49 protein-coding genes (1 of these 49 cut by a window edge) are annotated in these 46,649 nt (G+C 33.1%); 23 read left to right on the forward strand and 26 right to left on the reverse strand.

Annotated features, from left to right (window positions below; translation table 11 throughout):
- The 7 genes from hisD to hisIE all read left to right on the forward strand — a co-directional run.
- Positions 1-494: the final stretch of a histidinol dehydrogenase gene (gene hisD, locus V7P59_RS09060; RefSeq protein ID WP_333809845.1), read on the forward strand. Its footprint begins 781 nt before the window's first position; 494 of the gene's 1,275 nt are visible here — the last part of the coding sequence; its start codon lies beyond the left edge, outside the window; it ends in the stop codon at positions 492-494.
- 5 nt (positions 495-499) lie between these two features.
- Positions 500-1,561 carry a histidinol-phosphate transaminase gene (gene hisC, locus V7P59_RS09065; protein WP_442902417.1) on the forward strand — a complete coding sequence of 354 codons (1,062 nt, stop codon included), beginning with the start codon at positions 500-502 and terminating at the stop codon, positions 1,559-1,561.
- Positions 1,533-2,672: a bifunctional histidinol-phosphatase/imidazoleglycerol-phosphate dehydratase HisB gene (hisB, locus tag V7P59_RS09070; protein ID WP_333809846.1), complete on the forward strand. Its 1,140-nt coding sequence runs from the start codon at positions 1,533-1,535 to the stop codon at positions 2,670-2,672. Before hisC ends, hisB begins: the two co-directional genes overlap by 29 nt.
- Before the next feature lie 172 nt (positions 2,673-2,844).
- Positions 2,845-3,426 carry an imidazole glycerol phosphate synthase subunit HisH gene (gene hisH, locus V7P59_RS09075; protein ID WP_333809847.1) on the forward strand — a complete coding sequence of 194 codons (582 nt, stop codon included), beginning with the start codon at positions 2,845-2,847 and terminating at the stop codon, positions 3,424-3,426.
- Positions 3,427-3,550: 124 nt separating this feature from the next.
- On the forward strand, positions 3,551-4,285 hold the full coding sequence (gene hisA, locus V7P59_RS09080) for a 1-(5-phosphoribosyl)-5-[(5-phosphoribosylamino)methylideneamino]imidazole-4-carboxamide isomerase (protein ID WP_333809848.1): 735 nt from the start codon (positions 3,551-3,553) through the stop codon (positions 4,283-4,285).
- Between the two features lie 28 nt (positions 4,286-4,313).
- Entirely contained in the window at positions 4,314-5,069 is a 756-nt protein-coding gene (gene hisF / locus V7P59_RS09085) for an imidazole glycerol phosphate synthase subunit HisF (protein ID WP_333809849.1), read from the forward strand.
- Between the two features lie 301 nt (positions 5,070-5,370).
- Entirely contained in the window at positions 5,371-5,970 is a 600-nt protein-coding gene (gene hisIE, locus V7P59_RS09090; RefSeq protein ID WP_333809850.1) for a bifunctional phosphoribosyl-AMP cyclohydrolase/phosphoribosyl-ATP diphosphatase HisIE, read from the forward strand.
- Between the two features lies 1 nt (position 5,971).
- Here hisIE and V7P59_RS09095 read toward each other — a convergent pair whose 3' ends face one another.
- The gene (locus V7P59_RS09095) at positions 5,972-6,550 is read right to left on the reverse strand and encodes a hypothetical protein (protein ID WP_333809851.1); all 579 of its coding nucleotides are present in this window, start codon (positions 6,548-6,550) and stop codon (positions 5,972-5,974) included.
- A 5-nt stretch (positions 6,551-6,555) separates the two neighbouring features.
- Positions 6,556-7,251 carry a hypothetical protein gene (locus V7P59_RS09100; RefSeq protein WP_333809852.1) on the reverse strand — a complete coding sequence of 232 codons (696 nt, stop codon included), beginning with the start codon at positions 7,249-7,251 and terminating at the stop codon, positions 6,556-6,558.
- A gap of 77 nt (positions 7,252-7,328) precedes the next feature.
- Here V7P59_RS09100 and V7P59_RS09105 point away from each other — a divergent pair, with 77 nt between their 5' ends.
- Both V7P59_RS09105 and V7P59_RS09110 read left to right on the forward strand, forming a co-directional pair.
- Positions 7,329-7,718: an acyl-CoA thioesterase gene (locus V7P59_RS09105; RefSeq protein ID WP_333809853.1), complete on the forward strand. Its 390-nt coding sequence runs from the start codon at positions 7,329-7,331 to the stop codon at positions 7,716-7,718.
- 105 nt (positions 7,719-7,823) lie between these two features.
- Entirely contained in the window at positions 7,824-8,492 is a 669-nt protein-coding gene (locus tag V7P59_RS09110) for a DUF2461 domain-containing protein (RefSeq protein WP_333809854.1), read from the forward strand.
- A gap of 74 nt (positions 8,493-8,566) precedes the next feature.
- Here the strand turns inward: V7P59_RS09110 and V7P59_RS09115 are convergent, their stop codons facing one another.
- The 5 genes from V7P59_RS09115 to V7P59_RS09135 all read right to left on the reverse strand — a co-directional run bounded on the left by V7P59_RS09115 (position 8,567) and on the right by V7P59_RS09135 (position 11,651).
- Complete coding sequence (locus V7P59_RS09115; protein ID WP_333809855.1) at positions 8,567-8,953, reverse strand: glyoxalase; 387 nt, start codon at positions 8,951-8,953, stop codon at positions 8,567-8,569.
- Positions 8,954-9,038: 85 nt separating this feature from the next.
- A complete protein-coding gene (locus V7P59_RS09120) occupies positions 9,039-10,283 on the reverse strand; it encodes a mechanosensitive ion channel family protein (protein WP_333809856.1) in 1,245 nt (414 codons plus the stop codon).
- 2 nt (positions 10,284-10,285) lie between these two features.
- A complete protein-coding gene (locus V7P59_RS09125) occupies positions 10,286-10,561 on the reverse strand; it encodes a DUF3817 domain-containing protein (protein ID WP_333809857.1) in 276 nt (91 codons plus the stop codon).
- Complete coding sequence (locus V7P59_RS09130) at positions 10,558-11,166, reverse strand: YqaA family protein (RefSeq protein WP_333809858.1); 609 nt, start codon at positions 11,164-11,166, stop codon at positions 10,558-10,560. Before V7P59_RS09130 ends, V7P59_RS09125 begins: the two co-directional genes overlap by 4 nt.
- Before the next feature lie 116 nt (positions 11,167-11,282).
- Positions 11,283-11,651 (reverse strand): hypothetical protein, encoded by a 369-nt coding sequence (locus V7P59_RS09135; protein ID WP_333809859.1) that lies wholly within the window; start codon positions 11,649-11,651, stop codon positions 11,283-11,285.
- Positions 11,652-11,844: 193 nt separating this feature from the next.
- Here V7P59_RS09135 and V7P59_RS09140 point away from each other — a divergent pair, with 193 nt between their 5' ends.
- Genes V7P59_RS09140 through V7P59_RS09150 form a run of 3 tightly spaced genes read left to right on the forward strand, consistent with a single transcriptional unit; the run spans position 11,845 to position 14,747 of the window.
- The gene (locus tag V7P59_RS09140; RefSeq protein WP_333809860.1) at positions 11,845-13,764 is read left to right on the forward strand and encodes a DUF294 nucleotidyltransferase-like domain-containing protein; all 1,920 of its coding nucleotides are present in this window, start codon (positions 11,845-11,847) and stop codon (positions 13,762-13,764) included.
- 1 nt (position 13,765) lies between these two features.
- Complete coding sequence (locus V7P59_RS09145) at positions 13,766-14,374, forward strand: 3'-5' exonuclease (RefSeq protein WP_333809861.1); 609 nt, start codon at positions 13,766-13,768, stop codon at positions 14,372-14,374.
- A gap of 4 nt (positions 14,375-14,378) precedes the next feature.
- Entirely contained in the window at positions 14,379-14,747 is a 369-nt protein-coding gene (locus V7P59_RS09150; RefSeq protein ID WP_333809862.1) for a hypothetical protein, read from the forward strand.
- A 21-nt stretch (positions 14,748-14,768) separates the two neighbouring features.
- Here V7P59_RS09150 and V7P59_RS09155 read toward each other — a convergent pair whose 3' ends face one another.
- From V7P59_RS09155 to V7P59_RS09200, 10 genes are all read right to left on the reverse strand, one after another.
- Complete coding sequence (locus V7P59_RS09155) at positions 14,769-15,440, reverse strand: hypothetical protein (RefSeq protein WP_333809863.1); 672 nt, start codon at positions 15,438-15,440, stop codon at positions 14,769-14,771.
- 91 nt (positions 15,441-15,531) lie between these two features.
- Positions 15,532-17,439 carry an acetate--CoA ligase gene (gene acs, locus V7P59_RS09160; protein ID WP_333809864.1) on the reverse strand — a complete coding sequence of 636 codons (1,908 nt, stop codon included), beginning with the start codon at positions 17,437-17,439 and terminating at the stop codon, positions 15,532-15,534.
- A 124-nt stretch (positions 17,440-17,563) separates the two neighbouring features.
- Positions 17,564-19,459, reverse strand: a complete 1,896-nt coding sequence (locus tag V7P59_RS09165) for an acetate--CoA ligase (protein WP_333809865.1) — start codon at positions 19,457-19,459, stop codon at positions 17,564-17,566.
- A 261-nt stretch (positions 19,460-19,720) separates the two neighbouring features.
- A complete protein-coding gene (locus V7P59_RS09170; RefSeq protein WP_333809866.1) occupies positions 19,721-20,083 on the reverse strand; it encodes a response regulator transcription factor in 363 nt (120 codons plus the stop codon).
- A gap of 6 nt (positions 20,084-20,089) precedes the next feature.
- Positions 20,090-22,783: an ATP-binding protein gene (locus V7P59_RS09175; protein ID WP_333809867.1), complete on the reverse strand. Its 2,694-nt coding sequence runs from the start codon at positions 22,781-22,783 to the stop codon at positions 20,090-20,092.
- Positions 22,776-22,970: a hypothetical protein gene (locus V7P59_RS09180; RefSeq protein ID WP_333809868.1), complete on the reverse strand. Its 195-nt coding sequence runs from the start codon at positions 22,968-22,970 to the stop codon at positions 22,776-22,778. The genes V7P59_RS09175 and V7P59_RS09180 overlap by 8 nt, the downstream gene beginning before the upstream one ends.
- Before the next feature lie 95 nt (positions 22,971-23,065).
- On the reverse strand, positions 23,066-24,814 hold the full coding sequence (locus tag V7P59_RS09185; RefSeq protein WP_333809869.1) for a sodium:solute symporter family protein: 1,749 nt from the start codon (positions 24,812-24,814) through the stop codon (positions 23,066-23,068).
- A 23-nt stretch (positions 24,815-24,837) separates the two neighbouring features.
- Positions 24,838-25,098 carry a DUF4212 domain-containing protein gene (locus V7P59_RS09190; RefSeq protein ID WP_333809870.1) on the reverse strand — a complete coding sequence of 87 codons (261 nt, stop codon included), beginning with the start codon at positions 25,096-25,098 and terminating at the stop codon, positions 24,838-24,840.
- A gap of 21 nt (positions 25,099-25,119) precedes the next feature.
- Complete coding sequence (locus V7P59_RS09195) at positions 25,120-26,496, reverse strand: porin (RefSeq protein ID WP_333809871.1); 1,377 nt, start codon at positions 26,494-26,496, stop codon at positions 25,120-25,122.
- 96 nt (positions 26,497-26,592) lie between these two features.
- Positions 26,593-27,012 (reverse strand): IS1/IS1595 family N-terminal zinc-binding domain-containing protein, encoded by a 420-nt coding sequence (locus V7P59_RS09200; protein ID WP_026725866.1) that lies wholly within the window; start codon positions 27,010-27,012, stop codon positions 26,593-26,595.
- Positions 27,013-27,244: 232 nt separating this feature from the next.
- On the opposite strand from V7P59_RS09200, the gene V7P59_RS09205 reads away from it, so the two are divergent.
- The 10 genes from V7P59_RS09205 (at position 27,245) to V7P59_RS09250 (ending at position 37,221) form a co-directional block, all read left to right on the forward strand.
- Positions 27,245-27,850: a flavin reductase family protein gene (locus V7P59_RS09205; RefSeq protein WP_333809872.1), complete on the forward strand. Its 606-nt coding sequence runs from the start codon at positions 27,245-27,247 to the stop codon at positions 27,848-27,850.
- Position 27,851: 1 nt separating this feature from the next.
- The gene (locus V7P59_RS09210) at positions 27,852-28,307 is read left to right on the forward strand and encodes an SRPBCC domain-containing protein (protein ID WP_333809874.1); all 456 of its coding nucleotides are present in this window, start codon (positions 27,852-27,854) and stop codon (positions 28,305-28,307) included.
- A gap of 61 nt (positions 28,308-28,368) precedes the next feature.
- A complete protein-coding gene (locus V7P59_RS09215; RefSeq protein WP_333809876.1) occupies positions 28,369-30,669 on the forward strand; it encodes an oxidoreductase in 2,301 nt (766 codons plus the stop codon).
- A 9-nt stretch (positions 30,670-30,678) separates the two neighbouring features.
- Positions 30,679-32,268: an AMP-binding protein gene (locus tag V7P59_RS09220; RefSeq protein WP_333809877.1), complete on the forward strand. Its 1,590-nt coding sequence runs from the start codon at positions 30,679-30,681 to the stop codon at positions 32,266-32,268.
- A gap of 38 nt (positions 32,269-32,306) precedes the next feature.
- A complete protein-coding gene (locus V7P59_RS09225) occupies positions 32,307-32,726 on the forward strand; it encodes an acyl-CoA thioesterase (RefSeq protein ID WP_333809878.1) in 420 nt (139 codons plus the stop codon).
- Positions 32,727-32,804: 78 nt separating this feature from the next.
- Positions 32,805-33,785 carry a carbon-nitrogen hydrolase family protein gene (locus V7P59_RS09230; protein ID WP_333809879.1) on the forward strand — a complete coding sequence of 327 codons (981 nt, stop codon included), beginning with the start codon at positions 32,805-32,807 and terminating at the stop codon, positions 33,783-33,785.
- A gap of 49 nt (positions 33,786-33,834) precedes the next feature.
- Positions 33,835-34,944, forward strand: coding sequence for a cupin domain-containing protein (locus V7P59_RS09235; RefSeq protein ID WP_333809880.1), 1,110 nt, complete (start codon positions 33,835-33,837; stop codon positions 34,942-34,944).
- Positions 34,945-34,998: 54 nt separating this feature from the next.
- Positions 34,999-35,907, forward strand: a complete 909-nt coding sequence (locus V7P59_RS09240; RefSeq protein WP_333809881.1) for a fumarylacetoacetate hydrolase family protein — start codon at positions 34,999-35,001, stop codon at positions 35,905-35,907.
- 69 nt (positions 35,908-35,976) lie between these two features.
- Positions 35,977-36,723, forward strand: coding sequence for a maleate cis-trans isomerase family protein (locus V7P59_RS09245; protein WP_333809882.1), 747 nt, complete (start codon positions 35,977-35,979; stop codon positions 36,721-36,723).
- Positions 36,724-36,738: 15 nt separating this feature from the next.
- The gene (locus tag V7P59_RS09250; RefSeq protein ID WP_333809883.1) at positions 36,739-37,221 is read left to right on the forward strand and encodes a HEPN domain-containing protein; all 483 of its coding nucleotides are present in this window, start codon (positions 36,739-36,741) and stop codon (positions 37,219-37,221) included.
- Between the two features lie 3 nt (positions 37,222-37,224).
- Here V7P59_RS09250 and V7P59_RS09255 read toward each other — a convergent pair whose 3' ends face one another.
- The 8 genes from V7P59_RS09255 to V7P59_RS09290 form a co-directional block, all read right to left on the reverse strand.
- Positions 37,225-37,842 (reverse strand): matrixin family metalloprotease, encoded by a 618-nt coding sequence (locus tag V7P59_RS09255; protein WP_333809884.1) that lies wholly within the window; start codon positions 37,840-37,842, stop codon positions 37,225-37,227.
- Positions 37,843-37,917: 75 nt separating this feature from the next.
- Positions 37,918-38,607 (reverse strand): Bax inhibitor-1/YccA family protein, encoded by a 690-nt coding sequence (locus tag V7P59_RS09260; RefSeq protein WP_333809885.1) that lies wholly within the window; start codon positions 38,605-38,607, stop codon positions 37,918-37,920.
- A 114-nt stretch (positions 38,608-38,721) separates the two neighbouring features.
- Complete coding sequence (locus V7P59_RS09265) at positions 38,722-39,684, reverse strand: sodium-dependent bicarbonate transport family permease (protein WP_333809886.1); 963 nt, start codon at positions 39,682-39,684, stop codon at positions 38,722-38,724.
- 9 nt (positions 39,685-39,693) lie between these two features.
- Positions 39,694-40,665 carry an L-threonylcarbamoyladenylate synthase gene (locus V7P59_RS09270; protein WP_333809887.1) on the reverse strand — a complete coding sequence of 324 codons (972 nt, stop codon included), beginning with the start codon at positions 40,663-40,665 and terminating at the stop codon, positions 39,694-39,696.
- A gap of 3 nt (positions 40,666-40,668) precedes the next feature.
- Positions 40,669-41,523: a DUF6671 family protein gene (locus V7P59_RS09275; protein ID WP_333809888.1), complete on the reverse strand. Its 855-nt coding sequence runs from the start codon at positions 41,521-41,523 to the stop codon at positions 40,669-40,671.
- Positions 41,513-41,791: a hypothetical protein gene (locus V7P59_RS09280; protein WP_333809889.1), complete on the reverse strand. Its 279-nt coding sequence runs from the start codon at positions 41,789-41,791 to the stop codon at positions 41,513-41,515. Before V7P59_RS09280 ends, V7P59_RS09275 begins: the two co-directional genes overlap by 11 nt.
- On the reverse strand, positions 41,769-41,966 hold the full coding sequence (locus tag V7P59_RS09285) for a hypothetical protein (protein ID WP_333809890.1): 198 nt from the start codon (positions 41,964-41,966) through the stop codon (positions 41,769-41,771). The genes V7P59_RS09280 and V7P59_RS09285 overlap by 23 nt, the downstream gene beginning before the upstream one ends.
- Positions 41,967-41,977: 11 nt before the next feature.
- Positions 41,978-43,408, reverse strand: coding sequence for an NADP-dependent isocitrate dehydrogenase (locus tag V7P59_RS09290; RefSeq protein WP_333809891.1), 1,431 nt, complete (start codon positions 43,406-43,408; stop codon positions 41,978-41,980).
- An 84-nt stretch (positions 43,409-43,492) separates the two neighbouring features.
- Here V7P59_RS09290 and V7P59_RS09295 point away from each other — a divergent pair, with 84 nt between their 5' ends.
- Positions 43,493-44,416: a LysR family transcriptional regulator gene (locus V7P59_RS09295; RefSeq protein WP_333809892.1), complete on the forward strand. Its 924-nt coding sequence runs from the start codon at positions 43,493-43,495 to the stop codon at positions 44,414-44,416.
- Positions 44,417-44,463: 47 nt separating this feature from the next.
- Here the strand turns inward: V7P59_RS09295 and V7P59_RS09300 are convergent, their stop codons facing one another.
- Complete coding sequence (locus tag V7P59_RS09300) at positions 44,464-46,440, reverse strand: alpha-ketoacid dehydrogenase subunit alpha/beta (RefSeq protein WP_333809893.1); 1,977 nt, start codon at positions 46,438-46,440, stop codon at positions 44,464-44,466.
- Between the last annotated feature and the right edge of the window lie 209 nt (positions 46,441-46,649).

Consider the following 46,649-nt stretch of genomic DNA (forward strand, 5'->3'; position numbering starts at 1 on the left):
ACAGCCAAGTAATTTTGGTTACTACCAATAAAAACATCTTGAATGACGTAGAAGAAGAAGTATACAAGCAACTAAAAGAATTGCCAAGACAAGAAATTGCGCAAGTTGCCACCAATAATTCCAAATTAATCTTCGTGGAAACCGAAAAAACTGCTTTATCATTAATCAATGAATATGGTCCAGAACATTTTATTGTATGTTCTAAAAACGAAGACTATTTCGTTGATGGTATTCAAAATGCAGGTTCAATTTTCATTGGAAATTATACGCCTGAAAGCGCTGGTGATTATGCTTCTGGAACCAATCACACATTACCAACAAACGGTTATTCAAAAAGTTACAGTGGGGTGAATTTGGATAGTTTCATGAAAGCGATGACGTTCCAAAAAATATCCAATATTGGTATTCAAAACATTGGAAAAGCAATTGAAACTATGGCAGAAGCTGAAGGTTTACAAGCACACAAAAATGCAGTTACATTACGATTAAAATAAAAGCTATGAATTTAGAAAACTTAATCCGGGAAAACGTTAAAAAAATGAGTCCGTACTCTTCAGCTCGAGATGAATTTGAACAGTTTAAAAAACCAATGATCTATTTGGATGCTAATGAAAATCCATTTTCGAATGGAATTAACCGCTATCCAGATCCGCAGCAAAGAGAATTAAAAGCTATAATTGCTGAAAAAAATAATGTTCCAAAAGACACTATTTTATTAGGAAATGGCAGCGATGAAGTTTTAGATTTAGTTTTCAGAGCGTTTTGTGAACCCAATCGAGATAACATCATCACTTTGCCACCAACTTACGGAATGTACGGTGTTTTAGCGAATGTGAACGCCATTGAAAATCGTGAAGTATTACTAAATGAGGAGTTTCAACCTAATGTGGATGCTATTTTAAACGCCGTTGATAAAAACACCAAAATTATCTTTTTGTGTTCGCCTAACAACCCAACAGGGAATTCCTTCAACGATGCCTCAGTGATTAAAATTTTGGACCAATTCAAAGGTTTAGTAGTGCTAGATGAAGCGTATATCGATTTTTCGGAAGATGAAAGTTGGTTGAGTGTTTTGAAAGATTTTCCAAATCTCATTATCACACAAACGCTTTCAAAAGCTTATGCAATGGCTGGTTTACGCATTGGAATTTTGTATGCTTCCAAAGAAATCATTTCGGTATTAAACAAGATTAAACCGCCTTACAATATCAACGAAGTATCTCAAGAAACCGCCATTAAGAAACTAAATCAAAGCACTATGCCAGCGCAAGTGAAAAAGATTTTAGTCGAGAAAAAACGATTAGAAACTGCTCTTTCCAAATGTAGTTTTGTAGAGAAAGTTTATCCTTCTGATGCAAATTTTATTCTTTTTAAAGTAGACGATGCTAATTTTAGATACCAACAATTCATAGATAATGGAGTAGTGGTGCGTAACAGAAGTAACCAACCTTTATGCGAAAATTGTTTGCGAATTAGTATTGGAACTAAAGAAGAAACCGAACAAATTATTCAATTATTAAAAACTTTCAACAATGCCGAAAAAAGTGCTATTTATAGATAGAGATGGAACTCTGGTTTTAGAACCAGAAAATTACCAATTAGACAATTTAACCAAATTAGAATTTTACCCAAAAGTGTTTCAATTCTTGAGTAAAATAGCCAATGAACTGGACTTCGAATTGGCAATGGTGACCAATCAAGATGGTTTAGGAACTGAAAGTTTTCCAGAAAATACATTTTGGCCAACCCAAAATTTCATCTTAAGAGCATTTGAAAATGAAGGTGTAACATTTGATGAAATTTTTATCGACAGAAGTTTTCCAGAAGACAATGCGCCAACCAGAAAACCAAGAACTGGAATGTTAACCAAGTATTCGGATAATTCAGAATATGATTTGGAAAACTCTTTTGTAATTGGCGATAGAATTACCGATGTGGAATTGGCTAAAAACTTAGGTTCAAAAGCGATTTTTATTAAAAACGAAGCCAATTTGGGTGGAAATGAAATCGCCTCGTCATTGGAAGAATTACAAAATGTAATCGCTTTACAAACAACGGATTGGCAACAAATTTATGAGTTCTTAAAATTAGAACAAAGAGCCGCTACCATCAAAAGAACTACCAATGAAACCGATATTGACATCACATTAAACTTAGACGGAACAGGAAAAAGCAACATCAATACAGGAATTTCCTTTTTTGACCACATGTTAGACCAAATTGCTCGCCACGGTCAAATGGATTTAGAAATTCAAGTCAAAGGTGATTTAGAAGTTGATGAACACCACACAATTGAGGATACAGCGATTGCATTAGGAGAAGTTTTTGCAAAAGCTTTAGGCAGCAAATTAGGTATTGAACGTTACGGATTTTGTTTACCAATGGACGATTGTTTAGCACAAGTAGCCATTGATTTTGGCGGAAGAAATTGGCTAGTTTGGGAAACTGAATTTAAACGTGAAATGATTGGTCAAATGCCAACGGAAATGTTTTTCCACTTCTTCAAATCGTTCACTGATGGCGCAAAAGCGAATTTAAACATCAAAGCAGAAGGCACAAACGAACACCACAAAATTGAAGCAATTTTCAAAGCCTTCGCTAAAGCCATAAAAGTCGCTGTGAAAAGAGATACAGAGAAAATGATTTTACCCTCAACCAAAGGAATGTTGTAAATGAATTAACCACATAGAAACATAGTTACTTATTTTGAAAGTAATTCATAGCATTACATTTAAACAGAGCGCTATGTAAACTATAAAAAGTGTAACGCTTTTCAAAGTATTAAAGAAATCTATGTTTCTATGTGGTAAAAAAACTAAAAAGTTTATTTATTCAAACAAAAATATGAAAATAGCTATAATAGATTACGGAGCTGGAAATGTACAAAGCGTTTTATTCGCTTTGGAACGACTCGGATTTGAGGGAATTGTCACTAGCGATTGGAATACCATAAAATCTACTGATAAAGTCATTTTTCCAGGAGTAGGCGAGGCGAGTAGTGCTATGAAAATGTTGGTGGATAACGGATTAGATGTATTAATTCCAACGTTAAAGCAACCCGTTTTAGGTATTTGTTTGGGCATGCAATTGATGTGCAAACATTCCGAAGAAGGAAATACCAATGGATTAGGAATTTTTGATGTTAATGTAGTGAAGTTTTCAAACGAAGTAAAAGTACCGCAAATGGGTTGGAATACGATTTACAATCTGAAATCGTCATTATTTACTAGCATTAAAGAAAACGAATTTATGTATTTGGTTCACAGTTTTTATGCGTCATTATCTGAAAATACGATTGCTACAACCAATTACGAACAAGAATACAGCACTGCTTTACAACGTGATAATTTTTACGGTGTACAATTCCATCCAGAGAAAAGTGGCGTGTTTGGAGAACAAATTTTGAAAAACTTTTTGAACTTTTAATTTAAAAATAGGAACACTGATTTAAAAAATACAAGAAATTTCAAAAATTTAAACTTGACCAATTGGAAGATTTTAAAGATTTCTCAAATTATTACAATCTGTGTTCCAAAAAAAAAATATAAAAATGAGAATAATCCCAGCCATAGACATCATCGAAGGAAAATGCGTCCGACTTTCCAAAGGCGATTATGAAACTAAGAAAATATACAACGAAAATCCATTGGAAGTTGCCAAATCCTTTGAAGCACACGGAATTCAGTATTTGCATTTGGTTGACTTAGACGGTGCAAAATCAAGCCGAATTGTGAATTACAAAGTGTTGGAACAAATTGCTTCAAAAACGAGTCTAAAAATCGACTTTGGTGGCGGTTTAAAATCTGATGCCGATTTGAAAATTGCTTTCGAAAATGGCGCCAATCAAATCACAGGTGGAAGTATTGCCATCAAACAACCTGAAGTTTTCAAGAATTGGATTCAACAATACGGAGCCGATAAAATCATTTTAGGAGCCGATGCAATGAATGAAAAAATAGCGATTTCGGGTTGGTTAGAAGAATCAAAAGAAGAAGTCATTCCGTTCATCCAAAGCTACCAACAAGAAGGAATACAATACGTAATTTGCACCGATATTTCAAAAGACGGTATGCTAGAAGGTCCAAGTTTTGATTTGTACCAAAGAATTTTAGAACAAACTAAAGATTTGAAAATCATCGCTTCTGGAGGCATTTCCACATTTGATGAATTACCAAAACTAGCCAAATTAGGCTGTGAAGGAACCATCATCGGAAAAGCCATTTATGAAGGAAGAATTACCCTGAAACAATTAGAAAATTACATACTAAACCTGACAGGTTTTTGAAACCTGTCAGGTTTGAAACAAAAAAAATATGCTCACAAAAAGAATTATTCCCTGCTTAGACATCAAAAACGGTCGAACTGTTAAAGGTGTCAATTTTGTGGATTTAAAAGATGCTGGTGATCCAGTAGAATTGGCAAAAAAATATGCCGAAACTGGCGCAGATGAACTAGTTTTTCTTGATATTTCTGCAACAGAAGAACGTCGTGCTACTTTAATCGATTTGGTTCGAAAAGTAGCTACTGCGATAAATATTCCATTTACTGTTGGTGGTGGTATTTCTTCCGTTGCCGATGTAGATGTGTTGCTTCGCAATGGTGCCGATAAAATTTCAATTAATTCATCAGCAGTTAAAAATCCAAATTTGATAAACGAAATTGCTGCAAAATATGGAAGTCAGTGCGTAGTTGTGGCTATTGATGCCAAACAAATTGATGGTGATTGGATAGTTCATTTAGTTGGTGGAAAAGTACCAACGAAATTAAATTTATTCGATTGGGCTAAAGAAGTCGAGCAACGTGGTGCTGGAGAAATTTTGTTCACTTCCATGAATAATGACGGAACTAAAAATGGTTTTGCCAATGAAGCATTATCCAAATTATCTGAAATTGTAAATATTCCTATCATCGCTTCGGGTGGTGCAGGAACAATGGAGCATTTTGCAGAAACATTTATCAACGGAAAAGCTGATGCCGCTTTAGCAGCCAGTGTTTTTCACTATCAAGAAATCGAAATTCCAGAATTGAAACAGTTTTTAAAAAATCAAAATATAGCGATAAGATTGTAATAAGAATAAAGATTAAACCACATAGAAACATAAAAATCATTTCATGAGTCAATCATAGCATTATATTTAGACATAGCTATGAAAACTCTGAAAAGTACAACGACCAAAAACTATATAGTTAAAACCTATGTTTCTATGTGGTCAAAAAAAAAAATCAAACCACATAGAAACATAGAAAATCATTATATGAGTCAATCATAGCATTATATATAGACATAGCTATGAAAACTATGAAAAGTAAAACGACTAATAATTTTTAATATAAAACCTATGTTTCTATGTGGTCAAAAAATAACTAAATATGAAAGTAAATTTTAATAAAACTCCAGACGGTTTAATCCCAGCCATTATTCAAGACAATGAAACTAAAAATGTTTTAATGTTAGGCTACATGAACCAAGAAGCTCTTGACCAAACCTTGGCTACTAAAAAAGTAACATTCTTTAGTCGTACTAAAAACCGATTATGGACAAAAGGCGAGGAGAGCGGTAACTTTTTAGAACTGGTTTCTATTAAAGAAGATTGTGATAACGATACGCTTTTAGTAAAAGTAAAACCTGCTGGCCCAACATGCCACACAGGTTTAGATACATGTTGGCAAGAATCTAATAATCAAGAATTTGGGTTTTTATCAAAATTAGAAAATACCATTGCAAAACGTAAAGAAAATGCCGATGCTGAAAAGAGTTATGTAGCCTCACTATTTGCAAAAGGCATTAACAAAATTGCACAAAAAGTTGGAGAAGAAGCCGTTGAAGTTGTTATTGAAGCCAAAGACAATAACAACGATTTGTTCTTATCTGAAAGTGCCGATTTATTGTTTCACTATTTGATTTTATTGCAAGCGAAAGGTTTTGAATTGAAAGATGTAGTGGAGGTTTTGAAGGGAAGGGAGAAATAATCTATTGGTTGTTTCGATTTCCAGTTTCACGTTCGTATTGTTTTGCTTTGTATTCTTCGATTTCTTTTTGAATGGATTCGTCTTGAGGGTTTTCTTGTTGTCTTAAATATAACTCTTTTAATTCGGGTTGGGTAGAGTAATAGTGATTGATTAATACACTATTGGGTAAAATTAAACAAATCATTGCTAAAACAAATATGACAACAGTTCTTGTAAATAAGTTTTTGTGATAATTTTTTAAATCTTCATCTGATTTTTTTAATAATGAAAAACTAGCTAATAGTAAAACTGCTGCTGACATACAACCCACTAGCAACATTACTTGTGATCCTGGCCAAAACATCAGTTTAAATTCAATACCAATTATAGCTATAGACAACAACCATCCAAATAATATTGAAATACCAATTTTTTGATTTTTAAAATTTTTGTCACTAAAAAAATAAAATCCAAAAGGAAAATAACACAAAGCTAAAAATGTTAACGATAAAACCATTAAAACTCCAGCTCCAGGCCAATGCATTAGCTTGAAAATTAGCGAAATAATAAATACGATTGATAATACTTTTTCTGTTTTCATGGATATTATTTTTTTAGACTATTTTTAATTATTTGGACAATCTCTTGATGATTTGCATTATATTCATTTAGCCTTACAATAAACAGACCTCTTGTTAGGGTAAAAATCATTAAATCAAATTGAGTGGATTTACCGGGTATAATATAAATCCCAAATCTATAAATTTCATTCCAAAAGATTTTATTTTCTTTTATTGTTATTCCTTCATTATCGATTTCAATCTTTTTAATTACTTTTTTTGAAAAAAAAATAATATAAGGAACAATTACAATAAGGATTATCATTGAAATTTTTAAATTAAAATCATCGCTAAAGCTTTTAACTAGATTATAAATAAGAGCAATAAATAAAATACTAATTAAGAAATAATGATCATTAAAATTTGATTTATAAATTTTACTATCTTGATAATTTATCATGCAATTATCAAACTTTTCAGATTCTTTAAAATATGGATTTCCAATAAAATCATTAAATTCTTCACTTAACTTACTAGTATATTCATATTCAATACTAAAATCAATTTGTTTTTGAAGTTTTTCTTTTTGATTAATATCAATTATAAAATCACTACAAGTTTCTTTAAAATCTGCTATTTCATTTGATAAATCACAAATCAAGCCTTTGTTTATATCAAAACTTCTATTTTTGCAAACTAAACAATATGATAGATGAAAATTTCTATAATATCCTGATTTCATATTTAAATTGAGTGTAAATTATTTCAAATATATCCAAATTTCTCCAAAAATTCTTACCTTTAAAATAAAAATTCAAGATGCGATTTCATACGAGAAAATGGGTAAAACCAGAAGATTTGAATGCCAACGGAACGTTATTCGGTGGTAAATTATTGGCTTGGATAGACGAAGAAGCCGCTTTGTATTCCATCGTACAATTGGAAAATCCGAAAGTAGTGACCAAGTTTATGAGTGAAATTAATTTTATGAGTGCTGCTAAACAAGGCGATATCGTAGAAATTGGTTTGGATGTGGTACAATTTGGAAAATCATCGTTAGTTTTAAAATGTGAAGTTCGTAATATGATGACACGCGAAAAAATCATCACCATTGATAACATAACTATGGTGAATTTAGGCGAAGATGGAAAACCAAAACCACACGGCAAAACTCAAATCGAATTTATTGAAGATCGATTAAAAAAATAATATCATTTTGCCAAGGATTAAAAAGATTAAAAGGATTAAAACAATTTTAAAAGTAAATAATCCGTGCTAATCTGTGTAATCAGTGGCTAAATAAATTAAAAAAATATGCTACAAAAATCAACTTTAGAATTTCTAACAAAACTTAAAGAAAACAATGACCGCGACTGGTTTGCGGCAAATAAAATAGCCTTTGAAACCGAACAAAAATTAGCCAAAACGTTTTTTACATCCGTAGGCGAGCAGTTGGGAAAAATAGACAGCATCGAACGCATACAAATTTTTAGAATTTATCGTGATGTGCGTTTTTCTAAGGATAAAGCGCCTTACAAAAATCATTTCAGCGTTGGGTTCACTCGAACAAAACCGATGCTTCGTGGTGGTTATTATTTACACATTGAACCAGGAGGAAGTTTTATAGGTGGTGGTTTTTGGGAACCTAATGCAGCTGATTTGCATCGCATTCGAAAAGAATTTGAAATGGATGATGAAGAAATCAGAAACATTATTGCTGATGAAACGTTCAAAAAATTCTTTGGTGAACTAAAAGGCGAAGAATTAAAAACGGCTCCAAAAGGTTTCGACAAAACCCATCCAGCCATTGATTTGATTCGTAAAAAACAATATTTAGTAACTCGAAGTTTTTCTGACAAAGAAGTTTTGGCTCCTAATTTTCAAGAAGAAGTTTTAGCAACATTTCAAGCGATGCGCCCTTTCTTCGATTATATGAGTGAAGTATTGAGTACCGATTTGAATGGAGAATCTTTGTATAATTAGCCAATTTTTCAATGTGCCGATGTGTCAATTATTTTTCTACCATTGGCACATTGACTAATTGTCTCATTGCCAAATTAAATAATCTGAATTTGGCTTTTCAAACGTTCAATTAATAAATTCATCATGCGCTTGTTTAAGTTAGATGAATTTTGAATATAATCTTTGTATTCAGTAACGGTAAACATTCCGATTACTATTCCTTTCAACGAATTTCGGAACTTGATATCGCGTTGAATAGCGTTCTCAATGTAACTTTCTTTTTTTTCTGGAGAAAGTGTGAAATAAACTCCTTTTTGTTTGACAGCGTAATTTCTAAAAACTTCAATAAATAATTCATTTTGGAATTTCAAAATAGGTCGTAAAGTCTGATTTTGAAACCTTTCTTCAGAACTTGATTGTTCTGTAATAACACCAATACTTGCACCTCTAATTTCTAAAAGCGATTCGTCTTTCGTTTTCATAGTCGTGTGAATTAGTTTGTATTAAATTTAAAAAAAATAACCTCCAATATTTTGAAGGTTACCTTAAGTTATTAAGAATCAGTTGTTAATTACTTTGCTTACTTGGTGTACTGATAGATTCGAAAATTTCCAAATCAAAATAAGGCATAGAAGCAATGATATGATCAAAAATATCGGCCATAATGTGTTCGTAATTCAACCATGTTTTATCTTTAGAAAAACAGTAGATTTCTAATGGAATTCCTTTTTCTGTGGGTTGTAAATGACGTACCATCAAATGCATATCTTTGTTAATTCCAGGATGCGATAAAATGTATTGATTAATGTACTTTCGAAACAAACCCAAATTGGTTAAATTTCTTCCGTTAACAATCACACTTTTATCAATTCCATTATTGGCATTATACTTATCAATATCAGCTTGACGATGTTCAATATAGGCTGTTAAATGTTGGATTTTTTTGAATTTTTCTAATTCTGCAGTTTGAATAAATCGCACCGAATTCGCTTTAATCAAAATATGTCGTTTAATACGTCTTCCATCCGAGTCTAACATACCGCGCCAGTTTTTAAAGCTATCCGATATTAAACTATAGGTTGGAATAGTAGTAGTTGTATTATCAAAATTTCGAACTTTTACCGTTGCCAAATTAATTTCGATTACATCACCATCTGCACCAAATTTCTCCATTGTAATCCAATCGCCAATGCGAACCATATCGTTCACAGAAACAGAAATACTGGCCACAAACCCTAAAATCGTATCTCTAAATATTAATATGATGATAGCTGAAATCGATCCAAATGTCGTTAACAAAGCTGTTTTGCTAACATCAAATAGTATCAATACAAAAGAGACAATTCCAAATAACCATAAAAACAACATGATTACTTGAATATAACTATCAATAGGTTTATCACTAAAACGTGGCTTTTGTTTTAAATAATCACGAAGCGAATTAAAAATACTTCGCGTAATCCAAAGTGATAAAATGATAATATAGATTTTAATTCCTTTTTCAAAAATATATTCCCAATAAGTAAATCCTTTTAAAATTACGGGAACTGTTTTATAAATGAAAAGTAACGGAACTAAATGAGCTAAATATTTGGCTGTTTTATTTGCCACTAAGAAATCATCAAATGACGATTTTGTTCGAGCAGCAACTATAGCCAAGAAAATAATGAAAAGTTTCTTAAAAAGATAATCTAAAACATAAGCTACAATAATAAGAACAACAATATTAATGGCTAAATTCAAATAAGAAGCTAGCGCATCGCTAAAGTCGAAACTTTTAAAAATATCGTATGCCCAATTAAATATTTTCATTATTAATTTTGAAGATATTTTTTTTCAATGTAAAAGGTTCCAAAAGGAACAATTGATGCTAAACAAACAATCGTGAAAGTTTTAAAATTCCATTGTTGTTCGTTTTTGATTAAAATAGCAAAAGCAATGTACAAAATAAAAAGGATTCCATGAGCCATTCCTATGTTTTTTACATAAATAGGATCGCCTGCAAAATACTTCATTGGCATTGCAAAAAACAATAACGCAAGCAAAGAAAGTCCTTCTAAAAGCGCTATTGAACGAAAAGATTTTATCATGATAAAGCAGAATAAATTAAAAATCCATAAATAATAAAGCGTCCAAAGCGAAGCAAACCAAACAAAAAGAAATGTTTTCTTGAATAGTTAATCATTCCAGCAGCCAAACAAGCAATCGCAAAAGGCAATGGTAATAATGCACCAACAGCAATTAAGAATCCGCCCCATTTTTGCATGTTGATAATATGTTTTGACATTTTACCATATAAATACTTATTGATAGATGGAATTGCTACAATTGCCATTCCCATAAAATAAGCAATAACTCCACCTAAATAGGATAAAAACGCTAAAATAGCCAAGTAGAGTAGTGGACTTTCGGTATTTTTTGTCCAAGCAATAAAAATATCAGGCGGAATTAATCCCAAAATACTTTCTGAGGCCAGAAATATTGAGAAAATAAAGAAATCACTGAAGTTTTGAGTTATGTAAAGTAATGCATCATTTAGATTGATTACTTTGTAATTCACATAAAAAAGTATAGCAACAATAATAGCTGTAGGCAAAATAGCGCCTTTAACACCTTGCCAAATAAAGGAATAAAATCCTGTATATTTATAGTATTGATGAAGTAGTTTAGCTCTAGATTTTTTTGGCTTTGACATTGTTAGTAAATTTTATACAAAATTAGAGAGTTTAGGGGTAATAAAGCGTTAAGAAAAAACAAAAAAATCGGTAATTGTTGGCTACCGATTTATATTATGTAAAATAGAAATTTAAATTAATACGATAAAAATGCTTTATTGTATTCTTTTAAATCTAATACATTATTCTTTTTATCTAAATCAGTAAATAATGAAATAAAGTAATTAAAACTCTCTACGTTATTCTCATCTGAAATATTAGCTTCAACGTGAACATCTTTGCTATCAACCGGTTCATCATCTGGTATACCTATGAAAAATCCATTATTATTTTCTAAATGTTCGTAAGCTAAACGTAAAGCTTTAGTAACAACAGGATTATTTAATTCTAAAGTAATTTCTCTAAGTTTTTTTAAATCGGCTACAATTTCTGAAACTTCAAAATTATCTTTAAATAATTCTTTCTGAATTTTCTCTATTAATTTAAGGGCTTGTTTGTTTTCCATGATTCTTGTAATAAGGATTGCAAACTTAAACTTTCTTGTAATTTTACACAAACGTTTTGAGCAGTATTTTAACCTATTTAAAAATGTTTTACATTTGAATTATAATATACATTATGTAAAATAGAATTTTTAAGCATTTGTTTTAATAACACATCAAAACTTCTTATCTTCGTTTATATAATTATATGTCATAATGAAAAACCCTATTGCCGAACGCATCACCGATTTTTTAAAGCATTATCCGCCTTTTTCTAGTTTAGAATATGCTAAACTTTTAGAAATATCAAAATCGTGTCAGGTTTTATATTTAGAAAAAAATCAAACATTATTTAAAATAAATGATCCAACGCATGCCTTTTTCTATGTGGTGGCTTCTGGAGCTATAGGTTTATCTGTAACTTCTGATACTGATGACGTTTTAATTGATAAATGTGATGAAGGCGATATTTTAGGATTACGTCCGTTCTTTGCAAAAAACAATTATTTAATGACAGCAAAAGCTCGTGAGGAAAGTATTGTTTATGCAATTCCTATTGAAACTTTTAAACCTTATGTGGCTGCAAACCCTGATGTGTTGAGTTTTCTTTTAGAAAGTTTTGCTTCAAACACACGAAATCCTTACGATAAATCTCACAAAGGAAAATTAGTTTCTGAAAATGTAATTTATAACGATCAGAATGCTGAAATTCAATATTATCAACCTATAAAATACACCGAAAATCCCATTACTGCTTCTCCCACAGATATTGTAAAATTTGTGGCACAAACTATGGCGAGTAGTAAAATTGGTAGCATGATAATTCACGAAAATCGTAAGCCTATCGGAATTGTAACGGATAAAGATTTGCGTTCTAAAATCGCAACCGGACTCTATTCTATTGATGTTACGATTGACAAAATAATGTCTTCCCCAGTAATTACAGTTGCTGACAATCTTTCTATTGCAGAAGCTCAAATTATGATGTTAAAACACAATGTATCCCATTTGTGTGTAACTAAAGACGGCACCAATGATTCTGAAATCACGGGTATTATTACTGAACATGACATTGTGGTTGCCCAAGCCAACAATCCAGGAGTACTTTTAAAACAATCAAAACGTGCTCAAAAATCTGCTGATTTAAAAGATGTTCGAGAAAAATTAACCGATTTAATTCAACATTCCTTAGATAAAAATGTTCCTATAAATCATATTACCTCAATTGTTGGGGAAATTAATTTAGCAATTACCAAACGTGCAATTGAATTAGCCATTGAAAAAATAGGAACTCCTCCTCCAGCCCAATTTGCTTGGATGAACATAGGAAGTCAAGGCAGAAAAGAACAACTTTTACTTACAGATCAAGACAATGCTATTGTTTTTGAAGATGTTCCAGAAGATAAACACGATGCTGTAAAAAAATATTTCTTAGAATTAGCGGAAAAAGTAACCAAAACATTAAATAAAGTAGGTTATGAATATTGCCCCGCTCAAATGATGGCAAGCAATCCGTTGTGGTGTAAATCGGTAACCGATTGGCAACAACAATTCAAAGGATGGATTAACGCTCCTGGCGAAAAAGGAATTTTAATGTGTACGATTTTCTTTGATTATGATTTTGTTTATGGAAATGAAGATTTAGTAGATATAATAAGCAATACAATTCATGAAGAAACCAAAGACAACCAATTGTTTTTAGCTTATTTAGGCGCTGATGCTTTGAAAAATCCTCCACCATTAGGCTTTTTCCGTCAGTTTTTAGTAGAAAGTGATGGCGAACACAAAGATACTTTCGATTTAAAAGGAAGAGCCTTGATGCCATTGATTGATGCCGCTCGAATTCTGTCATTAAGTAAAGGAATTAAAAATGTTGCTAATACGATTTCTAGGTTTTCAAAATTAGCCGAATTAGAACCTCAAAACGCACCCGTTTATGAAGCTTGTGCCGATGCTTTTGCTGAATTATTGAAGTTTAGAACTGAAGAAGGTTTGAAAAACGAAAATGATGGTAGATATTTGAATTTAAGTGAGTTATCGAAATTAGATAAAGTAAAACTTAAGAATGATTTTCAACCGATTAACGACATTCAAGAAGTGATTAAAAATCGTTTCCAATTAACTTATTTTACATAACATGAAGTTCAATTGGTTTAAAAAAATAGTGAAGGATTACCCTAAATTTTGGGAAACCTATTTGTCTTATTTTGATGAAAATCAGAGTAAAGACAAACGCTATGTGGTTTTTGATTGCGAGACAACTGGTTTAGATTACAAATCAGACAGAATTCTTTCTATTGGCGCCGTTGCTATTCAAAATAATAAAGTAATTGTTGGCGATTTTATGGAAGTCTTTCTTCAACAAGATATTTTTAAACCCGAATCTGTGCCTATTCACGGAATTTTAAGAGAGGGAAAAGAAGAAAAAATTGTTGAAGCGGAAGCTGTAATTCGTTTTTTAGATTTCATCAAAGATGCAACGCTTGTTGGTCATCACGTAGATTTTGACATTGAAATGATCAATCAAGCTTTAGACCGTTTGAATGTTGGTACACTGAAAAATCAGGCAATGGATACTGATGTTATGTATCAAAAATTGAAATATTTACCTTATGAACAACATACTTCATTAGATGAATTATGTGATATTTACAAAATAAAAAAATCAGACCGTCATACGGCCAGTGGTGATGCCTTTATTACGGCTTTACTATTTTTAAAATTAAAAAAGAAATTAGAAATTTAATGCTTTGAAAATAAATCAATTAATTAATTTAGGTTTGCTGCTAACTTTTCAATTTTGCTATTTGGAATGGCCAAATAACGCTTCATTTATATTCCAAGCAACGTATGAAATCTTCACTAAAACCGACCAATTAGCTCAAAATTTCACTCATCCAATTATTTTAGTAGGATTTATCTCTCAAATTTTAATTTTATTATCTGTTATTTTTAAAAAATTCAATCCAAAATGGAACTTAATTGGAGTAATTGCTATAACTCCAATTGTACTTTTATTTTTTATAGTTGGGATTTTAGGATTTAATCTTAAAATAATAATTTCAACAATTCCTTATTTAATTTTTTGCTTTTTATTTTTTAAATTCAGGAGAGTATAATTTTTACACTTTATCAAAAAGCTAATTTTTACTTGGAGGCGTTATCGTTTCATAAACAATTTCTTGTTTTACCCAACGCCTGTTTTTACTATCCCAAAGTGATTTATTATTCATATGTTCTTCTAAGGTTGACGGTGTTTTTTCATCAATCTTGTATCGTGGTTCATTTCTCTCATCGAAATGAATAACTGAACTATACATATACATACTTGCTCCTGGATTTAAATTAGAAATAACCTTTTCAACCGAACCATTTTTTCTAAAAACCAACTCATTATAACAAGAATAGCTTAAACGAATATTTTCTAATTCATAAATTACTTCACCATTGGGTAAATAAATCCATATTTTTTGTCGGTCTGCTCTTGGTGCTATTTTAACCGAAAGTCTTCCGTCGGAAAAATAATGGTATGTAGTATCATTACTTGGATTATTTAGCTTTGTTGGTTTCTCTTTTTTTGTAATTTGAAGCTTTTCCTTTGATTGAATAGGAATCTGTTTTTTCATTTCAATCGGTTTTTGAATTGTATCTTTTGAAATGGAATCTGTTTGGGTTTTTGATTCTTTTTTTAATTCTTCTAATTGAAATGAAATGCTATCTAATTTACTTTGTAAAATTTTCATATCAGAATCATCTTTTTTACATGAAAAAAGACTAGAAATAAAAACAATTAAAACTATAGTATATTTCATAAAAAGTAATTTAATTGATTACAATCAAAATACGTTCCAAAAAAAAACTGCTTCATTTTTGAAGCAGTTTCTTAACCAATAAAACTAAAAACTAGAGCTTGCCGTCTTTAATTTCGTCCACAATTTCTGGATTTAATAAAGTTGAGATATCTCCAAAGTTTGAAAAATCTCCTTCAGCAATCTTTCTTAATATTCTTCGCATGATTTTACCTGAACGAGTTTTTGGTAAACCACTTACAAATTGTATCTTATCTAATTTTGCAATCGGACCAATTTGATCTGAAATCAATTGATTAATCTCTTTTGCTAAGTTAGCTCTATCACGACCTTCACCTGTTTCTTTCAAAATAATAAAACCATATAATGCATTTCCTTTGATATCATGAGGGAAACCTACAATTGCACTTTCTGCAACAGCTGGATGCTCATTGATAGCATCTTCAATCGGTGCTGTTCCTAAATTATGACCCGAAACAATAATAACATCATCTACTCTACCGGTAATTCTGTAATACCCAACTTCATCGCGTAAAGCACCGTCACCAGTGAAATATTTACCTGGGAATGCAGTAAAATACGTTTCTTTATAACGTTGATGATCACCCCAAATCGTTCTTGCCATCGATGGCCATGGGAATTTAATACACAAACTTCCCGTTACTTGATTTCCTTCAATTTCATTACGTAATTCGTCCATTAAAACAGGTTGAATACCAGGTAATGGTAATGAGGCATAAGTAGGTTTTGTAGGAGTTACGAATGGAATCGGCGAAATCATAATTCCTCCCGTTTCGGTTTGCCACCATGTATCTACTAATGGACAACGCTTCCCTCCTACGTGGTCGTTATACCAATGCCAAGCTTCTTCGTTGATTGGTTCACCAACAGAACCTATTACTTTCAATGAATCCAGTTGAAATCTTTGCACATAATCGATACTTTCTTTTGCTAAAGCACGAATAGCTGTAGGTGCTGTATAAAACTGATTAACTTTATGTTTTTCAATCACTTCCCAAAAACGACTAAAATCAGGATAAGATGGAACGCCTTCGAAAATAACCGTAGTAGCTCCGTTTAAAAGCGGACCGTACAAAATATAAGAGTGACCTGTAATCCATCCGATATCAGCAGTACACCAATACACATCATTTTCTTCATAATTGAAAACATTTTTGAAGGTATAAGCAGTATAAACCATATAACCTGCTGTCGAATGCACCATTCCTTTAGGTTTTCCAGTTGAACCAGAAGTATATAGAATAAATAATGGATCTTCAGCATCCATAATTTCAGCTACATTGTTTCCAATAGCAGCATCCATTAAAGGTTGCAACCATAAATCTCTGCCTTCTTTCATGTTGACATCAGTATTAGTTCTCTTAACCACTAATACCTTTTCAACTGATGGGCATTTCTCTAAAGCTTCATCCACAATTCCTTTTAAATCGATAGCTTTATTTCCGCGGTAACTACCGTCAGAAGTAATAACCATTTTACATTCGCTATCATTAATACGAGCAGCAACAGCAGAAGAAGAAAATCCGGCAAAAACCACCGAATGAATAGCTCCAATACGAGCACAAGCTAAAACAGCTACAGCTAATTCAGGAATCATGGGTAAATAAATACAAACTCTATCGCCTTTTTTGATACCTTGTTCACGTAAAACATTAGCTAATTTTGAAACTCTAACATACAATTCGTTATACGTAATATGTTGTGCTGCTTCACTTGGATCATTTGGTTCAAAAATAATGGCAGTTTTATCTCCACGTTTTGCTAAATGTCTGTCGATACAGTTTTTAGTGATGTTTACTTTTGCATTCAAAAACCATTTAAACTGCGCTTCTTGCATATCAAATTCGAAAACTTTGTCCCATTTTTGATACCAAGTAAAATTTTCATCGGCTATACGATCCCAAAATTTTCTTGGTTCGCGCACCGATTTTTTATACATTTTAAAGTAATTCTCTAAATCTTTAATTTTATAATAACTCATTTTTTAGCTTTATTTTTAATTGATAATGTAAAGATAACCAATCTGTTCTAAGAATTTTATAATTTCTTGCTAAATAGATATAGTTAAGTAATTAGTAAAAAGTGATAAGTGATTAGCAGTAAATCTATTTAAAACAACCAATTTTAGCATGTTCTAAAACTTCTCTAATTTCATCGATAATTGCTTCATCATCAATAGTTGATGGGATTTGAAATTGTTCTCCATCAGCTATGCTTCGCATCATTTTTCTGAGAATTTTTCCTGAACGTGTTTTGGGTAAACGTTGCACAATAACTACATCACGCAATGAAGCAACTGCACCTATTTGCTCACGAACTAAATGCACTACCTCATGTTGTAATTGGAAATGCTCAATTTCTTCACCTGATTTTGCGACAACTAATGCTAATGGAATTTGACCTTTTAACTCATCATTAATACCAATAACAGCACATTCAGCAACAGAATGATGAGACGCTACAATTTCTTCCATTTCAGCAGTTGAAAGTCGGTGACCCGCTACATTGATGACATCATCTACTCTACCCGTGATGTAAATGTAATCGTCAGTATCTTTAAATCCGCCATCACCAGAGAAATAATATCCTGGGAATTTATTTAAATATCCTGCTTTAAAACGTTCGTTATCTTTCCATAAATCCAATAATGTTCCAGGAGGTAATGGCAATTTGATTACTACATAACCTTCTTCATTTGGTCCTAATTCTTGTCCGTTTTCACCAAAAATTCGTATATCGTAACCCGTAACAGCTTTTCCTGCTGACCCAGGTTTTATAGGTAAATACTCCACTCCCATCATATTGGCAATCATAGGCCAACCTGATTCTGTTTGCCACCAATGGTCGATAGCAGGAATTGGTATATGTTCACGATACCATTCTAATGTCGCAACATCACAACGTTCACCTGCTAAGAATTGAATTCTCAAGCTACTTAAATCGTATTGTTTGATGAAGTCGCCATTAGGATCTTCTTTTTTAATAGCACGAATGGCTGTTGGAGCCGTAAACATTATATTTACTTTATGTTCGGCAATTACTCTCCAAAAAGTACTCGCATCAGGAGTTCGAATCGGTTTTCCTTCAAAAAGAACTGTTGTGTTTCTGTTGATTAAAGGACCATAAACGATATAACTATGACCTACAACCCACCCCACATCGGAAGCAGCCCAAAAAACATCACCTTCTTTTGCATCGTAAATATGTTGCATTGAAAATTTAAGTGCCGTAGCATAACCTCCTGTATCTCTGACAATTCCTTTTGGTTTTCCTGTTGTGCCTGAAGTGTATAAAATATATAAAGGATGCGTTGAATTTACAGGAACACATGGCGTTTCTTCTGACCCGTAAACTAGAGCATCATAATCAACATCGTATTTTTTAAATGGAACTCTAGCGCCTAATTTTCTATTGAAAACGACTACTTTTTCAGGTTTGTGATTCGCTAATTCGATAGCTTCATCTACTAAAGGTTTGTAGGCGATTAATCTATCAATTTCAATGCCTGATGATGCTGTAATAATAGCTTTTGGTTCGCAATCGTCAATTCGAATGGCTAGTTCATGCGGTGCGAAACCTCCAAAAACTACCGAATGCGTTACTCCTATTCTAGCGCAAGCTAACATAGCAAATGCAGCTTGAGGGATCATAGGCATGTAAATGACAGCTGTGTCGCCTTTTTCTAAACCAAGTGATAATAAACCGCCAGCTAATTTGGCAACTTCGGTTTTAACTTCGTTAAATGTATACTTTTTTACAGTTTGTGTAACAGGTGAATCGTAGATGATAGCGACTTGTTCGCCATAGCCATCTTGAATGTGTTTATCAACTGCAAGGTAGCAAGCGTTTAAATTTCCATCAGCAAACCATAATGGATAACCATTTTTATCAGTTGATAAAATGTTGGAAGGTTGATTATACCATTCTAATTGATTAGCTTGTTCTGTCCAGAATTCTTCAGAAGAAGTTATACTTTTATTGTAAATATCGCAATAATTCATTTGTATTAATCCATTTATGTTATTTATTTTCTTTAGTAAATGTAGAAAATAAAATCATGCTAAATGAATTAATCTTGCTAAATAGGTATAGATGAAAGAGGATAGAAATTAGAAGTTAGAAATGAGACGAAACAGAATTTCTAATTGAATTCAGGTTTGCGTTAGGGATTGAAGCAATTGTTTGAGCTCTTAATTAAAATACCTAAGGATTTTAATTAAAGCGAGTGCGGAAAGCCCGACCCTTGTGGTAACGCCCAAATTTTATGATAACAACTCCTCAACTTTTTCCACCACTTTCTTAATCGAAAAAGGCTTTGTCAAATAAGCATCAGCACCAAGTGCTAATCCTTTTTCAATATCACTTTCTTTGTTTTTTGCGGATAAGAACATGACTTTAGTGTGTTGTAAATTAGCGTCTTTTCTGATTTGTTCTAAAGTAGCAAAACCATCAACCATAGGCATCATAATATCCAAAATGATAACATCTGGAAAATTGGTTTTTAAAATATCTAAAGCTTCTTGTCCGTCGCGTGCTATAAAAACTTCGTAATTACTTTTCTTGAAAGTATATTCAAGTGTCATTACGATGTTAGGTTCGTCGTCTACTATTAAAATCTTTTTCATGGCCTTTTAATTTTCAATATTTTTTATCGGTAAAGTGAATACAATGCAAGCGCCTTTAACACTTGGTTCTACCCAAATTTTACCTTTATGATGTTCTATAATTTGTTTGCAAATCGCTAATCCTAATCCGCTACCAACGGGTTTTTTGAAATTCTGATTGGAAGCTTGATAAAATTTGTCAAATATAACGTCAAAATCGTTAGGATTGATACCTTTTCCGTTGTCTTGAACCGAAGTTTCTATAAAATTATCTTTTTTTCTCACTTGAATGGTGATTAAACCATCGGTTTCGGGACAGAATTTAATGGCGTTTGATAATAAATTAGTCACTACTTGCACAATTCTATCTTCATCATAATAAGCAAAAACCGTGTCTTTACTTTCAACATAAACACTAATATTTCGGTTCTTAATTAACTGATTTAAAGGTTCAATCGAATGTTCAATTGTAGCAATTAAGTTATTCTGACTCGGATGAATGGTTTGTTTACCCGTTTCGAATTTTTCTAAATCTAAAATTTTATCAATCAAACGATTCAATCTGTCGGATTCTGAAATGATATTTTGCAAAAACTGTTTTCTTAATTCTTCTGGAATTTCGTCATCGTCGTGCAAAATCTCACTCGCAGCCCGAATAGCCGTAATTGGTGTACGAAGTTCGTGGGTTACGGTGTCTAAAAATTCATCTTTTTGAATATCTTTTCGCACCAAAGTTTCATTGGCCTTTTGTAATTCAGAAGTTATTTTTTGAAGTTGGTTTGAGGTTTCCGTCAATTTTTTATTGATAGAAATATTTTCTTTAGACTCTTCAAGAATTTTTAATACTTCTGGAAGTGTAATTTTTTCTTCTTTAACCACACTTGAAATCAGAATCCGTGCCGAAGCTGTTCCAATATGACCTGTTAATAAATTCTCTGCAAATTTTACTAAACGTGCATCTGCTAACTCTTGATCTTTATCAACATTGTATTTGACATTGAAAATATTCATGGCACGTTTGGTGCGCTCTTCGCCTAAAAATCGGATTAAGACTTTTTCGATATCGCGAGTATAAGCGGTTCCTTTCCAAACAAAGGCATTTTCATGATTGTTGCTGTATTTATCAATATCTACATACATTTCGGCATAATTGCGTTCACGGTAATTACCTTTAAAACTAACTGAAACAGCGAAATAAGTTATCATATTAAACAACATACTCCAAAACAAAGCATGAGGAACTGGTTGCAAATAATTTAATCCAAAAAGCTGGAAGGGTTTTAAAAGTCCAATTTTCATAAAGCCTTCAGTTACAAACGAACTTTCATTATTGGTTAAACCAACGGCATACGGTAATAATAACGTATAAATGCATATCAAAAAACCGATTAAAATTCCGTAAATAGCACCTAATCTTGAACCTCTTCTCCAAAAAATAGCTCCGAAAAAAGCTGGTGCTAATTGTGCAATAATCACAAATGAAATCAATCCTATAGAAACCAGACTGTAATCCAATGCAAAAAATCGATATATAAAATAGGCCGTTATAATTAGCGAAAAGATTCCGATTTTACGAATGTTGACAATCTTTTTGTTGTTAATGATTTGTTCTTCGTTTTTTAATTTTCCTAAGAAAGTATACGGAATTAATAAGTTGTTACTCAACATCGTAGATAAACTAATACTCGAAACCACAATCATAGAAATGGCAGCAGAAAATCCACCAAGGAAAACCAAAACTGTCAAAGTTTGATTATTGAAAAATTGAGGAATTAAAAGCGAATATGTATCGGCATTGACATTTTTTCCATCAAACAGAACATTTCCGCCCCAAGCAATTGGGTAAACAAAAATATTAAACAACAACAAATACAGTGGAAACAACCAAATTGCGGTTTTAATATGACGTTCTCTGTTATTTTCCACAACCGACATTTGAAATTGTCTGGGCAATAAGAAAATAGCAAAAAGCGAAACCATACTCAAAAAGAACCAGTTTAACCCTTGTTCTAATCCGCCGATGGTGTTTTTTTCTTTGAAGCTTTCTAAAAGAGAAGCTTTTGCATAAATATCATCATAACCATCAAAAACAAAAAAAGTAACGTAAACTCCAATGATGATGAAAAAGACTAATTTTAAAACACTTTCTAAAGCAACTGCGGTGACAATTCCTTTTCGCTTTTCAGATGCATCTACATAACGTGTTCCGTAATAAGAAGCAAATAAAGCTAAAGCAATAGCAACATAAGTTGTGGTATCATCAAAAATGTATGAACTTGAATTGGTTTGCGTTACGATGTGAAATGTTTCCGAAATTGCCTTTAATTGTAATGCGATGTAGGGAATAATTCCAGCCAAACAAACAACAGTTACAATTGCACCTAAAAAACGACTATTACCATAACGAAGAGAGATAAAATCAGCTATACTTGAGATTTTATTCACTCGAGAAATGCGAATGATTTTCTTTAAAACAATAATCCAAGCTGGAATGATGATAATGGGACCAATATAAATAGGCAAATAACCCAAACCAGATTTTGCTGCTACTCCAATACTTCCGTAATACGTCCAAGCGGTGCAGTATACTGCTAATGACAAGGAGTAGATATATGAATTGTTCGTCCATTTGATGTTTTCTTTTTTTTCTGCCCAATGCGCGATAAAAAAAAGAATACCCAAATAACCCAATAAAATAAGTAATAAAACTGCACTATTCATAATATCGTTGTACTACAATCCAAGACATTAAAACTGAAAATAACCAAACTGAAAAAATATAAATGTATACCACTGGAAATCCCATAACATTATCAGCGCTATCAAATAGCAAAACGATTGGTAAATTCAATACCAATAGCAATAACAGCGATAAAACTACCAATTTTTGTTGATGTCTTTTTTTCATTTCGAAGGACTAATTTTCATTAGAATTTTTAAAAATACAAACTCTGCTCTCGAAAAACAAGAACAGAGTTGTAAAATAATATCGAAAGCTAAAAATTAGTGAGCAGCTCCTGCTTCACCGGCTCCAGAAGGAATACGGATATTTTCAACAATATCTTGTACTTCTTGAGGTGGCGCTGGTGTAAATTTACTTACTACTAAAGCCACAATGAAGTTTGCTACCATGGCAACAGTACCAAATCCTTCAGGAGAAATTCCAAACCACCATTCTGATTTGTCTGGTAAATCACCAATCCATCCTAATTTGTATTTTGCCATATAGAATAACATTAACAACATCCCTACAATCATACCTGCAACAGCTCCTTCTTTATTCATTCGCTTATAGAAAATACCTAAAATAATAGCTGGGAAGAAAGAGGCAGCAGCTAATCCGAAGGCTAAAGCAACCACAGCCGCAACGAATCCTGGTGGATTAATCCCGAAATAACCAGCAACTACTACCGCAACAGCAGCAGAAATACGAGCCGACCATAATTCTCCTTTTTCAGAGATATTTGGATTTACCATTTTCTTAATTAAATCGTGAGAAACAGCAGCCGAAATTACTAATAATAAACCAGCAGCAGTTGATAAAGCAGCAGCTAACGCTCCAGCTGCAACTAATGCAATAACCCAGTTTGGTAATTTAGCAATTTCTGGATTTGCTAATACCATGATATCGTTATCAATGTACAATTCATTTGCACTTTCTGGGTTTGGCTGATCTTTCTGAGGTTTTCCATCTTTCAATACAAAAGCATCGCCTTTAACGTATTGAATTTTTCCATCAGCATTTTTATCATTGTAAATTAATAAACCAGTTTTTTCCCAGTTTTTAAACCACTGAGGCATTTCTGTATAGTTTTTATTACTTACAGTTTCGATTAAGTTAGTTCTTGCAAAAACAGCAATTGCAGGAGCAGTTGTGTAAAGAATAGCAATAAAAACTAATGCTAATCCAGCAGATTTACGTGCGTCTTTAACATTTTTAACTGTGAAGAAACGAACAATTACGTGAGGTAATCCAGCTGTTCCCACCATTAAAGCTAATGTAATTGCAAATACATCTAACATTGACTTAGAACCATCTGTATATTCAGTAAAACCTAATTCTTTTGATAAACCATTTAATTTATCTAATAAATAAACATCTTCTCCAGCTACCGTACTTCCCATTCCTAATTGTGGAATTGGATTTCCTGTCATTTGGATTGAAATGAAAATTGCTGGAACCATGAAAGCGAAAATCAAAACACAATATTGTGCTACTTGTGTGTAGGTAATTCCTTTCATTCCACCCAAAACAGCGTAGAAAAGAACGATTATCATACCTATGATTACACCCGTATTAATTTCAACTTCTAAAAATCTAGAAAATACAACTCCTACTCCACGCATTTGACCTGCTACATAAGTAAAAGATACAATTAGAGCACAGAAAACAGCTACAGAACGTGCAGTTTTTGAGTAATAACGATCACCAATAAAATCAGGCACCGTGAATTTTCCAAACTTTCTTAAATAAGGCGCTAAGAGTAATGCTAAAAGTACATAACCTCCAGTCCAACCCATCAAATAAACGGCTCCATCGTAACCTGCAAATGAAATAATTCCTGCCATTGAAATAAATGATGCGGCAGACATCCAATCGGCAGCAGTTGCCATACCATTTGCTAAAGGAGAAACACCTCCACCAGCAACATAAAATTCTTTAGTAGAACCAGCTCTACTCCAAATTGCAATTCCAATATATATAGCAAACGTAATTCCTACGATAATATAGGTCCAAATTTTTACATCCATGATTTTAATATTTTAAAGTTAAATTAATCGTTATCAAAACCATATTTTTTATCTAATTTGTTCATTAAACGAACATAGACAAAAATTAAGATTACGAAAACATACATTGATCCTTGTTGCGCAAACCAAAATCCTAATGGAAATCCGCCTAATTTAATGGTGTTTAATTGGTCTACAAATAGAATTCCAGCTCCATACGAACTTAGAAACCAGATGCTTAATAAAATCAGAAGGTATTTTAAATTTTCCTTCCAATATGCCGTAGCGTGTTTTTGATCACTCATAATGAATAGTTTTATAGTTTGTTATAAATAGATTTGTAATTGTATGATGAATTCACCTTTATACGTATCAATTTTATCAACAGCCGTATAAACAGGTCGAGTTGAATATTGAGTAGTAATTTTAGCATGATGTCCATCTAAGAAAAAGTTAGCTCCCAGATCAAATTGGTTACTTGCTTTCTCTAAAGCGTCAAAGTTTTTGTAGGTATACGCTCCAAAAGGTTGAATTCTTACTTTTGGTTTTTCGCTTTTTGTTGGTAATAAAACGCCTGCTTGTGTATACCAAATATTTCCTGTTCCAATCATAGGTTGTAAATTTCCTACACCTGCAAGAGCTGGAGAACCAGAGAAAGATGGATCTGCAATACTTTCATTCATAATTCCAAGATTTCTTAAATAATTAGGTCCGAAATCATAATTATAGAAGACACTGTAAGCCGTGATTGCCATTTTTTTCTCTTTTGCTCCAATTGGCATATCTAAGAAAACATCACCAGCAAATAAATTAATTGGATGTTCTTTAATTACACCATTTACGGAAGTTTGTGTTCCTTTTGGCGCATTATAAAAACCAGCTCCAATGTTGAACATTTTTTTAGTTCCTAAGTAAGTACCTACTTTGTAAGGTAAAAAGTTAGCCTCCTTATCAAAGAATTGATATTCTACATAACCTGCTTTTGACCATTGTGTAGAGTTGTTATTATCAACTGCTTTAGCAATGCTCGCATCAGTAACGTTTGTTGGTGTTTGATTTGTAGCAAAAGGTTTGTTGATACTGAAACGATATTCGAATTTGTTATACTTTCCTTTTGCGAAAATTCCTATTTGTCTTGCAAACTGATCTGAATTTTCAATTAACGGCCAATTGAAAATTGGAGCATCAACTGTTAAGTAGTTTAAAGTAGAAGACATTGTCATACGAGATAATCCCATGTAATAATGTAATCCTGCTCCAACAGATAAACTAAAAGGTTTTGATTCTTGTGGAAGCACTACAGCATATTCGTTCCATGCATCGTGGAAAAAAATTCCTGGTTTTTTTCCAGCTCCATATCCACCGGTTCCTGAAGAACCTGAAGCTCCACCATTGATAAAAGTTTGATTGTTAATCCCCATATGAGTCAAAATCATATAACGAGGAGAAATTTGTGCATAAGCTAACAATCGTAAACGACGTAAACCTGCATCTTCATGAGTAGAAACCGATTCGTCACCTATCATAGAACCTGGATTCAAATCAGTTGAACGAAGCCAAACTTGATTCCACGCAATAAAACGCATGTATTTGCTTCCTTCTGGATTTAAGTTGAATTTTAAACCTCCACCATAATCAGGTGAACCCTGAGCGGATACTAGCAGAGATAAAAGCAATCCTGAAATAGTTAGTAATTTTTTCATAATTATAATTTGGTTAGTTGGCATTTCTGCATGACCAAATTCTAAAATTATGTTAACGGAAAAAATTACAATATATATTTTTGTTAAAAAGTATAGTTAGTCCTTAAAACGCTCCCATTTTATAAGCATAAATTTATCCCCAAGTTCTGTTATAATCATTCCTGCTCCTGACAATTGGTCTTTGTTTTGAAGGAATTCTACCAACTCATTATGCTTAAAAATCTTATAAGTAGGATGATAATTAGGATGAGGCGGTTTCTTAATTTTAAATTCTTTTACCCAATTACTAATAGAAACATGAGAAACCCCAATAATACGCTCGATTTCTCTAAAACTTAAGCCTTCTAAATACAACTGTAAAGCTTTCGTTACATAATAATCATCAATCTTTTTTCCTAATTTATTGACAGTGAAATAATAATTACACGATTTACATAAATAACGCTGTCTGTCTTTAATTATTCCACTTTTTACAATATTGTCGCTTTGGCACTTTGGACAGGATAAAATCTCCATATATATAATTTTTGCATAAATATACTAATTTTGCAAAATATACAAAAAATAATATGATAAAAATTTCAATTCATTTTTTTATTTCTTTCAAATTTTAAGATTTAAAATTGTGAATAGTATAATTTTAGCATAAAATCACTACATTTTTAATTTTGATAGATTGAAAAAAAATGCATTTTTGTTGTGAAAAAGTATAGTTATTTTATTTAATTTGTAGAAACAACACAAAACCATGCAATTCGATATAAAAAACACAGAATCTTCAGCTTTATATAAGCTATTAACAGGTACTGTTATTCCAAGACCTATTGGCTGGGTTTCTACAGTTGATGCTCATGGAATTAACAACCTTGCTCCTTTTTCATTTTTTAACGTAGTAAGCGAAGATCCACCACATGTGATGTTTTCCACCGTGAGAACTGGAAATAAAAACAAAGACACCTTAAATAATATATTAGATAACAAACAATTTGTTGTCAATTTAGTCACAGAAGAAGTTGTCGAACAAATGAATACCACTTCGCAAAGTGTTGCTTCTGATGTTGATGAATTCAAATTGGCTGGCGTTACTCCTATTGATGCTGTTTTTGTCAAACCAAAACGTGTCAAAGAGAGTTTAGTGCATTTTGAATGTGAAATGGTACATCATTATTTTATAGAAAATCATCAAAATGGTGGTGCTTGTATTATCATTGGCAAAATCATTACGATGCACATTGATGATTCTATTCTAATGGAAAATCATAGAATTAACTTAGATAAATACAAACCTGTGGCACGTTTAGCAGGTTCAAACTACAGTAAATTGGGAGAAATTTTCTCCATAAAAAGAGGCTAAAATGAATTCTGATAGATTAGAAATAAATTGTGCTATGCAAATTCAGAAACCCATTCATGAAGTTTTTGATGCTATAGTAAATCCAGAAAAAATGACCAATTATTTCATTGCAACTAGCACAGGAACAATAGAAGAAGGAAAAAATCTCATTTGGAAATTTCCCGAATTTGATATTGAATGCCCAGTTAAAGTAGGAAAAGTAGAAAATAACAAGTACGTTTCTTTTTACTGGGATAATGATGGATTTGAATTGTTGGTAGAAATTACCCTTTCAGAAAAAGAAAACAATTCAACTCTAGTCACAATTACAGAGAAAAGCATGGAAAATAACGAAGCAGGTTTAAAATGGCTTTCTGGAAATTCCTTCGGTTGGTCTAATTTTCTTGCATGTTTAAAAGCCTATTTAGAATATGGAATCAATTTGCGTAAAGGTGCTTTTGATTTCATGAAACAATAATTAAAACAATTAACATAGTAAAGAATGCATCTTTGCGTCTTTGCGTCTTTGCGAGCAAAAAATGAAAATAACAGTTATAGGTGGTGGTCCAGGCGGACTTTACTTTTCGATATTAACCAAAAAAGCAATGCCTCATTGCCAAATTGATATTTACGAACGCAACAAACCCGATGATAGTTTTGGTTTTGGTGTCGTATTTTCAGATGAAACGCTAGGAGAATTTTTAAAACGCGACATGCAGTCGTATGAATTAATTCGTAGCAAATTCGCGTATTGGGATGATATTATCATCGCTCGTGATGGTGAAGAAGTAAGTATTGCTGGTAATGGCTTTTGCGGTTGTTCTAGAAAAACATTGTTACAATTATTACAACAACGTTGTATTGAAGAAGGCGTAAATCTACATTTCGAACAGAATGTTGATGATTTATCGCAATTTTCAGATTCAGATATAATTTTAGCTTCTGATGGAATTGCAAGTGCTATTCGTACCCAATACCAAAAAGAATTCGGAACTAAAATCGAATTAAAGAAAAACCGTTTTGTTTGGTTGGGTTCTACAAAACCATTAGATGCTTTTACTTATTTCTTTAGAAGCACCCCGCATGGAACCATTGTGGCTCACACCTATCAATATGAAGAAGGTATGAGTACATGGATTTTTGAATGTTCAGATGAAACCTGGCAAAAACACGGTTTTGAAGTGACTAACGAAGAAGATACGATGGCAAAAATCGCGGAAATCTTCAAAGAAGAATTAGACGGACATCCATTAATTTCCAACAAATCACATTGGCGTCAATTTCCACATGTAACAAATCAAAATTGGTATCATAACAATATTGTTTTATTAGGAGATGCCAAAGCAACAGCCCACTACTCTATTGGTTCAGGAACCAAATTAGCTATGGATTGCGCCATCGGATTATCAGATGCTGTAATTGCAAATCCAAATAACGTGCAAGCCGCTTTCGAACAATACGATAAAACCCGAAGAAATACGGTAGAAATGATTCAGTATGCCGCAGTAGTTTCTTTAGATTGGTTCGAAAATATGGATCGTCATATGCAACATCCTTTCCAACAATTTGCATTTGGATGTATGACCCGTTCGAAAAAAGTAACGTATGAAAATTTACGTTTGAGAGATAGTTCGTTTACAGATAAAGTTTTGAAAGAATTTAACGAGAATCTTGTCAAATCGAGCGAAGTCGAGATTGTTTCGGCTGCATTTACACCATTTAAAATTAGAGCATTAGAACTCCCAAATCGCATCGTAATGGCACCTATGGGACAATATTCCGCAACTGATGGCTTAGTTTCCGACTGGCATTTAGTGCATTACGGAAGTCGTGCTACTGGTGGCGTAGGATTAATTATCACCGAAATGACCGCTATTTCCGAAACAGGAAGAATCACAGAAGGTTGTGCAGGAATTTACAATTTCGAACAATTGAACCAATGGAAAAAAATTACCGATTTCATCCATGATAATACTTCTACTAAAATAGGAATTCAATTAGGACATTCAGGAAGAAAAGGTGCTACTAAAAAACCTTGGGAAGGTAACGGACCAATGGAAACACCTTGGAATTTAATTTCCGCTTCTCCTATTCCATTCAATGAAAATTTTGCGACTCCAAAAGAAATGACTTTGGAAGATATGGCGGAAATCAAAGCACAATTCGTTCAAGCGACAAAAAACGCAGACGAAGCTGGATTTGATATGATTGAATTACAAGCACATCATGGCTTTTTATTGGCTTCATTCTTATCACCATTAACTAATATTCGTACTGATGAATTTGGGGGAAGTATCGAAAATCGTTTAAAATATCCATTAGAAGTATTCAAAGCTATTCGCGAAGTATTCCCAACGGATAAACCAATTTCAGTGCGAATTTCAGCTACCGATTGGACAGAAAACGGAATTTCAGAACAAGAAGTAATTACTATTGCAACTGCTTTTAAAAATGCTGGAGCAGATATCATTAATGTTTCAACAGGAAATACAGTCGCAGGTCAAAAACCATTAACGGGAAGAATGTGGCAAACGCCTTTTTCAGATGCTGTTCGAAATACCGTTCATATTCCAACCATAACCGCTGGATATATTCAAGATATCGACCAAATCAATACGATTCTTTTAAACGGAAGAGCTGATTTAGTTGCACTAGGAAGACCATTATTGTTGGATGCTAATTTCGTGAGAAACGCACAAGCTTACGAACAATTTCAAGCGAATGACATTCCAAATCCATATAAAATGGGCGTTTCACATTTGTATCCGCTTAAAGCTTCGGAAAGAAAACAAATGGAAAGTATGAAAAAAGCATTAAAACCGAAAAGTAATAAGAAGTAATTAGGAATTATGAAACATTACGAAGATAATTTCGCTCACAATAGCTTACCAGCTCTGGAATTACAACCAGAATATACCTTTTTGGATTTACCTCAATTCCAACAACCTGAAATACTGAATTGCGTTGATAAACTATTGGATAGCCATATTCGTGAAGGACGTGGAAATAGTATTTGCATTCGTACGTTTGAAGAAACTTGGACATACAATGATCTATTTGAAAAAGCGAATCAAATTGCACATGTTTTGGTAGATGATTTAGGATTGAAATCAGGTAATCGTGTTTTAATTCGTTCGGCTAATAATCCGATGATGGTTGCGTGTTGGTTCGCTATTTTAAAAGCGGGCGGAATTGTAGTAGCGACCATGCCATTGCTTCGTTCCAAAGAATTGACTACGATTATCGATTGTGCCGAAATCTCGCATGTATTCTGTGACAAGGAATTAGAAGAAGAAATGCAATTGGTTAAGTCTGATTTCCTAAAACAAACGTGTTTTTATGGCAATTCACAATTGGAAGAATTAATGGCTTCTAAACCGAAAACGTTCGACAATTATCATTCAAAATCCGATTCGGTTGCTTTAATTGGATTTACTTCTGGAACAACGGGCTTACCCAAAATGACAGCACATTATCACAGAGATATTTTGAATATTTGCGAAGCGTTTCCACAATATTCGCTCCAACCCACACCAAATGACATTTTCACAGGAAGTCCACCATTAGGATTTACCTTTGGTTTAGGTGGATTGGTGTTGTTTCCAATGTATTTCGGAGCTTCAACATTTTTAATCGAAAAACCGAGTCCAGATTTGTTATTGAAAGCGATTCAAGATTTTAAAATTACAATTTGTTTTACTGCACCAACCGCTTGGCGTATCATCACTACAAAAGTTCAGGATTACGATATTTCAAGTTTGAGAAAATGTGTTTCTGCTGGGGAAACCTTGCCTTTGAAAGTTTGGCAAGATTGGTACGATGCTACAGGTTTAAAAATCATAGACGGCATTGGCGCTACCGAAATGTTGCATATTTTTATTTCATCCAACGAAGAAAACATGAAACCTGGCGCTACAGGAAAAGCGATTACAGGTTACGAAGCTAAAATCATAGACAAACAAGGCAACGAATTACCAAGAAACGAAGCTGGAAGATTAGCGGTTCGAGGAATTACAGGTTGTAAATACCTAAACCGAGAAGAAAAACAAAGAGAATACGTAGAAAACGGTTGGAACATCACAGGCGATATTTTCCGTCAAGATGAAGAAGGCTATTTTCATTTTGTGGCTCGTGGCGATGATATGATTATTTCTTCCGGCTATAATATTGCGGCAATTGAAGTAGAATCCGTACTTTTAACGCACGAAGATATTTTGGAATGTGCCGTAGTAGGTTTACCTGATGAAGAACGAGGTATGCTAGTTTGTGCGCATATTGTGTTACATGATTCATCTAAAGCATCAGATGCAATGAAGAATCGTATTCAACACTGGTTTAAAGAAGTAGCAGCTCCTTACAAATATCCAAGAGTCATTAATTTCGTGGAATATTTGCCGAAAACGGAGACTGGGAAAATACAACGATTTAAGTTAAAATAAGTTTAAAGATTTTAGTATTAAGTATCAAGACATATATAATGAGTGAATTCATAAAACAAGAAAAAGTACGTTTCCAACATGTCGATTATGCTGGAATTGTCTTCTATCCCCGATTTTTAGAAATGCTAAACTGTTTAGTAGAAGATTGGTTTGAAGAAGCCTTAGATCGTCCTTTTTCAAAAATGCACGAAACCAATGGGATTCCAACGGTTGATTTAAAAATTCAATTTAAGAATGCTGCTCGTTTAGGTGAAATTCTAACCAAAAAGCTTTGGGTAAAGGAATTAAAAAACTCATCCATACTTTGTGGATTTCAGTTTGTAAATGAATTAGAAAATACGGTTTTAGAAGGTGAAGTTACTTTAGTAAACGTAGCGTTCAATCCAGAAAGAAACGGCATCAAAACAGAACCTTTCACAGAAGAAATGAAACAAAAAATAAAACAATACGAATTATAAAACTAGGAACACAGATTCAATAAATTATGTAAATTTTAAAAATTTCTACAATCTGTGTTCCAAAAAAACAATTCACAAATGGAATTCAAAAAATTCAAAGCCGCAACCGTTCAAACTTCACCTGTATTTCTAAATGTAGAGAAAACAGTAGATAAAGCCATTTCTTTCATTAAAGAAGCTAGCAATAACGGAGCCAAATTAATCGCTTTTCCAGAGGTTTTTATTGCTGGATATCCCTATTGGAATTGGATTATGACACCGGTTCAAGGCAGTAAATGGTATGAAGAATTGTATAAAAATTCGGTTGACGTAGCAGGTCCTGAAATCAAAAAACTTTGCTTAACTGCCAAAGACAATGACATTCATATTGTGATGGGAATCAACGAGCGAGGCAAAAGCTATGGAGAAATTTACAATACCAATTTAATCATTGATAACAAAGGCGTAATCATTGGAAAACATAGAAAGTTAGTCCCAACATGGGCTGAAAAACTAACTTGGTCTTCTGGTGATGGTTCTTCTTTAAAAGTCTACAATACAGAAATTGGTCCTATTGGAACCTTAGCTTGTGGCGAAAATACAAATACGTTAGCCCGTTTTACGCTACTTTCTCAAGGCGAATTGATTCATATTGCCAATTATATTTCATTACCAGTAGCACCACCCGATTATGATATGGCTGAAGCAATTAAAATTCGTGCCGCTGCGCATTCATTTGAAGGAAAATTGTTTACGATTGTTTCGTGTTCGACCGTTTCGCAAGAAATTAAAGATGCTTTACGTGCCGATGTTCCTAATGTAGATGAATTATTAGACAGAAAAAGTTCCGCTTTCTCTGGATTTATAGGTCCAAATGGCGCTGTTATTGGGCAACCACTAATCGATGAAGAAGGTATGGTATATGCCGAAATTGATTTGGCAAAATGCATCCAACCAAAACAAATGCACGATATTTTGGGACATTACAATAGATTTGATATTTTCGATTTGCGTGTAAACACTGCACCTACAAGAAAAATTACGTTTATTGATAATCACGAAGAATTTAATAAGAGATAAATAATTGGTGTCTGAGATTCTCGAAGTCATCAATTTAAAACATAAGATTATGGAAGAAAATAACTATTCAGACGACGTTTACGGAAGAGCTCGCGTTCAAGACTCTGATGAACTTAAGGCATATTATAAAGAATTAGAAACCCTAGGCGCTGGCGCTTTATGGACAGTGGCCAATGACATAGAACCTTGGGAGCCACGTTCTTCTTCTGTTCCTATGTTATGGAAATATGACGATTTACGTGATTTAGTGCTAAAATCATCCGAACTAGTAACACCTGAACAAGCTGGAAGACGTGTTGTTTATTTGGTAAACGACAAACGTAAAGATGTATCTGCAGCTGTGGGTTGGTTGTATACTGGAATTCAAGTTACACGTCCTGGAGAAAGTACTTCGGCGCATCGTCATCGTGCTTCTGCCCTACGTTTTATTATGGAAGGCGAAAAAGGATATACCGTTGTAGATGGCAATAAAATCATGTTGGAAGTTAATGATTTTGTCATTACTCCTAATTCTACATGGCACGAACACGGTGTTGAAGAAGGCGGAAAAACCTGCATTTGGCAAGACGGCTTGGATATTCCTTTGGTAAATGCTTTAGAAGCCAATGATTACGCGGTTTATGATGGAAAACAACTATTAACTGCTCCGCTGAATTTTTCTCCAATGACATATGGTGGCGCAGGATTAATTCCAGCTGATAAAACTTGGGACAAACCTTATTCTCCGCTATTCAAATATTCTTGGAAAAATGTGTATCCAGCGTTATTGGAAGCGCAAAAAGTGAATGAAGTCAATCCGTTTGATGGGATTTTTATGCAATATTCTAATCCGTTAACTGGTGGACACGTGATGCAAACTATGGGAGCAGCGATGCAATTATTACCAGCAGGATTCAAAGGAAAAGCGCACAAACACACAGGCTCATTCGTTTACCAATGCGCCAAAGGAAAAGGCTACACCATCATCAACGGAAAACGTTTTGACTGGAAAGAAAGAGACATTTTCTGTGTTCCGAGTTGGGCTTGGCACGAACACCACAACTTATCCGAAACTGAAGATGCTTGCTTATTCAATTTCAATGATTTACCAGTAATTGAAGGATTAGGTTTATTCCAAGAAAGAGAATACACAGAAAACAATGGACATCAATTGATATAGTACAGACAAGGCATTGCCTTGTCTCAACGTTTAAGCCTTTTAAAATAAAAAAAAATGAAATTACTTACTTACAAAACACAAAACACCGAGCCACGTTTAGGCTTCATTCATAACAATCAAGTAATCGACATGCAGGATTTTGGGGATGTTTCCAATTTTCCGTTACCTAATGACATGTTGGAATTAATTGATATGGGATTCGAAATTATTCCAGAAATCACAGAAATGATTGCAGAGACTCCTGAGAATTTCTTTGAAGAAATTGCCTACGAAATGGACGAAGTAACCATTTTAGCTCCCATCGAAAAACCAAGAAAAAACATCATCGGAATTGGTTTGAATTATACCGAACACGTCGCTGAAAGTGCTCGTACGTTAGATACAACTGGAAAGCTTCCAACCAAACCAATTATTTTCTCAAAACCACCAACAACGGTTACGGCAACAAATACCGAAATTATTAAAAATACGAAGTTAACTTCGCAATTAGATTGGGAATGTGAATTAGCCGTAATTATCTCAAAAAAAGGAAAATATGTTCCAAAATCTGAAGCATTAGATTATGTATTTGGTTATACAGTTATTAACGATATTTCAGCACGTGATTGTCGTCGTGAAGGACAATGGATTGTTTCAAAAGGTCAAGATACTTTCGCACCAATGGGACCAGTAATCGTTACAAAAGACGAAATCGAAAATCCACACAACTTGAATTTATCATTAAAAGTTAATGGAGTTGAAAAACAAAATTCGAATACCAAATTCATGCTGTTTAACATCAACGATTTAATTGAAGATTTAAGTACCGTTTTCACATTAGAAGCAGGCGACATCATCGCAACCGGAACTCCAGCAGGCGTTGGCGCAGGTCGCAATCCACAAGAATGGATGTATGATGGAGATGTGGTGGAAGCTACAGTTGAAGGAATTGGTACAATAGTAAATACGATTAAAGAAATATAATAAAAGTAAACAGTCGCGGTTTTCAGTATTCAGACTGTTAACTGTGACTGAGACTGTAAACTAATAAACATGAAATACAGAATAGGCCAAATAGTTCCATCCTCAAACGTAACGATGGAAACCGAAATACCAGCAATCTTCCGTTCGCGTGAAACCATTTTACCAGAACGTTTTACGTTTCACAGCAGTAGAATGCGCATGAAAAAAGTAACCAAAGAAGAATTGGAAGCTATGGATAAAATGAGCTTAAAATGTGCTCAAGAATTATCTGATGCTCACGTAGACGTAATGGGTTATGCTTGCTTAGTTGCTATAATGAGTATGGGTCGCGGTTATCATTGCGTATCAGAAGTAAATTTACACCAAGAAACGGTGGCAAATGACTTCCCTACTCCAATTGTTACTTCGGCTGGTGCTTTGATTAATGGTTTGAAAGTTTTAGGAGCCAAACAAATTTCGATTATTACGCCTTATATGCGTCCTTTAACAGACAAAGTGGTAGATTATATCGAACATCAAGGTATAAAAGTAAAAGAAAGTATTGCATTGGAAATTCCTGATAACTTAGAAGTAGCAGCTCAAAACCCGATGAATTTATTAGAAATCTACAAACAATTGGATTTAACCGATGTGGATGTTTTAGTAGCTTCCGCTTGTGTACAAATGCCTTCTTTAGAAGCTATCGATTTAATTCAAGCAGAATGCGGTATTCCAGTAACATCAGCAGCAGTTTGCACGACGTACGAAATGATGAAAAAATTAGGAATCGAAGCCAAATCAGCTATTGGTGGTGAATTGTTGAGTGGGAAGTATTAATATTTAATCTTTTAGATGTCAAAAATAATTCAACCGAAAGATATTTATAAACAAGCTTTAGCATTTGAGAAATGTGCTAAAATTTTACATGATCATTATGATTTTTGGGATAACTCAACAAAAATTGGGGAGTTTATGAATGAATCTCTTTCGGTTGAACTCTATTTAAAAGCAATTTTACTTTTTGAAAAAAACGAAATTAAAAGAACTCATCATTTTGATGAACTTTTTAAATTACTATCTAAAGAATCTCAAGATGAAATAATTAAGTTTTTCAACAATAGTATTGACGTAGAAAAAGTTCAATTAAAATCATCAATAGAATCAATTTATAATTCAGAATTTACAAATGAATTAATTGAAATTTTGCCACATTATAAGAATCTTTTTGTGGATGTTAGATATAAATTTGAAAAAGAACTAACTTATCCAATTATTTATTTACCAGAAATTAGAGAAGCCTTAAAAAGGAGATGTAATAATTTAGGTATTTCCTAAAGGCTAATTCAATTGCGCTTTACATTTCTCACACAACGCCAATTTAGCATTATCAATTGTTTTTACACTTTCTACAGCATCTGTCATAACACAAGTTTTATCAGGACAATGGGGTAATCCTAAATTATGTCCAAATTCATGAACCGCAACTTTTTTAAAACGTGTAAAATGTGTTTTTGGATTAGAGTGTTGAATGCGAAAAGTAGAAACAATGCAACTATTTCCTGGGCAATACGCCAAACCCATAATTCCCCAATCAGCATATTTGTAGGTTGGGGTTTTTATTTTTCCCCACTTGTCTTTCTTTGTTACCGAAATATCTTTAGTGGTTAATCCTAAAACAAAATCTAACGAATCTACTTTATTCTTTTTCTGTAGATTAATCATTTTATCTGCGCGATATCTAGGAGACTTAACTTCTGTAAAAGCTTCTTTATACAATTCTTTTGCTGGAAGTATAACTGTTTTAATTTGATAGAATTCAGCAATTGTTTTAGCGATGGTATCGGTTTTATCTTCTGGAAATATACCATAAGGTTGAATACCAACGGTTAACTTTTGGGTTTCGTTGGATTGGCAAGAAAAAAGAAATAAACTAAATACAAGTAAAACTAATCGCATAAAATATCATTTGCTTTAAAACGTAAAACCCTGAAATTTAGTATTTCAGGGTTTTACATATAAATTGAAAATCAATTATTTTCTACTCATTAATATTCTTAAAATATACCAGAACAATAACATAATAGAAGCGAACAATTGCAATGAAGCTCCCACGTATTGATCCGTACTGAACTGGTCTTTAATTTGACTGGTTTGGTATAAGATACTTGCCGAAGCTAATACCACCATTCCAACAGAAAACCATAATCCTAAATTAAATCCGAAAATAGCTCCTACAACGATAACTCCTAAAGCCACAAAACCACCAATAGTGATTGCTGTTCTTAAGAATGAGAAATCAGTTTTTGTCATAAAAACTACTGCGGTTAATCCTGAAAACATGAATAAGGTGATAATAGCAGCTTGCATAATCATTTCACCACCAGAGTATAACACGGCAAAGGCAATCATTGGTAAGAAGATAATAGCTTCTAATAACACATATAAACCTAAACCTAAATATTGTTTATCTCTATCAGGATGGAAAACCAAACGGTCTGACAAAGTAGAACCTAACCAAAATAATCCTAAAATAAATAACCATACAAATTTTCCACCCATCATCATTAAAATCCATTCCATAGGAACAATTCGCAATAAAATAGCTTCCACTAACATAAAAGCTAAAATAGCATACGCTACGTGACTATACGTCTTTTTAAAAAAAGTAGCTCTATCTGCATCGGTTGCATAAGAAACCACTACATTGTTTTCTGAGTTCATAAAATTTCGTTTAAAGTTTATCGAATTTACTATTTTCAATCGAATAAAAAAACTTTAAAGACATTTTAAAAACCAATTTTTTATTAAACATTTAAAAATCAAATCTATTGAATTTTAAAAATGTTGCACAATGTAAAAGTAAATCGGCATTCCTATCGTAATATTAACTGGGAACGTGATTGCTAATGCCATGGGTAGAAATAACCCTGGATTTGCTTTCGGAACCGTTATTTTCATAGCTGCCGGAACTGCTATATAAGAAGCACTTGCTGCAAGAATGGCAAAAATGAAGCGATTAGAAACATCATCTGTAACAAAACCACTTAACCAAGCAAATATAGAACCGTTCACTAAAGGAATCAATAAGGCAAAAGCAAACGGAAACCAACCATGGGCAAAGAAGGATTTTAATTTTTTTCCACTTGTGATTCCCATATCCAATAAGAAAATGGCTAAAAACCCTTTGAATAAATCATTTGTAAAAGGTTGAATTCCTTGGGCTTCTTTGGCGCTGGTTAAATATCCAATAACCAAACTTCCTAAAATCAACAACACACTTCCATTGGTAAAAGAATGACGAAGAATTTCAGTTTTATTAATTTTTTGCGTTTTCTCTTTATTAAAAATGGAAATTAATACCAATCCTACAATAATTGCAGGTGATTCCATAAGTGCCATTATGGCTACCATATAACCATGCAATGTTAGTTGATGCGATTCTAAATAGGATACTGCTGTTACAAAAGTAACCGCACTTATCGACCCATAAGCCGCAGCAATAGCTCCAGCATCATAAACATTTAACTTGCGTTTTAAAATAAAGAAGGTATATAACGGAATCACTATAGCAATCGAAATTCCGAATAACATAGACCAAATAATTTCACTATTAATCGTTTCATGTGATAATTCTTGACCTCCTTTGAATCCTATGGCAAATAGTAAGTATAAGGAAATGAATTTTGATGAATTATTAGGAATTTCCAAATCGCTTTTTAAATATACTGCAATAATTCCTAAGATAAAATAAAGTAAGGCTGGGTTAGTTAAGTTTTCTAATAATAAATTTAAATCCATTTTGTGTAGTTATGATGTTAATTGTGTGTCCTTTTTTGAAGCGCGTTCTAATCTATCGTTGATAGAGATTCCTAAACCATATTCAGGTAATCGTTCCGCAATAATTATATCCAAATTCATTTTGTCTAATTGATGCATGGCATTATACAACTTGGAGGCCGCTAGTTTTAAATCGCTTTCCTCTGATAGAATGATTTGATATTTTTTCTCGATTTGAGGCAAATAAGAATTAAAGAGAAGCAATCCAATTTTCTTTCCCGAATACCATTCTAACTTTTCATGAACATTTCGCGTTAGGATAAAATCAGTTTTTGGAGCGTAATGTTTTAGTAACATTCCTGGCGCGATTGGTTTTTTATCTTCTTTATTTAATAATGTAACACTTCCAGAAACTTTTTCAATTTCTTCCAGCGCTAATGCTCCTAAACGGTACACTACTACTCTATCATTTTCAAATCCTACAATAGTTGATTCAATTCCCGCTTCACATTCGCCACCATCTAACACCATACCGATTTGATTTCCAAAATAATTTTCTACATGTTCAGCTCTAGTAGGACTTATACTTGTAAAAGGATTCGCACTTGGAGCTACCAAAGGAAAATCTAACTGATTTAAAAGTGATAAAGCAATTGGATGATTAGGTACACGAACAGCAACTGTATCTTGATTTGCAGTTACCAAATCGGGAATATGAGTTTGCTTTTTTAATATGAATGTTAATGGTCCCGGCCAAAAAGCATTTGCCAATTCATAAGCTATTGGTGGGATTTCTGTAGCTACTTTATCTAAATCTTCAATCCCTTTAATATGAACAATCAAGGGATTAAAAGTAGGACGTTTTTTTACTTCAAATATTTTATGAATAGCTTCGGTTTCAAATGCATTTCCAGCCAATCCATAAACAGTTTCAGTAGGTAAACCTATGATACCATTATGGTTTAGATGCTGAACTGCTAAATTAATGTCTTTACTTATCATTTTTTATGGGTTACAAAAATCGCAATACATCGGATCTTCAAATTTTTTTCCGTTTGGGTACAACACTTTTGACTGATACATACAATGTTGGCATTGATAGTTGTGTGCTGACGTTGATCGTGTAGGCATACCACAACTGCTACATAACAAACCGGCTTCAGCACCAATCACGCCAAAGCCGGGGTACAAGCATTCGGGACAAACCGAGTGCAATTTGTTAATTAACTTTAAACTAACCTCCTTTATAATTTTCATTCGAGTTGGATTGTACATAGCTCGCATATCCGTTTCTATGAAACATGGTTGACCAGTTGCATTTAATTCGTGAAATATTTTTTCGATAGTTTCAAAATCACAAATTCCCTTTTCAATTCGGGTCCAATCTTTTTCTGCATTTTTTATAATGACAGCATGCGAAGGAAATTGAACTTTATCTAAAAATGCTTTTAAATCTTCTTTTGTATGTAGTACTGAACTATCGTAATTAGTCTCCAAACTCAATACTCTTTCAATAATTTCCAAATTATTTTTTTTATCCAATAACATGATAAACTCATCATTTGCTGGAGCAAAAAACACTGTTGGATGATTTCCAAACGAGCCTTCAGTTGCAATAGCCAAATCAAAATCTTCGGATTGCATCCCTTCCAAACATTTTTTTCTGAGTGTCGTTAACGCATCATCTTTTCTAGTAATTTCTCCCGAAAAAGTACCAAGAGTATCTGTATCAAACTTTTTTGACAAATGACATTTTACTCCTAACTCTCTTTCAAATAAAGGTGATATAACTTCCTCCTTATGATGTTTAGTTACAACAAGTAAACGACGACCAGAAAAAAAATCAGGACTAGTCTTCATACTCAATTTCAATGAACGATTTTATTCTTAGTTTTTTATTTTGAACTTTAGCTTCTTCTAAAATTTCCGTGATATTACTTACACTTTCTTTAAGTTGTGCAATTCGATGTAAAGCTTTTTCGTCATCTTCGCCAAAACGAATTTGAGAGCTAAAATTTTGAACCTTATTAAAATTGATATTTTTGTTGCACATATCTAATAAGATTTCTCGTGCCTCAAACGAATCAAATTCGCCGTTAATCAAATTAATTTTCTTCAGGGTTTCCATAAGTGATGTTTGTTAAATTATTTATTAAACGAATTATGGTTAGTAAAACCAAAATGGCTAAACCAGCATACAGTTCTTGACAGATAATATCAGATGAAGCCATCATTCTAAAAATCAGCACCGATTCTACAATAACACACAAAATCAAAGCGAGTTGAATTGTTATTTTTTTCATAGTGTTTAAATTTATTGCCCTTGTCCCATTGAGTATGCTTTAACACCATTGAATTGATACAGATTCTCAGTTTTTATAACATCAATTCCTAAATCAATGGCTTTGCCTAAAAGCGTAACGACAACCTTATTTTCAAGTGGTTGGTTAGACTGAAAGCGACATCTCCAATGGTCGGTACAAAACGTTTCCGAAAATCCGTTTGGCCAAACTTTCACACCTCGGTTAGAAATCATAACCAAATCCATGGTTTCAGTTGTCAAAACTTTTAGTTTTTCAGCTAAAATATTGGCATCTACTCCATTCCAATGCACAAATAAATCTACACCCAATAAATCTTTTTGAGACGCTTCTTTTCTTTTGTATTCTGGTAAATGAATCACTGAATTTTTTGGAGGTGTTACTGCTTTTAAAATACTTGGGATTTTATCGAAATTAGCAATTACAGCATCAGCAAATTCAGAAGTTCCTACCAATTGCTTACTCACTACATCATTGTAAATATCTGCTGTATGTATTCCATCTTCTAATGTTTTCAACCAAGCATTTTGGATTCGAGTAGCTTCTGTGGCATACCCCAAGTGATATAACATAGCAATAGCTGCTTGTAATAATCCTGATGGATTGGCAATGTTTTGTCCCGCAATATCTGGAGCTGAACCATGAATCGCTTCAAACATCGAACATTCATTCCCAATATTTACAGAACCCGCTAATCCTACTGAACCTGCAATTTGTGCCGCTACATCCGAAATAATGTCACCATACAAATTCGACGTTACAATCACATCAAATTTCTCTGGGTGATCTGCTAAATAAGCCGTTCCGATATCAATAATCATGTGATTTGCTTCAATATTCGGGTATTCCATTGCAATTTCTTTGAAAACTTGATGGAATAAACCATCTGTTTGCTTCATAATATTGTCTTTACTAAAACATGTCACTTTTTTACGACCGTAGTTTTGTGCATATTCAAAGGCATAACGAATGATTTTTTCGCAACCTGGGCGACTAATCAATTTTAAACATTGTACTACTTCATCGGTTTGTTGGTGCTCAATTCCTGCGTATAAATCTTCTTCATTTTCTCGAACAATTACCACATCCAATTTAGGGAAGTTAGTAGCTACAAAAGGATGTAACGATACACAAGGACGGATATTAGCAAATAAACCTAAAGCTTTTCGCATGGTAACATTTAAGCTTTTGTATCCACCGCCTTGAGGAGTTGTAATAGGTGCTTTTAATAGCACTTTGTTTTTTCTTATAATATCCCACGATGTATCTGAAATACCTGAAGTATTACCAGCCAAATACACTTTTTCTCCGATTTCAATTTCTTCAAAGTCAATTGGAGTATTCGATTTTTTAATAATCTTTAGAACTGCTTCCATGATTTCTGGACCAATTCCATCTCCTTTAGCAATCGTTACTTTTTTCATGTTTTGATTATTTTTATGCAAATCTCTGTACTTTATTTCATATATTTTTATTTATATTTGCTATACATTATATAAAATATTTTTATGAATTATACATTAAACCAGTTACGAATATTTCTTAAAGTAGTACAAAATCAGAGTGTTACTAAGGCTTCAGAAGAGTTGCATCTAACCCAACCTGCGGTGTCAATTCAATTAAAAAACTTTCAAGATCAATTTGAAATTCCTTTAACCGAAGTGGTTGGAAGAAAGATTTATGTAACCGATTTTGGTAAAGAAATTGCCGAAGCCGCTGAACAGATATTGCAACAAGTTAGCACAATTGATTATAAAACATTAGCCTATAAAGGACAACTTTTTGGGAAGATAAAGATTTCTGTGGTTTCAACGGGAAAATATGTAATGCCTTACTTCTTAGCGGATTTTCTTAAAATGCATCCTGGTGTTGAATTAGAGATGGATGTGACCAATAAAAATAAAGTGGTAAAAAGTTTGCAAAATAATGAAGTTGATTTCGCATTAGTTTCGATTCTTCCAGAAAAAATGAAAGTAGAAAAAATCGATTTAATGCAAAATAAGTTGTTTTTAGTTGGGAATATGGAAGAAGATTTTACCAAGAAGAAGAAAATTGAAGATATTCTAGAAAATCGTCCTTTGTTGTTTAGAGAAAATGGTTCAGGAACACGTCAAATCATGGAACGTTTTATTGTACAACAAGATTTGAAGATTAGCAAAAGAATGGAATTAACTTCAAATGAAGCAGTAAAACAAGCTATTTTAGCAGGTTTAGGATATTCAATTATGCCTTTAATTGGGATTCGTAAAGAAATACAAAACAAAGACTTACAAATTATTCCTTTAAAAGGATTACCTATCAAAACCGATTGGAGTTTGATTTGGGTAAAAGGCAAAAATCATAACCCAGCTGCCCTAGCCTATTTGGATTATTTAAAAAAGGAAAAAGAAGCCATTATTCATTCAAAATTTAGTTGGTATGAAACGATGTAAAAAAAGACACCCGAAAGTGTCTTTTAAATAATTTATAATATAATGAATTAATAAGCCAATAGCTCTTTTAATTCCTTTTCAAATCTACCTTTAGGTAAATATTGATCTTCTAATGTTTTCATGAAAGGAATAGCTGATTCTAAACTTCCAACTCTTCTTACCGGAGCGTCTAAGTATTCAAAACAGTTTTCCATAATCATGGCTGAAATATCACTTGCTACACCACCAAACAAAGTATCTTCTTGTAAAATGATTACTTTATTCGTTTTCTTAACCGAAGCGTAAATCGCATCCCAATCCATTGGTTGTAACGTTCTTAAATCCAATAAATCTGCTTTAATTTCTGGATTTTTTGCCAAAGTTTCTAGTGCCCAATGAACGCCTGCTCCAAACGAAATAATCGTAACATCAGTTCCTTCTTTAATCAATGACGCTTTTCCGAAAGGTAACGTATAGTAATCTTTTGGAACATCTTGATAAACCGAACGATATAATAATTTATGTTCAAAGAACAATACAGGATTTGGATCGTTAATTGCCGTATTCAATAATCCTTTTGCATCGTAAGGAAACGCTGGATACACTACTTTTAATCCTGGCGTTTTGGTAAACCAAGCTTCATTTGTTTGTGAGTGGAAAGGTCCGGCTTGAGTTCCGCCACCGCAAGGCATACGCACCACAACATCCGACTTTTCTTGCCATCTGTAATGTTGCTTTGCTAATAAGTTTACGATTGGATTAAATCCGGTTGAAACGAAATCCGCAAATTGCATTTCCATTACCGCTTTGAATCCGTTTATTGATAATCCGTTAGCTGCTGAAACGACAGCACTTTCACAGATTGGTGTATTTCTAACTCTTTCTTTTCCAAATTGCGCTACAAATCCATCCGTAATTTTGAAAGCACCTCCATATTCGGCGATATCTTGTCCCATGATAACTAAATTCTCATGGCGTTCCATCGACTGACGTAAACCATTTGAAATTGCATCAATCACACGAATGTTTTCTACTTCTGAAGATGGATTAAACTCTTCAAATTCGTAAGGTGCATAAACATCACCCAATTCTTCTTCTAAAGAGGCAACAATAGGTGGCTCTTCTTGAACTTTTGCCCAATCCGTATCGATTTCTTTCTTAATTTCAGCACGAATCGCTTCATCTTCTTCCTCTGATAAAACCGCTGTAGCTTTTAGGTAATTTCTATAATTTTCAACTGGATCTTTTACCGCCCACATGTCCATCAACTCTTGCGGAACATATTTCGTACCACTCGCCTCTTCATGTCCACGCATTCTAAATGTTTTGAACTCCAATAAAACGGGGCGCGGATTTTCAACCATAGAAGTTTTCAATTCCTTAATTAAATGATACACTTCTAATAAATTGTTACCATCTACAACATGGCTTTCCATTCCATAACCAACCCCTTTATCAGCTAAGTTTTCACAACGGTATTGCTCATTGGTTGGAGTTGATAATCCGTAACCGTTATTTTCAATAACGAACAAAACCGGTAATTCCCAAACAGCAGCAATATTCAATGCTTCGTGAAAATCACCTTCTGAAGTTGCGCCTTCACCTGTAAATACAGCAGTTACTTTTCCGTTCTTTCTTAATTTATTGGCTAAAGCGATTCCGTCTGCAATTCCTAATTGTGGACCCAAATGCGAAATCATTCCAATAATTTTATATTCTTGTGTTCCAAAGTGGAAACTTCTATCACGTCCTTTAGTGAATCCGTTTTTCTTACCTTGCCATTGTGAAAACAAACGGTGCAACGGAATATCACGAGTAGTAAAAACACCTAAATTACGGTGCATAGGTAAAATATATTCATCTTTATCCAAAACTGAAGTTATTCCAACAGAAATAGCTTCTTGTCCAATTCCTGAGAACCATTTCGATACTTTTCCTTGACGGATTAGAATCAACATTTTCTCTTCAATTAAGCGTGGTTTTAAGATTTTCTTGTATAAATCAAGTAGTTGCGAATTCGATAAATCTTTTCTTTCAAAGTTCATGATAATGGAACAATTAAATTTTGCTCAAAAGTAATAAAAATAACATTTTGAAAGCGAATTGTTATAAAAAAAGATGAATCAAATTTCAAGGTCAAGAACAACGTCAAGTTCAAATTAAAACCCACCTCCCAATCTCCTCATCACCATATCACCCCATCATCCATCACCCATCACCCATCACCCATCATCCATCATCCATCACCCATCAC

Source organism: Flavobacterium sp., assembly GCF_036782315.1.
Classification (GTDB): Bacteria; Bacteroidota; Bacteroidia; order Flavobacteriales; family Flavobacteriaceae; genus Flavobacterium.

Bases quoted from the DNA above. Each gene is read 5' to 3' on its own strand.
- V7P59_RS09100 (WP_333809852.1), bottom strand. From the start codon at position 7,251: ATGAAATCAGGATATTATAGAAATTTTCATCTATCATATTGTTTAGTT.
- V7P59_RS09220 (WP_333809877.1), top strand. From the start codon at position 30,679: ATGAAACATTACGAAGATAATTTCGCTCACAATAGCTTACCAGCTCTG.
- hisF (WP_333809849.1), top strand. From the start codon at position 4,314: ATGCTCACAAAAAGAATTATTCCCTGCTTAGACATCAAAAACGGTCGA.
- V7P59_RS09165 (WP_333809865.1), bottom strand. From the start codon at position 19,459: ATGAATTATTGCGATATTTACAATAAAAGTATAACTTCTTCTGAAGAA.
- V7P59_RS09215 (WP_333809876.1), top strand. From the start codon at position 28,369: ATGAAAATAACAGTTATAGGTGGTGGTCCAGGCGGACTTTACTTTTCG.
- hisB (WP_333809846.1), top strand. From the start codon at position 1,533: ATGCCGAAAAAAGTGCTATTTATAGATAGAGATGGAACTCTGGTTTTA.
- hisH (WP_333809847.1), top strand. From the start codon at position 2,845: ATGAAAATAGCTATAATAGATTACGGAGCTGGAAATGTACAAAGCGTT.
- V7P59_RS09280 (WP_333809889.1), bottom strand. From the start codon at position 41,791: ATGGAAACCCTGAAGAAAATTAATTTGATTAACGGCGAATTTGATTCG.
- V7P59_RS09265 (WP_333809886.1), bottom strand. From the start codon at position 39,684: ATGGATTTAAATTTATTATTAGAAAACTTAACTAACCCAGCCTTACTT.
- V7P59_RS09095 (WP_333809851.1), bottom strand. From the start codon at position 6,550: ATGAAAACAGAAAAAGTATTATCAATCGTATTTATTATTTCGCTAATT.
- hisIE (WP_333809850.1), top strand. From the start codon at position 5,371: ATGAAAGTAAATTTTAATAAAACTCCAGACGGTTTAATCCCAGCCATT.
- acs (WP_333809864.1), bottom strand. From the start codon at position 17,439: ATGAGTTATTATAAAATTAAAGATTTAGAGAATTACTTTAAAATGTAT.
- V7P59_RS09195 (WP_333809871.1), bottom strand. From the start codon at position 26,496: ATGAAAAAATTACTAACTATTTCAGGATTGCTTTTATCTCTGCTAGTA.
- V7P59_RS09275 (WP_333809888.1), bottom strand. From the start codon at position 41,523: ATGAAGACTAGTCCTGATTTTTTTTCTGGTCGTCGTTTACTTGTTGTA.
- V7P59_RS09225 (WP_333809878.1), top strand. From the start codon at position 32,307: ATGAGTGAATTCATAAAACAAGAAAAAGTACGTTTCCAACATGTCGAT.
- V7P59_RS09245 (WP_333809882.1), top strand. From the start codon at position 35,977: ATGAAATACAGAATAGGCCAAATAGTTCCATCCTCAAACGTAACGATG.
- V7P59_RS09110 (WP_333809854.1), top strand. From the start codon at position 7,824: ATGCTACAAAAATCAACTTTAGAATTTCTAACAAAACTTAAAGAAAAC.
- V7P59_RS09255 (WP_333809884.1), bottom strand. From the start codon at position 37,842: ATGCGATTAGTTTTACTTGTATTTAGTTTATTTCTTTTTTCTTGCCAA.
- V7P59_RS09185 (WP_333809869.1), bottom strand. From the start codon at position 24,814: ATGGATGTAAAAATTTGGACCTATATTATCGTAGGAATTACGTTTGCT.
- V7P59_RS09200 (WP_026725866.1), bottom strand. From the start codon at position 27,012: ATGGAGATTTTATCCTGTCCAAAGTGCCAAAGCGACAATATTGTAAAA.
- V7P59_RS09170 (WP_333809866.1), bottom strand. From the start codon at position 20,083: ATGAAAAAGATTTTAATAGTAGACGACGAACCTAACATCGTAATGACA.
- V7P59_RS09105 (WP_333809853.1), top strand. From the start codon at position 7,329: ATGCGATTTCATACGAGAAAATGGGTAAAACCAGAAGATTTGAATGCC.
- V7P59_RS09210 (WP_333809874.1), top strand. From the start codon at position 27,852: ATGAATTCTGATAGATTAGAAATAAATTGTGCTATGCAAATTCAGAAA.
- V7P59_RS09145 (WP_333809861.1), top strand. From the start codon at position 13,766: ATGAAGTTCAATTGGTTTAAAAAAATAGTGAAGGATTACCCTAAATTT.
- V7P59_RS09140 (WP_333809860.1), top strand. From the start codon at position 11,845: ATGAAAAACCCTATTGCCGAACGCATCACCGATTTTTTAAAGCATTAT.
- V7P59_RS09295 (WP_333809892.1), top strand. From the start codon at position 43,493: ATGAATTATACATTAAACCAGTTACGAATATTTCTTAAAGTAGTACAA.
- V7P59_RS09175 (WP_333809867.1), bottom strand. From the start codon at position 22,783: ATGAATAGTGCAGTTTTATTACTTATTTTATTGGGTTATTTGGGTATT.
- V7P59_RS09250 (WP_333809883.1), top strand. From the start codon at position 36,739: ATGTCAAAAATAATTCAACCGAAAGATATTTATAAACAAGCTTTAGCA.
- V7P59_RS09205 (WP_333809872.1), top strand. From the start codon at position 27,245: ATGCAATTCGATATAAAAAACACAGAATCTTCAGCTTTATATAAGCTA.
- V7P59_RS09155 (WP_333809863.1), bottom strand. From the start codon at position 15,440: ATGAAATATACTATAGTTTTAATTGTTTTTATTTCTAGTCTTTTTTCA.
- hisA (WP_333809848.1), top strand. From the start codon at position 3,551: ATGAGAATAATCCCAGCCATAGACATCATCGAAGGAAAATGCGTCCGA.
- V7P59_RS09125 (WP_333809857.1), bottom strand. From the start codon at position 10,561: ATGATAAAATCTTTTCGTTCAATAGCGCTTTTAGAAGGACTTTCTTTG.
- V7P59_RS09180 (WP_333809868.1), bottom strand. From the start codon at position 22,970: ATGAAAAAAAGACATCAACAAAAATTGGTAGTTTTATCGCTGTTATTG.
- V7P59_RS09190 (WP_333809870.1), bottom strand. From the start codon at position 25,098: ATGAGTGATCAAAAACACGCTACGGCATATTGGAAGGAAAATTTAAAA.
- V7P59_RS09120 (WP_333809856.1), bottom strand. From the start codon at position 10,283: ATGAAAATATTTAATTGGGCATACGATATTTTTAAAAGTTTCGACTTT.
- V7P59_RS09285 (WP_333809890.1), bottom strand. From the start codon at position 41,966: ATGAAAAAAATAACAATTCAACTCGCTTTGATTTTGTGTGTTATTGTA.
- V7P59_RS09260 (WP_333809885.1), bottom strand. From the start codon at position 38,607: ATGAACTCAGAAAACAATGTAGTGGTTTCTTATGCAACCGATGCAGAT.
- V7P59_RS09240 (WP_333809881.1), top strand. From the start codon at position 34,999: ATGAAATTACTTACTTACAAAACACAAAACACCGAGCCACGTTTAGGC.
- V7P59_RS09300 (WP_333809893.1), bottom strand. From the start codon at position 46,440: ATGAACTTTGAAAGAAAAGATTTATCGAATTCGCAACTACTTGATTTA.
- V7P59_RS09130 (WP_333809858.1), bottom strand. From the start codon at position 11,166: ATGTCAAAGCCAAAAAAATCTAGAGCTAAACTACTTCATCAATACTAT.
- V7P59_RS09135 (WP_333809859.1), bottom strand. From the start codon at position 11,651: ATGGAAAACAAACAAGCCCTTAAATTAATAGAGAAAATTCAGAAAGAA.
- V7P59_RS09235 (WP_333809880.1), top strand. From the start codon at position 33,835: ATGGAAGAAAATAACTATTCAGACGACGTTTACGGAAGAGCTCGCGTT.
- V7P59_RS09115 (WP_333809855.1), bottom strand. From the start codon at position 8,953: ATGAAAACGAAAGACGAATCGCTTTTAGAAATTAGAGGTGCAAGTATT.
- hisC (WP_442902417.1), top strand. From the start codon at position 500: ATGAATTTAGAAAACTTAATCCGGGAAAACGTTAAAAAAATGAGTCCG.
- V7P59_RS09290 (WP_333809891.1), bottom strand. From the start codon at position 43,408: ATGAAAAAAGTAACGATTGCTAAAGGAGATGGAATTGGTCCAGAAATC.
- V7P59_RS09270 (WP_333809887.1), bottom strand. From the start codon at position 40,665: ATGATAAGTAAAGACATTAATTTAGCAGTTCAGCATCTAAACCATAAT.
- V7P59_RS09230 (WP_333809879.1), top strand. From the start codon at position 32,805: ATGGAATTCAAAAAATTCAAAGCCGCAACCGTTCAAACTTCACCTGTA.